Source organism: Pseudarthrobacter sp. ATCC 49987 (assembly GCF_009928425.1).
Classification (GTDB): domain Bacteria; phylum Actinomycetota; class Actinomycetes; order Actinomycetales; family Micrococcaceae; genus Arthrobacter.
On the sequence record NZ_JAABNS010000001.1, the window covers coordinates 2278972 to 2334465 of the forward strand.

57 protein-coding genes (2 of these 57 cut by a window edge) are annotated in these 55494 nt (G+C 67.9%); 13 read left to right on the plus strand and 44 right to left on the minus strand.

Annotation, left to right across the window (positions count from 1 at the left end):
* Both GXK59_RS10685 and GXK59_RS10690 read left to right on the plus strand, forming a co-directional pair.
* Positions 1-275: the 3' end of a Pls/PosA family non-ribosomal peptide synthetase gene (locus GXK59_RS10685; RefSeq protein ID WP_160666640.1), read on the plus strand. 3700 nt of this gene lie to the left of the window's left edge; 275 of the gene's 3975 nt are visible here — the last part of the coding sequence; the start codon falls outside the window, past its left edge; its stop codon occupies positions 273-275.
* Positions 276-319: 44 nt separating this feature from the next.
* A complete protein-coding gene (locus tag GXK59_RS10690; protein ID WP_160666642.1) occupies positions 320-1702 on the plus strand; it encodes a M1 family metallopeptidase in 1383 nt (460 codons plus the stop codon).
* 41 nt (positions 1703-1743) lie between these two features.
* On the opposite strand, the gene GXK59_RS10695 is transcribed toward GXK59_RS10690, so the two are convergent.
* The 4 genes from GXK59_RS10695 to pheS all read right to left on the minus strand — a co-directional run bounded on the left by GXK59_RS10695 (position 1744) and on the right by pheS (position 7585).
* On the minus strand, positions 1744-2424 hold the full coding sequence (locus GXK59_RS10695; RefSeq protein WP_160666644.1) for a DUF4166 domain-containing protein: 681 nt from the start codon (positions 2422-2424) through the stop codon (positions 1744-1746).
* 849 nt (positions 2425-3273) lie between these two features.
* A complete protein-coding gene (locus GXK59_RS10700; RefSeq protein ID WP_160666647.1) occupies positions 3274-3972 on the minus strand; it encodes a 4'-phosphopantetheinyl transferase family protein in 699 nt (232 codons plus the stop codon).
* Between the two features lie 5 nt (positions 3973-3977).
* A complete protein-coding gene (gene pheT / locus GXK59_RS10705) occupies positions 3978-6521 on the minus strand; it encodes a phenylalanine--tRNA ligase subunit beta (protein WP_160666649.1) in 2544 nt (847 codons plus the stop codon).
* Positions 6522-6523: 2 nt separating this feature from the next.
* Positions 6524-7585, minus strand: a complete 1062-nt coding sequence (pheS, locus tag GXK59_RS10710; RefSeq protein ID WP_160666651.1) for a phenylalanine--tRNA ligase subunit alpha — start codon at positions 7583-7585, stop codon at positions 6524-6526.
* Between the two features lie 308 nt (positions 7586-7893).
* Here pheS and GXK59_RS10715 point away from each other — a divergent pair, with 308 nt between their 5' ends.
* The 3 genes from GXK59_RS10715 to GXK59_RS10725 all read left to right on the plus strand — a co-directional run bounded on the left by GXK59_RS10715 (position 7894) and on the right by GXK59_RS10725 (position 10115).
* A complete protein-coding gene (locus tag GXK59_RS10715) occupies positions 7894-8397 on the plus strand; it encodes a hypothetical protein (protein ID WP_237393857.1) in 504 nt (167 codons plus the stop codon).
* A 2-nt stretch (positions 8398-8399) separates the two neighbouring features.
* Complete coding sequence (locus GXK59_RS10720; RefSeq protein ID WP_160666653.1) at positions 8400-9038, plus strand: SIMPL domain-containing protein; 639 nt, start codon at positions 8400-8402, stop codon at positions 9036-9038.
* Between the two features lie 114 nt (positions 9039-9152).
* Positions 9153-10115, plus strand: a complete 963-nt coding sequence (locus tag GXK59_RS10725) for an IS481 family transposase (RefSeq protein ID WP_160663676.1) — start codon at positions 9153-9155, stop codon at positions 10113-10115.
* A gap of 6 nt (positions 10116-10121) precedes the next feature.
* Here GXK59_RS10725 and pcp read toward each other — a convergent pair whose 3' ends face one another.
* Positions 10122-10763, minus strand: coding sequence for a pyroglutamyl-peptidase I (gene pcp, locus GXK59_RS10730; protein WP_160666655.1), 642 nt, complete (start codon positions 10761-10763; stop codon positions 10122-10124).
* Between the two features lie 108 nt (positions 10764-10871).
* Between pcp and GXK59_RS10735 the strand changes: the two genes are divergently transcribed.
* Positions 10872-12050 (plus strand): Rv2578c family radical SAM protein, encoded by a 1179-nt coding sequence (locus GXK59_RS10735; protein WP_160666657.1) that lies wholly within the window; start codon positions 10872-10874, stop codon positions 12048-12050.
* Here GXK59_RS10735 and GXK59_RS10740 read toward each other — a convergent pair.
* The 4 genes from GXK59_RS10740 to GXK59_RS10755 all read right to left on the minus strand — a co-directional run bounded on the left by GXK59_RS10740 (position 12047) and on the right by GXK59_RS10755 (position 15436).
* The gene (locus GXK59_RS10740; protein WP_160666659.1) at positions 12047-13420 is read right to left on the minus strand and encodes an NAD(P)(+) transhydrogenase (Re/Si-specific) subunit beta; all 1374 of its coding nucleotides are present in this window, start codon (positions 13418-13420) and stop codon (positions 12047-12049) included. The genes GXK59_RS10735 and GXK59_RS10740 overlap by 4 nt on opposite strands.
* Positions 13417-13734 (minus strand): NAD(P) transhydrogenase subunit alpha, encoded by a 318-nt coding sequence (locus GXK59_RS10745; RefSeq protein ID WP_160669101.1) that lies wholly within the window; start codon positions 13732-13734, stop codon positions 13417-13419. The genes GXK59_RS10740 and GXK59_RS10745 overlap by 4 nt, the downstream gene beginning before the upstream one ends.
* Complete coding sequence (locus GXK59_RS10750) at positions 13734-14879, minus strand: Re/Si-specific NAD(P)(+) transhydrogenase subunit alpha (protein ID WP_160666661.1); 1146 nt, start codon at positions 14877-14879, stop codon at positions 13734-13736. Before GXK59_RS10750 ends, GXK59_RS10745 begins: the two co-directional genes overlap by 1 nt.
* Before the next feature lie 80 nt (positions 14880-14959).
* Positions 14960-15436 carry a (deoxy)nucleoside triphosphate pyrophosphohydrolase gene (locus tag GXK59_RS10755; RefSeq protein WP_160666663.1) on the minus strand — a complete coding sequence of 159 codons (477 nt, stop codon included), beginning with the start codon at positions 15434-15436 and terminating at the stop codon, positions 14960-14962.
* A 172-nt stretch (positions 15437-15608) separates the two neighbouring features.
* Here GXK59_RS10755 and GXK59_RS10760 point away from each other — a divergent pair, with 172 nt between their 5' ends.
* Positions 15609-16817, plus strand: a complete 1209-nt coding sequence (locus tag GXK59_RS10760) for an MFS transporter (RefSeq protein WP_160666665.1) — start codon at positions 15609-15611, stop codon at positions 16815-16817.
* Positions 16818-16894: 77 nt separating this feature from the next.
* On the opposite strand, the gene GXK59_RS10765 is transcribed toward GXK59_RS10760, so the two are convergent.
* Positions 16895-17815, minus strand: a complete 921-nt coding sequence (locus tag GXK59_RS10765; RefSeq protein WP_160669102.1) for a cation diffusion facilitator family transporter — start codon at positions 17813-17815, stop codon at positions 16895-16897.
* A gap of 283 nt (positions 17816-18098) precedes the next feature.
* Between GXK59_RS10765 and GXK59_RS10770 the strand changes: the two genes are divergently transcribed.
* Positions 18099-18365 (plus strand): GlsB/YeaQ/YmgE family stress response membrane protein, encoded by a 267-nt coding sequence (locus GXK59_RS10770; protein WP_160666667.1) that lies wholly within the window; start codon positions 18099-18101, stop codon positions 18363-18365.
* 101 nt (positions 18366-18466) lie between these two features.
* Here GXK59_RS10770 and GXK59_RS10775 read toward each other — a convergent pair whose 3' ends face one another.
* The 4 genes from GXK59_RS10775 to infC form a co-directional block, all read right to left on the minus strand.
* A complete protein-coding gene (locus GXK59_RS10775; RefSeq protein ID WP_160666669.1) occupies positions 18467-19378 on the minus strand; it encodes a TrmH family RNA methyltransferase in 912 nt (303 codons plus the stop codon).
* 65 nt (positions 19379-19443) lie between these two features.
* Positions 19444-19923, minus strand: a complete 480-nt coding sequence (gene rplT, locus GXK59_RS10780) for a 50S ribosomal protein L20 (protein ID WP_160666671.1) — start codon at positions 19921-19923, stop codon at positions 19444-19446.
* A gap of 118 nt (positions 19924-20041) precedes the next feature.
* The gene (gene rpmI, locus GXK59_RS10785; RefSeq protein WP_009358635.1) at positions 20042-20236 is read right to left on the minus strand and encodes a 50S ribosomal protein L35; all 195 of its coding nucleotides are present in this window, start codon (positions 20234-20236) and stop codon (positions 20042-20044) included.
* 115 nt (positions 20237-20351) lie between these two features.
* A complete protein-coding gene (infC, locus tag GXK59_RS10790) occupies positions 20352-21461 on the minus strand; it encodes a translation initiation factor IF-3 (RefSeq protein WP_237393858.1) in 1110 nt (369 codons plus the stop codon).
* Between the two features lie 457 nt (positions 21462-21918).
* Here infC and GXK59_RS10795 point away from each other — a divergent pair, with 457 nt between their 5' ends.
* On the plus strand, positions 21919-22305 hold the full coding sequence (locus GXK59_RS10795; protein ID WP_160666675.1) for a DUF1844 domain-containing protein: 387 nt from the start codon (positions 21919-21921) through the stop codon (positions 22303-22305).
* A 110-nt stretch (positions 22306-22415) separates the two neighbouring features.
* Here GXK59_RS10795 and GXK59_RS10800 read toward each other — a convergent pair whose 3' ends face one another.
* The 8 genes from GXK59_RS10800 to GXK59_RS10830 form a co-directional block, all read right to left on the minus strand.
* A complete protein-coding gene (locus tag GXK59_RS10800) occupies positions 22416-23750 on the minus strand; it encodes an MFS transporter (RefSeq protein WP_160666677.1) in 1335 nt (444 codons plus the stop codon).
* A gap of 61 nt (positions 23751-23811) precedes the next feature.
* A complete protein-coding gene (locus GXK59_RS10805) occupies positions 23812-24711 on the minus strand; it encodes an SseB family protein (protein WP_160666679.1) in 900 nt (299 codons plus the stop codon).
* A gap of 13 nt (positions 24712-24724) precedes the next feature.
* Entirely contained in the window at positions 24725-25471 is a 747-nt protein-coding gene (gene priA / locus GXK59_RS10810; protein WP_160666681.1) for a bifunctional 1-(5-phosphoribosyl)-5-((5-phosphoribosylamino)methylideneamino)imidazole-4-carboxamide isomerase/phosphoribosylanthranilate isomerase PriA, read from the minus strand.
* 52 nt (positions 25472-25523) lie between these two features.
* Positions 25524-25682, minus strand: a complete 159-nt coding sequence (locus GXK59_RS20475) for a hypothetical protein (protein WP_202129111.1) — start codon at positions 25680-25682, stop codon at positions 25524-25526.
* Positions 25683-26438: an imidazole glycerol phosphate synthase subunit HisH gene (gene hisH / locus GXK59_RS10815; protein WP_160666683.1), complete on the minus strand. Its 756-nt coding sequence runs from the start codon at positions 26436-26438 to the stop codon at positions 25683-25685.
* The gene (gene hisB, locus GXK59_RS10820; RefSeq protein WP_024366742.1) at positions 26435-27061 is read right to left on the minus strand and encodes an imidazoleglycerol-phosphate dehydratase HisB; all 627 of its coding nucleotides are present in this window, start codon (positions 27059-27061) and stop codon (positions 26435-26437) included. Before hisB ends, hisH begins: the two co-directional genes overlap by 4 nt.
* Positions 27062-27126: 65 nt before the next feature.
* A complete protein-coding gene (locus GXK59_RS10825; RefSeq protein WP_160666685.1) occupies positions 27127-28245 on the minus strand; it encodes a histidinol-phosphate transaminase in 1119 nt (372 codons plus the stop codon).
* A gap of 78 nt (positions 28246-28323) precedes the next feature.
* Positions 28324-28833 (minus strand): LysM peptidoglycan-binding domain-containing protein, encoded by a 510-nt coding sequence (locus GXK59_RS10830; protein WP_337248065.1) that lies wholly within the window; start codon positions 28831-28833, stop codon positions 28324-28326.
* Between the two features lie 358 nt (positions 28834-29191).
* Here GXK59_RS10830 and lexA point away from each other — a divergent pair, with 358 nt between their 5' ends.
* Positions 29192-29941, plus strand: coding sequence for a transcriptional repressor LexA (gene lexA / locus GXK59_RS10835; protein WP_160666687.1), 750 nt, complete (start codon positions 29192-29194; stop codon positions 29939-29941).
* A 78-nt stretch (positions 29942-30019) separates the two neighbouring features.
* Here lexA and GXK59_RS10840 read toward each other — a convergent pair whose 3' ends face one another.
* The gene (locus GXK59_RS10840; RefSeq protein ID WP_272927719.1) at positions 30020-32209 is read right to left on the minus strand and encodes an ATP-dependent DNA helicase; all 2190 of its coding nucleotides are present in this window, start codon (positions 32207-32209) and stop codon (positions 30020-30022) included.
* Positions 32202-33770, minus strand: a complete 1569-nt coding sequence (gene hflX, locus GXK59_RS10845; protein WP_160666689.1) for a GTPase HflX — start codon at positions 33768-33770, stop codon at positions 32202-32204. Before hflX ends, GXK59_RS10840 begins: the two co-directional genes overlap by 8 nt.
* A 459-nt stretch (positions 33771-34229) precedes the next feature.
* Between hflX and GXK59_RS10850 the strand changes: the two genes are divergently transcribed.
* Positions 34230-34844, plus strand: coding sequence for a class I SAM-dependent methyltransferase (locus GXK59_RS10850; protein ID WP_160666691.1), 615 nt, complete (start codon positions 34230-34232; stop codon positions 34842-34844).
* On the opposite strand, the gene dapF is transcribed toward GXK59_RS10850, so the two are convergent.
* From dapF to GXK59_RS10880, 6 genes are all read right to left on the minus strand, one after another.
* Positions 34825-35781 (minus strand): diaminopimelate epimerase, encoded by a 957-nt coding sequence (gene dapF, locus GXK59_RS10855; RefSeq protein WP_160666693.1) that lies wholly within the window; start codon positions 35779-35781, stop codon positions 34825-34827. The genes GXK59_RS10850 and dapF overlap by 20 nt on opposite strands.
* A gap of 97 nt (positions 35782-35878) precedes the next feature.
* The gene (gene miaA / locus GXK59_RS10860) at positions 35879-36775 is read right to left on the minus strand and encodes a tRNA (adenosine(37)-N6)-dimethylallyltransferase MiaA (protein WP_160669105.1); all 897 of its coding nucleotides are present in this window, start codon (positions 36773-36775) and stop codon (positions 35879-35881) included.
* Between the two features lie 96 nt (positions 36776-36871).
* The gene (gene miaB / locus GXK59_RS10865) at positions 36872-38446 is read right to left on the minus strand and encodes a tRNA (N6-isopentenyl adenosine(37)-C2)-methylthiotransferase MiaB (RefSeq protein ID WP_202129112.1); all 1575 of its coding nucleotides are present in this window, start codon (positions 38444-38446) and stop codon (positions 36872-36874) included.
* Positions 38447-38485: 39 nt separating this feature from the next.
* Positions 38486-38971 carry a regulatory protein RecX gene (locus GXK59_RS10870; RefSeq protein WP_237393999.1) on the minus strand — a complete coding sequence of 162 codons (486 nt, stop codon included), beginning with the start codon at positions 38969-38971 and terminating at the stop codon, positions 38486-38488.
* Positions 38972-39143: 172 nt separating this feature from the next.
* Positions 39144-40196 carry a recombinase RecA gene (gene recA / locus GXK59_RS10875; RefSeq protein WP_160666695.1) on the minus strand — a complete coding sequence of 351 codons (1053 nt, stop codon included), beginning with the start codon at positions 40194-40196 and terminating at the stop codon, positions 39144-39146.
* Positions 40197-40418: 222 nt separating this feature from the next.
* Entirely contained in the window at positions 40419-40637 is a 219-nt protein-coding gene (locus tag GXK59_RS10880) for a DUF3046 domain-containing protein (protein WP_160666697.1), read from the minus strand.
* A 44-nt stretch (positions 40638-40681) separates the two neighbouring features.
* Here GXK59_RS10880 and GXK59_RS10885 point away from each other — a divergent pair, with 44 nt between their 5' ends.
* Positions 40682-41191, plus strand: coding sequence for a MarR family winged helix-turn-helix transcriptional regulator (locus tag GXK59_RS10885; protein WP_160666699.1), 510 nt, complete (start codon positions 40682-40684; stop codon positions 41189-41191).
* A gap of 74 nt (positions 41192-41265) precedes the next feature.
* On the opposite strand, the gene GXK59_RS10890 is transcribed toward GXK59_RS10885, so the two are convergent.
* The 8 genes from GXK59_RS10890 to GXK59_RS10925 form a co-directional block, all read right to left on the minus strand.
* Positions 41266-41718, minus strand: coding sequence for a helix-turn-helix domain-containing protein (locus GXK59_RS10890; RefSeq protein ID WP_066434909.1), 453 nt, complete (start codon positions 41716-41718; stop codon positions 41266-41268).
* A 140-nt stretch (positions 41719-41858) separates the two neighbouring features.
* Positions 41859-42371 carry a CinA family protein gene (locus GXK59_RS10895; RefSeq protein WP_160666701.1) on the minus strand — a complete coding sequence of 171 codons (513 nt, stop codon included), beginning with the start codon at positions 42369-42371 and terminating at the stop codon, positions 41859-41861.
* Complete coding sequence (gene pgsA / locus GXK59_RS10900) at positions 42368-43009, minus strand: CDP-diacylglycerol--glycerol-3-phosphate 3-phosphatidyltransferase (protein ID WP_160666703.1); 642 nt, start codon at positions 43007-43009, stop codon at positions 42368-42370. The genes GXK59_RS10895 and pgsA overlap by 4 nt, the downstream gene beginning before the upstream one ends.
* Positions 43010-43018: 9 nt before the next feature.
* Positions 43019-45982, minus strand: a complete 2964-nt coding sequence (locus GXK59_RS10905) for an FtsK/SpoIIIE family DNA translocase (protein WP_160666705.1) — start codon at positions 45980-45982, stop codon at positions 43019-43021.
* A gap of 171 nt (positions 45983-46153) precedes the next feature.
* Positions 46154-47845: a ribonuclease J gene (locus GXK59_RS10910; protein WP_024366762.1), complete on the minus strand. Its 1692-nt coding sequence runs from the start codon at positions 47843-47845 to the stop codon at positions 46154-46156.
* A 61-nt stretch (positions 47846-47906) separates the two neighbouring features.
* Positions 47907-48815 carry a 4-hydroxy-tetrahydrodipicolinate synthase gene (dapA, locus tag GXK59_RS10915; protein ID WP_024366763.1) on the minus strand — a complete coding sequence of 303 codons (909 nt, stop codon included), beginning with the start codon at positions 48813-48815 and terminating at the stop codon, positions 47907-47909.
* Positions 48816-48873: 58 nt separating this feature from the next.
* Positions 48874-49698 carry a carbon-nitrogen hydrolase family protein gene (locus tag GXK59_RS10920; RefSeq protein ID WP_160666707.1) on the minus strand — a complete coding sequence of 275 codons (825 nt, stop codon included), beginning with the start codon at positions 49696-49698 and terminating at the stop codon, positions 48874-48876.
* Between the two features lie 86 nt (positions 49699-49784).
* Positions 49785-50165: a hypothetical protein gene (locus GXK59_RS10925; protein WP_237393859.1), complete on the minus strand. Its 381-nt coding sequence runs from the start codon at positions 50163-50165 to the stop codon at positions 49785-49787.
* Positions 50166-50262: 97 nt separating this feature from the next.
* Here GXK59_RS10925 and GXK59_RS10930 point away from each other — a divergent pair, with 97 nt between their 5' ends.
* Complete coding sequence (locus tag GXK59_RS10930; protein ID WP_160666709.1) at positions 50263-51546, plus strand: heparan-alpha-glucosaminide N-acetyltransferase domain-containing protein; 1284 nt, start codon at positions 50263-50265, stop codon at positions 51544-51546.
* Between the two features lie 93 nt (positions 51547-51639).
* Here GXK59_RS10930 and GXK59_RS10935 read toward each other — a convergent pair whose 3' ends face one another.
* From GXK59_RS10935 to GXK59_RS10960, 6 genes are all read right to left on the minus strand, one after another.
* On the minus strand, positions 51640-52122 hold the full coding sequence (locus GXK59_RS10935) for a hypothetical protein (RefSeq protein ID WP_160666711.1): 483 nt from the start codon (positions 52120-52122) through the stop codon (positions 51640-51642).
* 5 nt (positions 52123-52127) lie between these two features.
* Complete coding sequence (gene dapB / locus GXK59_RS10940) at positions 52128-52886, minus strand: 4-hydroxy-tetrahydrodipicolinate reductase (protein ID WP_160666713.1); 759 nt, start codon at positions 52884-52886, stop codon at positions 52128-52130.
* A 152-nt stretch (positions 52887-53038) separates the two neighbouring features.
* A complete protein-coding gene (locus GXK59_RS10945; protein WP_160666716.1) occupies positions 53039-53584 on the minus strand; it encodes a molybdenum cofactor biosynthesis protein MoaE in 546 nt (181 codons plus the stop codon).
* Positions 53574-54086, minus strand: a complete 513-nt coding sequence (locus GXK59_RS10950) for a MogA/MoaB family molybdenum cofactor biosynthesis protein (protein ID WP_160666718.1) — start codon at positions 54084-54086, stop codon at positions 53574-53576. Before GXK59_RS10950 ends, GXK59_RS10945 begins: the two co-directional genes overlap by 11 nt.
* Complete coding sequence (gene moaC, locus GXK59_RS10955; protein WP_160666720.1) at positions 54083-54586, minus strand: cyclic pyranopterin monophosphate synthase MoaC; 504 nt, start codon at positions 54584-54586, stop codon at positions 54083-54085. The genes GXK59_RS10950 and moaC overlap by 4 nt, the downstream gene beginning before the upstream one ends.
* Positions 54574-55494 carry the 3' portion of a molybdopterin molybdotransferase MoeA gene (locus GXK59_RS10960; RefSeq protein WP_160666722.1) on the minus strand. The gene runs 303 nt beyond the window's last position, so 921 of the gene's 1224 nt are visible here — the last part of the coding sequence; its start codon lies off the right edge, out of view; the stop codon is at positions 54574-54576. Before GXK59_RS10960 ends, moaC begins: the two co-directional genes overlap by 13 nt.

Genomic DNA, 55494 nt, shown 5'->3' on the forward strand with positions numbered 1-55494 from the left:
TGGGCCGGAACTCCACGGTCAACCGCGGCTGCGTGGTCCAGACCCACCTCTTCCACGACCGCGTGATGAGCATCGACACTGTTACGCTCGATGACGGGGCAACGATGGGCCCGCACGGTGTAATCCTTCCGCAGGCCCGGATCGGCAAGGGCGGCACGGTGGGCCCGGCATCCCTCGTGATGCGGGGTGAAACGGTGCCCGCCGCGACGTACTGGATGGGCAATCCGGTGAGCCCGTGGGGCGGACCGGCTGTGCCTGCCCCCAAGCCGAAGTAGCCCCGCCCCGCCCATCACGCACCTGCAATCCCGAAGGCCGGTTTATGAGTTCCAGCCCCCAGAGTCCCACTGCCGCAGCCGGCACCGGAGGCGGCCTGCCCTCGGACGACGCCGCCGGTTCCCCGGATCCGTACCTGCCCGGCCATGGCACCGATGCCTACCGGGTCACCCGCTATGAACTCGAGCTGGACTACAAGCTCAGCAGCAACCGCCTGACCGGGAGGGCCGTGGTGCATGCCATCACGCAGCGCCCGACGTCGGCCGTCGTGCTTGACCTGACCGGGCTCCGGGCCACCAAGATCCAGCTCAGCGGTCGGAGGGTGCGCAAGTTCAGCCAGCGCGCCGACCAGCTCGTCATCGTCCCCGACGCCGCCCTGTTGCCGGGCGAGGAATTCACCCTGGACATCCGCTATGAGGGCAACCCCTCTCCCCGCCGCGGCCTGTGGGGCGAAGTGGGCTGGGAGGAACTGACCGACGGCGTGCTCGTGGCGGGCCAGCCGAACGGCGCGCCCTCCTGGTTCCCCTGCAACGACCACCCGCAGGACAAAGCCAGCTACCGGATCTCGGTGACCACGGACGCCAACTACCGGGCCGTGTGCAACGGGATCCTGATTGCCCGCACCAGCCGGTCCAGCCGCGAGACCTGGGTCTATGAGCAGTCCGAACCCATGGCAACGTACCTCGCCACAGTCCAGATCGGCCGCTACGAACTCCTGTCGCTCAATCCCGTCCATCCGGCGACGCAGGTGCCCCAGTACGCGGCGGTGCCGGCGGCGCTGGCAGACACGGCCCGTGCGGTGCTGGCGAGGCAGCCCGAGATGATGCGCACCTTCATCGATTGCTTCGGCCCGTACCCTTTCGCCGAGTACACCGTTGTGGTGGCCGGGGACGAGTTGGAGATACCGCTGGAGGCGCAAAGCTTGTCGATCTTCGGTCCCAACCATTTGGAGCCGGACTGGGAGTCCCAGCGGCTCATCGCCCACGAGTTGTCCCACCAGTGGTTCGGGAACTCGCTGACGGCGGCCTCGTGGAAGGACATCTGGCTGCACGAGGGTTTTGCCTGCTACGCCGAATGGATCTGGTCCGAGGAAGCCGGCGTCATGTCGGTGGCCCGGCGGGCTGCCTCCGCCTGGCGGAAGCTCAGCGCCGGCAAGCAGGACCTGCTGGTGGGCGACCCCGGGCCGGAGCTGATGTTCGATGACCGGGTCTACAAGCGCGGCGCCCTGGCACTGCATGCCCTCCGGCTGCGCTGCGGGGACCTTGCCTTTTTCTCACTGCTGCATGAGTGGGCAAGCCAGAACCGTCATGGCTCCGTCTCAACGCCGCAGTTCATCCTCACCGCGGACCACGCGACCGGCCTCGACACCGAGGCCGTGCTGCATCCCTGGCTGTACCAGGAAGCCCTGCCGCCGCTGCCTCTCGGCTAGCACATGAACTATTTGAGCGACGCCCCTGGGTCCCGTGGCTTCTATTCGCGGCTTTCTTCCCTCAGGGGTTTGAGATGCTCCGGGATTGCGTCGTCGCGAAGGTCCGGATACGTGCACGTGAACTCGCCCCGGTAGCCGAAAAGAAATCCGAGGAGTGGGTTCCGGACCTGCATCTGGATCGTGAACACCCCACGGGCATCATCGAAGTTCTCATACAGGTCTGCCGTGCCTGTGCAGATCGCGGGAAACTCGAATGCTGCGAAGCCTTCGTAGAACCTTTGAGCCCCTGATTGCAGATGCAGCGATCCATCGGCCAAAACCTCCAGGGCGAGGTCCGTAGCCAGGTGCTGGTGGGTGCCGAGATAATCGACGATCCCACCATTCTTGCTCTGCACCATGGTGGCGTCGAAGCGCCGTCGCTTTGGTCCGGGCAGTTCAAGGGTTCTGACGAAGGTGACCGTAGGCCGGCCGAACCCATCAAGGTAGGGGTAATTCTCGATCGTGAACGGGATGTCCTTTCCCTGGTCTGGAAAGAGGATGTTGCGGTGGCCCCCCAACTGCAAGAATGGGACTGTCCACCAGGCCCCGCGGCGGACTTCGGAAAAGATCCCGCGTCCGACACACGCATACCCTGCAGCCGTGTCCACGCCGAAGCGCTTCTGCAGCATTGGGTGGAGCCTGTGGAAGTCGCTCCCCAGCGCCGACTCGAAAATTGATGTCACGGCTGCTCCTGCCCTCCCGACTCGGCGCTCAGACCCGGTCCAGCCGGTCCAGCCAGCCCGGCAAGGGCGGACGGAGCACGTCCGGAGCGTGAGTCCGGCGACCGCCGCAGACAGCGTCCCGCCCTGGGTACTGTCCAGTGGGCCGGGAGAAGCCACGAGGCCGTAGCGGCGGTCAGGCCGAGGACGGCGGGGCCCGGGGTTCGTCCGGCCACAGCCCGGCGGAGCAGGATGCAGGCGGTCAGAACGCCGCCTGCCCTGGCCATGGCGTCCATGAACCACCGATTGCGGGAGTCCTTCGGATCAAGGTCCGACTCCGCCCACATCCTCAGGCGGTCAAAGCTTATTGCAGTCGCCCAACCCAGAGCCGGGCGGAATAGCCAGAAATCGAGGGGTTTTCCGAGAGAGCCCAGTCCGGGCTGATAGTTGTACCCCGTGATGAACCGAACACCATCCTCTGCCGGGATGTAGCGCCAGTATCCGGATCCTTGCCCTATGGGCGACACCGGGTCGGCCGTGTCGAATTTCAGGACCGATGTGGCCTGCCCATCGGATCGATACCGGTGCCCCAGGGATGCCCCGGTCCCTTGGATGACATGTAAAGGAAGACGGAACTCGTAGCGGAAATGCAGGAGTCCCTGATCGTTTCGCCCGGTGGGGATAATTCGGGAGAATCGAAGATCCCAGCGGGGGTGCAGCGCCGGGTCCTGGCTAAGGTTCCATACCCGTTCCATGGGTGCCCGGATAGCGACCTCAACGTAGATCGGCCGGCGTGTAGCAGAGTCTTCCCTGCTCAAATTTTCCCCCACTGCAGCATCATAATGTGCAGAGCGACACTCGATAGCAACAATGTCAGGCCGTGCCGACGACGGCGAGTGCGGCGGCAAATCCTGCCGGCAGACCCAGGGCAGCGGTGTCCAGTTCAAAGAGGACATTGCCGTCGGCGGGCTCCGGGAAGGCCTCGACCGAGCAGGGGTCCAGCCGCAGTCCGGTCCCGCGGGCCTTCAGCAGGGCCTCCTTCCGTGCCCACACGGCTGTCCGCCAGTAGTCCGCCTGGTCCGGAGGCAGCTCGGTGAGCAGTTGGCGTTCCGCTGGGGTGAGGGCGACGTCGTCGAACCCGGGGAACATCGCTCCCGAGCTGTGCTCCAGGTCGATGCCGATTGTTGCCCCGGCGCTGCCAGGACCAACAGCGCGGCCGGCGGCCAGCAGGGCCCAGCCGCGGCTGCGGGAAAGGCTCAGGCTGAGGCCGGTTGGCGCACCGTGGAGCCGGTAGCCGGGCCGGCCGTGGTCCAGCTCCGGGCCGGTTCCGCAATCCGGGCACGAATAGTCAGCCGTCAGTTCCCCGGGTCGCACCGAGAGGATCCCGGCGGCGAAATCGCGCAGCGCGATCCGGCCGGCCACAAAGTCCAGCCGGGCCGGCGGATCCGTGATGTCCGCGGCACGCGCGCGTTCCGCGGGATCAAGGAAGGCCCCGCCCTCCGGTCCGACGTCGGCAAGACGAACGGACCGGACGGTGATTCCGGCGACGGCGGGTGTCCCTCTGTGCCCCATCGGCTTTAGCGTTGGACTGCTCCGAAGCGCTCGTGGGCAACGGCCACGGCACTCTCGCGGGCCGCGGATGCCTCGTCGGCGGTCAGCGTGCGGTCATCGGCACGGAAGCGCAGGCTGAAAGCCAGCGACTTCTTGCCGTCCTCGATGCCCTTGCCCGCGTACACGTCGAAGAGTGCGACGTCCTCGAGCAGCCCGCCCGCTCCCTCGCGCAGTGCGGCCAGCACGTCTTCCGCGGGGATGTCCTGCGGCACCACGAGGGCGACGTCCTGGGTGGCCACCGGGTACGTGGAGATGTGCCGGGCGACAATCACGTCGGCGGCGGCCTCGAAGAGGGCGTCCGCGTTGAACTCGACTGCCACCGAACGCGCGGGCATGTCGTGCGCGGCAAGCAGCTTCGGGTGTAGCTCGCCGGCAAAGCCCAGGACCTCGCCGGTGCGGAGCGCCAGCTGGGCGGCCCGTCCCGGGTGGAAGGCCTGGTGCTGGCCCTGGCTGATGACGATCTCAACACCGAGCACGTCGCCGGCGATCCAGGCGATGTCAACTGCGTCGGCCCAGTCCCAGGCCCGGGGCGTGTGGCCGGCGGCGGCCGGTGAGTCGTGTCCTGTGAGGACCGCGGCGAGGTACAGCGGCTGGTCCGGGACGCCGTCGTACAGGCCATCCAGCACTTCATCGCTGGGCCTGGCACCGAGCGGCGGGATCGTGGCCGTGCCAAGCGTGTCGCCCGGCAGGAACACGAGGCCGGCCTCGAAGAGGGCCAGGTCGCGGAAGCCGCGTGAGTGGTTGCGCTTGGCGACCTCGATCAGGCCCGGCAGGATCGAGGTGCGCAGGTAGCCCTGCTCCTCGCTGATCGGGTTGGCCAGCTTGAGTGCCTTGCGCGGCGTTCCTGCCGCGGGAACGCCGAAGGTGTCATTGGCGGCCTTGGAGACGAACGGGTACGCGAGGACCTCGGTGAGTCCTGACGCGGCCAGGGCCTGGACCAGGCGCCGGCGCTGCTGCTGGACGCGGGTCAGCCCGCGTCCCGGGGGTGCCACCGGCAGGGACGCCGGGATCTGGTCGTAACCGACCAGCCGTGCGATTTCCTCGGTCAGGTCTTCCTTGGTTTCCAGGTCGTTCCGCCAGCTCGGCGCCGTCACCGTGTACCCGCCGGCGTTCCGGACGACGACGGCGCCCAGGTCCTGGAGCGAGGTGAGGATCTGGTCCTCGGTGAAGTCGATGCCGATCCGTTCCGCGGCGAAGGCTGCGGGCAGTTCGACGGCGACGGCGTCCGGTGCGGTGCCGACGTCGGTCCCCTCGGCGACGGCGGTGCCCCCGGCAAGCTCGACCAGGAGGTCAACAACCCGCTGGGCGGCGACGCCGGCCACCTGCCAGTCAACGCCGCGTTCGAAGCGCTTTGAGGCCTCGGACGGGAGCTTGTGGCGGCGGCGGGAGCGTGCGATGGACACTTCGTCGAAGTGCGCAGCCTCCACGAGGACGTTCGTGGTGGCACCGGACACCTCGGTGGCGGCACCGCCCATCACACCGGCAATGCCGATCGCACCGGAACCGTCGGTGATGAGGAGGTCCTCGACGTCGAGCGTCCGTTCCTTGCCGTCCAGCGTGGTGATCTTTTCACCGGCCGACGCCCGACGGACCACAATGTCGCCCGACAGGGTGTCCAGGTCGTAGCAGTGGGTGGGCTGGCCGAGTTCCAGCATGACGTAGTTCGAGATGTCCACCGGCAGCGAGATCGAGCGGATGCCGGCGAGCCGGAGGCGGGAGGTCATCCACGGGGGCGTGGGCTTCGTGGCGTCGACGCCGCGGACGGTGCGGGCCACAAAACGGTCGCAGCCGGGCTTGCCGTAGATCGGGGCGCCGTCGTTGAGCTTTACGCCGAAGCCGCCGGCCAGTCCCGCGGGTGCCTGGACCCTGGCGGCCGGGTCGGTGAAGGACGTGCCGGTGGCGTGCGCGTACTCGCGGGCCACCCCGCGGATGGAGAACGCATAGCCGCGGTCCGGGGTGACGTTGATTTCGGCGGCCTGGTCGTAGAGGCCCAGCAGCTCCATGGCGTCGGTGCCGATTTCCGGGTCCAGCCCGATCCTCGACAGCACCAGGATGCCGTCGTGGTCCTCGCCGATGCCGAGCTCGCGCACGGAGGCGATCATGCCGGCGGACAGGTGGCCGTAGGTCTTCCGTGCGGAGATGTGGAAGTCGCCGGGCAGCACGGCACCGGGAAGGGTGACCACCACCTTGTCGCCTTCCACGAAGTTATGGGCGCCGCAGATGATGCCCTGGACGCCGGAGGGGTCGATGCCCTCGCCGGTGAGGCTCTGCTGCTGTCCTTCGGGGACCACCCGGACCTGGCACCAGTTGATGGTTTTGCCGTTGGTCTGGGGTTCCTTGACGATGCTCAGGACCTGGCCCACCACGATGGGGCCCTGCAGGGTGTCCGTGGGCCGGTGGACTGCCTCTTCTTCAAAGCCGACCTTGACGAGGTCTGCCATCACGTCTTCGGCCGTTGCCCCGGCCGGTACCTGCGCAAATTCACGCAGCCAGGAAAGTGGGATACGCACTGTTAGATCTCCATCCCGAAGTGCTCGCTGAAACGTACGTCGCCTTCTATCATGTCGCGCATGTCGCCGACCTCGTTGCGGAACATGAGGGTCCGCTCGATGCCCATGCCGAAGGCAAAACCTGAATAGATGTCCGGATCGATGCCCGCGGCGCGGAGCACGTTGGGGTTGACCATGCCGCAGCCGCCCCATTCGATCCAGCTGGGGCCGCCCTTGGCGCCCGGGTGCCAGATGTCCAGCTCGGCGGACGGCTCGGTGAACGGGAAGTAGTTGGGGCGCAGCCGGATCTGGGCCTCGTCGCCGAACATCTGGCGCGCGAAGTGCTCCAGGGTGCCGCGGAGGTCCGCCATGCTGAGCTTCTTGTCGATGGCGAGGCCCTCGAACTGGTGGAAGACCGGGGTGTGTGTGGCGTCGAGCTCATCGGTGCGGAACACCTTGCCGGGGCACAGCACGTAGATGGGCAGATCGCGTTCCAGCATGGAGCGGACTTGTACCGGGGAGGTGTGGGTGCGCATCAGCAGGTGGGCCTCGGGCGGCTCCACGAAGAAGGTGTCCTGCATTTCGCGGGCGGGGTGGTCCGGCTTGAAGTTCAGGGCGTCGAAGTTGAACCACTCGGACTCGACCTCGGGGCCCTCGGCGATCTCCCAGCCCATGCCAACGAAGATGTCCGCGACGCGTTCCTGCAGGGTGGACAGCGGGTGGCGTGCACCGGCTCGACGGCGGCGCGGAGCTGCCGTGACATCCACGGTCTCCTCGACCAGGATGCGGGCGTCGTTCTCGGCCTCAAGCTCGGCCGTGCGGTCCGCGAGCGCCTTGTTGACGCGTCCGCGGGAGGAGCCCATGAGTTTGCCGGCGGCGGCCTTCTGGTCCTTGGACAGTCCGCCGATTTCACGGTTGGCGAGGCTCAGCGCGGACTTCTCGCCGGTGTGCGCGAGGCGCACGGCCTTGAGTTCATCGAGCGTGGAGGCGGCGGCAATGGCGGCAACGGCCTGGTCTACGGCGGCGGTGATGGCGGCTTCATCCAGGGGATTCGGGACGCCGGCGCCCGGCAAAGTTTCAGTCATCTACTGTTCTTAGCTACGAGTCGGTTCATGCCAACGGCACGGGACCTTCCTAAGGTGCAGGGACCCGCGCATTGACAAAGGGCAGGGCTCGCCACATGGCTCCGGCGGGCACTCCCCTTCAGTCTAGTTGAACGCACTCAGGTGCCCGAACGTGACGCTTCTCCCCGGGCGCCCCGCAGTGGACCGCGTCCCGCGCGGCTGCGTATTCCCGGCTGCTTGTCCCCGGCTGCGTATTCCCGGCTGCTTGTCCCGGCTGCTTGTCCCGGCTGCTTGTCCCGCAGGGCGGGGCGCCGGGCTAGCATGGCCTCATGACGCCGGGACAACGGCTGCGGCAGCTGGCCAACGTACTGAACGCAACAACCCCGCTGGGATTGTTGCTGGCCGGCTGCGCCCGCACTGCCCTCCGCCGCGGACCACACGGTCTGCTCCTGGCCACCGGCTACCGCTGGCGGCTGCCCGTGGCCGGGGCCTTCACGGTCGGCAACGTGGTGATCTTCCGTGCCGGTCCCGGCGAAGTCCTGGCCAACCCGGCGCTGCTGGGGCACGAGGAACGCCACTGCACCCAGTACGCCTGGTGCCTGGGCCTTCCCTTCCTGCCGCTGTATGTCCTCGCCGCGGGCTGGTCCCTGGTCCGGACCGGCAACCCCGGCTCGCGCAATATCTTCGAACGGCACGCCGGGCTGCAGGCCGGCGGCTATCCGGAGCCGGGCACAGGCTCCCGGCGCCGCTCCCCGACTACGGGTCCAAACAACAACGGATCCAACGCGACTACCGGGACGCGCTCCGCGGTCCCCGAACGGAACGAGGCATAACAATGACCGACAGCCCCAGGACCATCTCCGTTACGGGGACCGGCAGTGCGGAAGCCGCCCCGGACCTGCTGACCCTCTCGATCGGCGTCGAGTGCCGCCGGGAGGACGTCGGCGCGGCGTACGGTGAGGCGGGCCGTGTCTCCGCGGCCATCACGGCGGCACTGCGCGGGTACGGCGTCGCGGATCCGGGCATCACGACGTCGGGACTCAATGTCCGCGCCGAGGTGAACTGGCAGGAGGGCCGGGGGCAGGTCGTCTCGGGCTACCTGGCGTCCAGCATGCTCAGCGTCCGGATCAGGGAACTGGCATCATCGTCCGAGGTCATCGCAGCAGCGGTCGCGGCCGGCGGCAACGATGTCCGGCTCAACGGGCTGGAGCTCGGCTTTGCCGATCCCGCCGCCGTCGCCGCCCGGGCCCGCGAAGCCGCCTGGCAGGATGCCCTCACGACGGCCGGGCACTTCGCGTCGCTCGCCGGAACGTCCCTGGGCAAAGTGGTCTCGCTCGCACAGCAGTCCGGCCACCCGGCGCCGATCCCGGTAGCGAAGATGCAGCGGGCCACTGCGGTGGAGTCGCTCACGGTCGAGGCCGGCCAATCGAGCGTCACCGCCACGGTCGGCGTCGTGTGGGAACTGCTCGGCTGAGCCGGCCCGTGCCCCGCTAGTTGTACTCGGCCAGGACGTTGGTTACATGTTGAAAAGGGTGAAGACCTCTTAGGTTGGTGGTTACCACACACACCTAACGACTAAGAGGTCTTCATGGTCCACCGTAATGCCCGTCTGACTCCTGCCGGTAGAAGCATCCTTGTCCAGCGTCTTCTGGGCGGCCGTCCCGTGGCGCATGTGGCGAAGGAAATGGGTGTTTCCCGCGCATGCGCCCACCGGTGGCTCAAGCGCTATGTCGAACACGGCTGGGACGGGATGGAGGACCGGTCCTCACGCCCGCATTCGTGCCCGCACGCCACCCCCGAGGCGAAGATCGAGGACGTGCTCGCGGCTCGGGAGAAGCACCGCGAAGGCCCGGTCGAGCTGGCCGAACGCTGCAAGGTCCCGGCCCGCACGGTCTCTAGGATCATCGCCAGGGCCGGGCTGCCCCGGTTGTGGGAACTGGACCCGATCAGCGGCGAACGCATCCGGGCCGGCCGGGCCACCGACCACCGTTACGAACGCGACACCGCCGGAGAGTTGCTGCATATCGACGTCAAGAAACTCGGCGGCATAGCGAACGGCGGCGGCTGGCGGGTCCATGGCCGCAGCGAAGCCGTCAGAGGCCGCGGCATCGGGTACGACTACGTCCACGTCGCCGTGGATGACCACTCCCGCCTGGCCTACGTTGAGGTCCTGCCCGACGAGAAAGGGCCGACCTGCGCCCGGTTCCTGACCAACGCCGCGGCGTTCATGGCCGCGAACGGGGCACCGGTGCGCGAAGTCATGACCGACAACGCCCTGGCCTACATCCGGTCCGCGGACTTCGCTACGGCCATCGCGGATCTCGGCGCCAAACACCGGCGCACCAAACCGCGCAGCCCGTGGCAGAACGGCAAGGCCGAGCGGTTCAACCGCACTCTCCAGGAAGGCTGGGCCTATAAGAACGCCTATGACTCCAGCGACGACCGCACACAGGCCCTCACGGGCTGGCTAGACTTCTACAACCACCGCCGCAACCACAGCGCCCTCGGAGGACGACCACCCATCAGCAGATGTAACCAACCTGCTGGCTGAGTACAGCTAGTGCGTGGCGCCGGCGGCGATCTTCAGGTCCGCGGTCGTCGCCAGGGTGCTGCGGACGACGACGGCGAGCGCCTCGGTCAGCTGGGCCAGCGGCAGGGACGGCTGGTTGCTCCCCGCCGGCAGCTGGGCCGGCTCAAAGGGAACATGGACAAAGCCTCCCCGGGTGCCGGGACGGAGCCGCAGGGCGTGCATCAGTCCGTAGAAGACGTGGTTGCAGACGTAGGTGCCCGCGGTCTGGGACACCTCGGCGGGGATCCCCGCCGTGAGAAGGGCCGCGAGCGCCGTCTTCACCGGAAGAGTGCTGAAGTAGGCCGCGGGTCCCCCGCTGGCCACGGGCTGGTCCACGGGTGCGTTGCCGGCATTGTCCGGAATCCGCGCGTCGTCGCAGTTGATCGCGATCCGCTCCAGCGAGATCCGGGGCCGTCCGCCGGCCTGGCCTGCGCAGACCACCAGCTCCGGGCGGTGCCGTTCCAGCGCCGCTTCCAGCACGCGGATCGCGTCCCCGAAGACGCAGGGCAGCTCGACGGCCCGCGCATCGAGCCCTTCCGCCCGGAGCTCCGCCGCGGCGTCCCGTGCGGCGGACCAGGATGGGTTGGTGCTTTCGCCGCCGAACGGCTCGAACCCTGTCAGGAGAATCATGGCCCCAGCCTAACAACGCCGCCGGAGGGCCAGCCGGCGTCGCCTTGTGCGCGGTCCTGATGCGGCGGGGTCCTTGACTTAAACTCGAACATACATTCGAATAGAGCCATGAGATGGGACGCACAAGCACTCACACCGGCGCCCGGAGACAGGGCAACGGAAGGCAGTTCCCCTGGCGGCGGAGGCAACAGCTCCCCGGCCGCCCCCGCCACCGATGCGCTGCTGCCCCTGATCGGGCTGGTGCGTTCCGTGACCACCCCCGAGTTCGCCGGCGTCACTTTCCATGAGGTCACCGCCAAATCGGTGCTCAACAAGGTAGCCGCCGGTTCGCGGATGCCGTTCGAGTGGACCATCAACCCCTACCGCGGCTGCAGCCACGCCTGCGTCTATTGCTTCGCCCGGAAGAGCCACACCTACCTCGACTTCGACGCCGGGCTGGACTTTGACAGCCAGGTGGTGGTGAAGATCAACGCGGCGGACGTCCTGCGCCGGGAACTGGCCAAGCCCCCATGGGGGCGGCAGCACGTGGCCCTGGGCACCAACACGGATCCCTACCAGCGGGCAGAGGGCCGGTACCGGCTCATGCCGGGCATCATTGAAGCGCTGGCCGAATCCGGCACTCCCCTGTCCATCCTGACCAAAGGCACACTGCTGGCCAGGGACATCCCGCTGCTCAAGCACGCCGCGGCCCAGGTTCCCGTCGGCGTCGGGATCTCGCTGGCGATGACGGACGAGCGCCTCTCGGAGGCAGTGGAGCCCGGCACGCCCGGTCCGCGTGCGCGCCTGAAGCTGATCACGCGCCTCCGGGAGGCAGGACTGCCGTGCGGGGTGATGGCCATGCCGATCCTGCCGTGGCTCTCGGACAGCGACGAGGCCCTCGATTCCCTGTTCGGCTCCCTTGCTGCGGCGGGCGCCACCGGGGTGACCGCAGGAGCCCTCTACCTCAAGCCCGGAACCCGGCAGTGGTTCATGCAGTGGATCGCCAGGGAACATCCGCAGCTCGCCGGCAAGTACCGGCGGCTTTACGGCACGGGCTCCTACGCCTCCAAGGAGTACCGCGACTGGCTGTCCGGCCGCATCCGGTATTTCAAGGCCCGCCATGGCTTCTCCGGATCGCAGGGCTTCAGCCACCGCGACCTCAACGCCACTGCCGTCAGCGGCGATCCCGGCAGCAGTGATCCCAGGGACGAGGAAGCGCAGTACCCCGCCGGCAGCATCCCCGAAGCGGCAGCGTTCCCCGCCGGGCCGCGATCCGCCACGGCGGCTGCCCAGCCCACCCTGTTCTAGAGTGCCTTCACCGCGCCCAGGACCCGGGTGAGCGATTCCTTGGCGTCCCCAAACAGGAGCGTGGTCTTGGGATCAAACAGCAGCTCGTTCTCGATCCCGGCGAAGCCCGGCCGCATCGAGCGTTTGAGGAACACCACCTGACCGGCCTGCGCGACCTCCAGGATCGGCATCCCGTAGATCGGTGCCCCGGGCGTGGATTTCGCGGCAGGATTAACCACGTCGTTGGCGCCCACGATGAGTGCTATGTCGGTGTTCGGGAACTCCGGGTTGGCTTCCTCGAGCTCCTTCAGCGCCTCATAGGGAACGTTGGCCTCCGCGAGCAGCACGTTCATGTGGCCCGGCATCCGCCCGGCCACGGGGTGGATGGCAAAGACCACTTCGACGCCGCGGGCCGCCAGGGCAATGGCGAGCTCGGCGATCGTGTGCTGGCCCTGGGCCACAGCAAGCCCGTAGCCCGGAACGATCACCACCCGCTGCGCGTAACCGAGCTGGACGGCGACGTCCTCGGGCGAGGAGGAGCGCACCGGCCGGTCGCTCTGCACGGTGGATCCCGCCGTCGAGCCTCCCCGGAAGGCGCCGAACATGATGCCGGTGACGCCGCGGCCCATCGCGGACGCCATCACCTTGGTCAGGATGGTGCCGCTGGCCCCGACGAGCGTGCCGGCGACCAGCAGGAGCACGTTGCCCAGCACAATACCGGAGGCTGCGACCGCAAGGCCGGTGAAGGCGTTCAGCAGGGAGATCACGATCGGCACGTCGGCCCCGCCGACGGGCAGCACCAGCAGGAGTCCCGCCGCCAGGCCCAGAATCAACAGCGCCACAGCCCAGCCGGCTGCACCCGTGACGATCACGAGGGCGCCGGCGGCGACGGCTCCCAGCACCACGGCGCCCATCACCACCGGCATGCCGGGGAACAGCAGGGGGCGGGTGCTGATCAGCTCCTGCAGCTTGCCGACGGTCACGGCCGAGCCGGCAAAGGACACGGCGCCGACCAGCATGGTGAAGACCACGGCCAGCCGCACCCAGGGGTCGGCGCCGTGGCCGAGTTCCAGCACGGCGACCAGCGCAGCGGCCCCGCCGCCAACGCCGTTGAACAAGGCCACAAGTTGCGGCATCTGGGTCATCTGCACGCGCCGGGCCACCGGAACGGCCACGGCGGACCCGACGGCGATGGCGGCGAGGATCAGCGGGATGTTCTCCAGTTTCACGGAGAGGAACACCGTGACCACGGCCACGAGGGCGCCGGCAGCTCCGATGGCGTTGCCCCGCCGGGCGGTCCGCGGTGAGCTCAGGCCCTTCAGCGCAAGAATGAAGCAGACGGAGGCCACGAGGTAGAACAGGGACGTCCACCCGGGGCCAAGGATGCTCATGTGCCGTCCTCCCCCGCGCCGGCACCGCGCCGGGCAGGCTGCCGGCTGCCGAACATTTCCAGCATCCGGTCCGTGACGACGAAGCCGCCGACCAGGTTGGCCGTTGCCAGCACCACTGCGATGAGGGCGACCGTGAGTAGCCAGGGGTCATCCGCCTGGCCGGCCACGATGATGGCGCCAACCAGGATGATGCCGTGGATGGCGTTGGCACCGGACATCAGCGGGGTATGCAGCTTGCTCGTCACCTTGGAGACGACTTCGAAGCCGACGAAGACGGCGAGCACCACCACCGTGAGCAGCGTGATCGGATCCATCATGTGAGGGCCTCCAGTGCTTCGGCGGTGGCGGCATGCCGGACGGAGCCGCCGTGGGTCAGGCAGGCGCCGGCAACCACTTCGTCGTCGAAGTCCGGGACAACTTTGCCGTCGGCGGTCATCAGGGCCAGGAGGTTCGCGACGTTCTTGGCGAATAGACGGGAAGCATCGGAAGGCATCGCGGAGGCGGCGTCCTGCAGGCCCACCAGGGTGACGGAACCGCCGTCGACCGGGATCTGGAGGTCCCGCCCCGCAATGACTCCTTCGACGTTGCCGCCGGATTCCGCCGCAAGGTCGACGACGACCGAACCCGCCCGCATGCCGGCCACCATCCCGGCCGTCACCAGCAGGGGAGCCGCGCGGCCGGGGATGGCCGCCGTCGTGATCAGGACGTCCGCAGCGGCAACATGCGGGGCCAGCAGTGCGCGCTGGCGTTTGGCCCGGTCCTCGCCCAGCTCACGGGCGTAGCCGCCACTTCCCTCCGCTGTTTGGCTGTCGAGGTCCAGGTGGATGAACGTGCCTCCCATCGAGGCAACCTCGTCGGCGGAGGCTGCCCGGATGTCGTTGGCGGAGACCCGCGCGCCCAGGCGTTTCGCGGTGCCGATCGCCTGCAGCCCGGCGACGCCGGCGCCCAGGACCAGCACACGTGCGGGCGGAATCGTTCCGGCGGCCGTCATGTAGAGCGGGAAGAACCTCGGGTAGCGCAGGGCCGCCTCCAGAACGGCGCGGTAGCCGGAGACCAGCGATTGCGAACTGAGCGCGTCCATCGACTGGGCCCGGGAGATGCGCGGCACCAACTCAAGCGCGAAGGAGGTCACCCCCGCGGCGGCGAGGGCGCCCACGCCGGGCAGTTCCGAGCCCGGGGAGGCGAACCCGATGGTGATGGTTCCGGGCCGGAGCCCGGCGGCGGTTTCCGGTTCGAGCGGGCGGACGTGCAGCAGGACATCCAGCGATTCGGCAGGCAGTTCGAGAACGATCGACGCTCCGGCTGCGGCGAAGGCGGCGTCCCCGTACCCGGCCGCGGTGCCCGCATGGCTCTCCACCGCCACGTCCAGGCCGAGAGCCATGAGTTGCTGCACCGTTTCCGGCGTGGCGGCAACCCGCCGCTCCCCTGCTCGTTGCTCCCGCCTGACACCGACCCGCACGGGCTGCTCCTCTCGATTCGCTTCAGCGTAGTCACATGCGCAACGCTTTGGCGAGAGGTGGAGCCGCGCCCGCCGGGAGCTCAGCCCCGGTTGGCGGGCACGGCGTTGAAATCCGGGACCTGTAGCCGGTCCAGCAGTTCCTCGACAATCGGCAGGTCAGCCGGGATCCAGGGCAGGGCCAGTACCTCGTCGCGGTTCCGGATGTTGATCCAGCGCAGTTCATCGTGGTCCTGCAGGGGGTGGGGTACGCCGTCGAGCAGTTCCGCGAACCACACCCGCATCGCGGCGCGCTCGTTAAGCGGCCAGCCGTCCGCGGATCCGCCGTCCGCTGATCCACTGTCCAGTTCGGCGCCCAGACGCACACTCACTCCAAGTTCTTCGAGCAGCTCGCGGTGCAGGGCCTGCTCGGCCGTCTCGCCGGACTCGACCTTGCCGCCGGGGAACTCCCACATGCCGGCAAACTGCGGGGGCGCCGTCCGCCGCGCCACCAGCATCCTGCCGGGGGCGGCCAGGGAATCCAGTACGGCGCCGCCTACGACGCTGATGAGTCCAGTCACGCCCCTAAGTCTAGGGGCGGCCCTCGCTTAGGGGAGAATGGAAGGGGCCGCCATCGGCGAGGACCCGGAATACCGGGCGTGCCCGCCCGGTTAGACAAACCAGACCACAAATCCGATTTATCTTGCCGCATTCTCCTGGCTCCAGCCTGGAACGTCACCGAAAAGCAGACGAATGACAACCACCGCACAAGCCCCGGCCACGCCGAAGACCGGCACCCGCCATCTTGCCCTTGCCATCATTTCCCTTGCCATGGGCGGATTCGGCATCGGCACCACGGAGTTCACCATGATGGGCCTGCTCAAGGAGGTGGAGCAGGGGCTCAACATCAGCACCCCGGAAGCCGGCCACCTGATCTCGGCCTATGCACTCGGTGTGGTGATCGGAGCGCCGCTGCTGGCCGCCGTCGGCGCCAAAATGCCGCGGAAGTATCTTGGCCTGGGGCTCATGCTGTTCTTCAGCATCGCAAACCTCACTTCTTTCATCGCCCCGGACTACGGCACCATGCTGGTGTCCCGCTTCGCTGCCGGGCTGCCCCACGGGGCCTTCTTCGGCGTTGCAGCCGTGATCGCGGCGTCACTGGTCGCCCCGACCAAGCGCGGCTGGGCCATTTCGATGGTGATGGCCGGGCTGACCGTCTCCAACGTCATCGGCGTCCCCTTCGGCACCTGGGTGGGGCAAACGTATGGCTGGCGGCTGCTGTTCCTGCTGGTGGGCGTGATCGGCATTCTCACCCTCGTGATGCTCTGGAAGTTCCTGCCGTTCCAGAAGCCGCACGCCGATGCGAGCTTCCGCCGCGAACTGGGCGCCCTCAAGCGGCTCCAGGTCTGGCTGGCGATCCTGATCGGCATCGTCGGCTTCGGCGGTTTCTTCGCCACGTATACCTACATCGCCCACACCATGACCTCCGTGGCGGGCATCCCCGCGGCCTGGTTGCCGCTGGTCGTCGCGCTCTACGGCCTGGGCATGGTGGCCGGCAACATCGTTGGCGGCCGGATCGCGGACAAGTCCGTGATGGGAACGATCTACTGGGTACTGCCCGGCATTGCCGTGGCGCTCGTGGTCTATGCCGTGGCCGTGCACTGGCCGTGGTCGGCGTACGTGATGGTCTTCGTCGTGGGCGGCGCAGGCTCCTTGCTGGTCCCGGCCCTGCAGACCCGGCTGCTGGATGCCTCCCCGGATGCCCCCTCGCTGGCCTCCTCGCTCAACCATGCGGCCCTCAATGTCGCCAACGCCCTGGGTGCTTTCCTCGGCGGCCTCGTGATCGCATGGGGCTGGGGCTACGTCGCGCCCGCCCTCGTCGGGGCCGTGCTGGCCGTCCTTGGCCTCGGGGTCGCCCTCGTCAGCGGACTCGTGGAACGCAAGCGGCCCCTGGTCCGGTAGCCCGCGCTGCGGCTGCCGGACCAGGGGCCCTCGTGTCTGTGCCCGGCCGGACCCTTGCCGGGCCAGGGCGGCACCGGTTACGGTGCGCTGACGCGCTGCACGTCCGGTTCCAGGTAGATGACCCGGGCGATCGAAACAGCCGCGCGGATCCGTGTCTCGGCGCCGTCGATCGCCTGGGCGATTTCCTGGCCCGTATCGGAGCGGCCGATGCTGATCTTGGCTGCGACCAGCAGTTCCTCCGGGCCCAGGTGCAGGGTCTTGAGGTGGATGATCGTGGTGCCGTCGGATTCGATGGCCGCCCGGATCTTGGCGACGTCGTCCTTGGTGGCTGATTCACCGAGCAGCCGCGACTTGGTCTCGATGGCGAGCACGGCGGCGATGGCCACAAGCAGGAAGCCGATCATCGCGGTACCCAGGGCATCCCAGATTCCGTTTCCGGTGAGGAGGGTCAGGCTCACGCCGAAGAGCGCGAAGACCAGGCCCAGGAGGGCGCCGAAGTCCTCGAGCAGGATGACGGGAAGCTCCGGCTGCTTGGCACTGCGGATGAACCTGACCCAGGTCTGCTTGCCGCGGATGTGGTTGGATTCGATGATCGCGGTCCGGAACGAGTAGGACTCGGCGATGATGGCGCCGACAAGTACGGCGAGCGGCACCCACCAGAACGCACCCTCGATGGCGTGCGGGTGCTGGAGCTTTCCCCACGCTTCGTACAGGGCAAACAGGCCGCCCACGCTGAACAGCACGATCGAGACGATGAAGGCGTAGATGTAACGCTCGCGCCCGTAGCCGAAGGGGTGCTCCGGGCTCGCCGCCCGCTGGGCACGCTTGCCGCCCACGAGCAGGAGGAGCCGGTTGCCGGAGTCCGCGAGCGAGTGGATCGCTTCGGCCAGCATTGATGAGGAAAACGTCAGGAAATACGCGACGAATTTCAGGACGGCGATGGTCAGGTTGGCAGCAAGCGCTGCAACAATCGCCTTGGTACCGCCATTTGCAGCCAGAGAGCTTCTCCTTAGGGGTTCGACCGGGTGGTGGACTCCGGCCGGTTCCTGCGCCCACAAGGAATACCGTACCCGCTATCATCCCGCCCGAGGCACCGCAGACAGCCCCCGCGCACAGCACGATACGTCGCGGGCCGGGCGGCCCGGCTGGCACGCAACACTGCAGGTCACAGGGCAGGTAACGATTGGGGGTGATCCTGCTGACAAGCAAACCCGCCTATGTTAGCTTGAAGCCATAATCGGGATCCACCATTTGGATGCCGACGAATATGTAGGAGGAGTAATGGGCTTTCTAGGCTGGATCATTCTCGGACTCATAGTAGGTGCAATCGTTAAGGCAATCATGCCTGGCAAGGTCGGCGGCGGCTGGGTCACCAGCCTCGTGCTCGGCGTTGTCGGTGCAGTTGTCGGCGGGTGGATCGGCGACCTGCTGTTCGGCGGCGGCAAGATGGAATTCTGGAATCTTGGTTCCTGGATCCTGGCCATTGTCGGCGGCCTGGTGGTTGCCGGCGTCTACGGCGCAATCACGGGACGGAACAAGACAACTTAGGCAACTTAACTGCACAGGTACGACGGCGGGGGCCCACCTTTCGGTGGACCCCCGCCGTACTTTTTTGCTCATACAGGGGACCGGTGGGCGGTCCCGTGAGGCTAGCTTTGCGGCATTCCGCCGTCCTGCTGCGAACGGGCGCTGGCGTAGAGGCAAACGGTCGCCGCGGTACCGAGGTTGAGGCTCTCGGCAGCGCCGTACACGGGTACGGCCACCCGGTGGTCGGCCAGCGCGAGTTCCTCCTCGGACAGGCCCTGGGCCTCGTTGCCGAACAGCCACGCTGTCGGGTTCTCCAGCGCATACCCGGCATCCTGGGCCGGTGCGCCCAGCCGGCGGGCGGCGTTCTGGTCCTGCAGCCGGTCCAGGTTGAGCTGGCCGTAGCCGTCGGCGGCCAGCACGCCGATGCCGCGTTCCTTGCAGCGGGCCACGGTCTCCTCGATCCCGGCGCCGAGGACCACGGGCAGGTGGAAAAGGGATCCCGCCGTCGACCGCACGGCCTTGGGGTTGTAGATGTCAACGCTGGACGCCGTCAGGACGACGGCGTCTGCGCCGGCCGCGTCGGCGGCGCGCAGCACGGTGCCGGCGTTGCCGGGGTCGCGGACCTCGCACAACACGGCAACCAGCCGCGGGCCGGCGTCGAGCACCTGTTCGAGGCTGACATCCAGGAAGCCGCAGACCGCGAGAATGCCCTGCGGGGTGACCGTGTCCGCCATCGCGGCGAGTACTTCGTCGGTGGCGAGGTAGGCGGTGGTGCCCTCCGCCAGCGTCTCCAGGTCCGGGTGCCGGTCCAGGCAGGACTCGCTCGCGTAGACCTCATAGACGATGCCGGGCTGCCCCGCGGCGATCCTCTTCTGATGGAGGACAAGGGCTTCCCGGACCGCCTGCGGCCCCTCCGCCAGGAACTCGCGGCGCTTTAAACGGGCCGGGCGCCCGGCAAGCTGTGCCACCTTCCTCACCCGATCAGCTCGAGGATTGGAAAGTGGAAAGTCTTGCGGGCGCCCGGTTTCGTTCATACAAGAACCTTAGTGGCTTTTCCGGCCGGCTCTTGAACGACGCAGTTCGTGAACTGCCTCAGGTACTACTCGGCAGCCTTGTCAGCGGCAGGCTTCTTGGCGGCCGGCTTCTTGGCCGGGGCCTTCTTCGCAGCAGGCTTCTTGGCGGCCGGAGCAGCCTCAGCCTGGACGGCCGGAGCGGACGTGTCGGCGGGCAGGGCGTCCTTGGCGATCTTGACCAGCGCGGCGAAGGCGTTGGCGTCGGAAACGGCCAGCTCGGCCAGCATACGGCGGTCAACCTCGACCTCAGCGGCCTTCAGGCCCTGGATCAGACGGTTGTAGGTCAGGCCGTTGGCGCGGGATGCAGCGTTAATGCGCTGGATCCACAGGCGGCGGAAGTCGCCCTTCTTCTTCTTGCGGTCGCCGTAGCTGTACACAAACGAGTGCAGCAGCTGCTCTTTGGCCTTGCGGTACAGGCGTGAACGCTGTCCACGGTAGCCCTTTGCGCGCTCAAGGATAACCCGGCGCTTCTTGTGGGCGTTGACCGCCCTCTTCACACGTGCCACGTGCGTACTCCTTCGAAAATCTGATCCCAAGCATCTACTGCCGGAACAACCGGCTGGCCTGAGAAGCCTTTTTGGTAGTTGACCGCTGCCAGGTGGCAACAGTCAGAGAACTTGGAACTTAGATGCCGAGCATCTTCCGGATGACCTTGGCGTCGCCCTTGAAGACGATCTTGTCGCCGGCAAGGCGACGGGTCAGCCTGGAGGACTTGTGCTCGAGGTAGTGGCGGCGGTTGGCCTGCTGGCGGCGCAGCTTGCCGCTGCCGGTCAGCTTGAAGCGCTTCTTAGCACCACTGTGGGTCTTCATCTTCGGCATGGGAACCGATCTCCTTACGTATCCGCAGACAGGGTCTGCAGTCTTTCGTGCAGCCGCCCCTGCGGGCGGCGTGCTGGTTGCTTGCTGCCGGACATTGCTGTCCGGCAGCCCTGAACTAGTTGGTCTTCTTGGTGCCCGGCTTGGCGGCGGCCTTCGGGGCAGCCGGCCGTGCAGCAGGCTTCGGCGCCGCGGGACGCGGGACCGGCTTCGGTGCAGCAACCGGCTTCGGTGCTGCCGCCGGAGCGGCCTTTTCAGCCTCGGGAGCCTTGGCGGCTTCCGGAACCTTGACGGCGGCCTTGGGCGCTGCGGGCGCCTTGGCTACTGCCGGCTTGGCAGCGGCCTTCGGAGCCTCAGCCTTCGGAGCTTCAGTCTTCGGAGCTTCGCGCTTCGGGGCGGCCTTGGGGGCCTCCTGCTTCGGCGCTTCCTGGACGGGAGCCTTCGCTGCCGGGGCTTCCTCGGCCTTGGCCTCGGCGGCCGGGGCCTCCGCGGCTGCCGTTTCTTCGACTGCGGCCTTTCCGGCCGGGGCCTCGACGACGGCGGGTGCTCCCGTTGCCGGAGCCTCCGCTGCAGCGGCCTCAGGCTCGGGTGCCTCAGTCCGGACCTGGTAGCCCTCCGGAAGAAGGTCGGCGAGCGACTGCGTCAGTGGCGCCTCAGGACCGGACGTGTCCACACGGCCGCCGCCTGTTGCCTTGGCTTCGTTCTCGGCCTTGGCTTCCGCACGCTGCGATGCGCGGCGGGCCTCTGCCTTGGCTTCTGCCTTGTTCTTCAGGGGTCCGACCACCATGACCATGTTGCGGCCATCGATCCGCGGGCTGGATTCCACAACGCCGACTTCAGCGACGTCGTCCGCGAAGCGCTGGAGCAGGCGAATGCCCATCTCGGGGCGCTGCTGCTCACGGCCGCGGAACTGGATCATGGCCTTGACCTTGTCACCGGCGCCGAGGAAGCGGAGCGCGTGGCCGCGCTTCGTCTCGTAGTCGTGGGTGTCGATCTTCAGGCGGAAGCGGATTTCCTTCAGGACCGTGTTGGTCTGGTTCTTCCGGGCTTCACGTGCCTTGACCGCGGCTTCGTACTTGTACTTGCCGAAGTCCATCAGCTTGCACACCGGAGGCTTGGCCTGCGGTGCAACTTCAACGAGATCAAGATCGGACTCGGCAGCCAAACGCAGGGCATCCTCAATACGGACAACGCCTACTTGCTCGCCTGCAGGGCCGACCAGCCGCACCTCGGGGACGCGGATACGCTCATTGATTCTTGGCTCGCTAATGTTAAAGCTCCTGTGTTCGTGAGGGGTATTCCACCGGCAAAAAGAGAAGGCCCCCAATTGCCGGAGCAATCGAAGGCCTCGAAGATCGGAGCTGCCTGCCTCGTGTGAGGTTGCATACATCCCACCAGGCTTACGCCCGGGAAGAATGCCCGACCAGGTACCCGGCAACCTTAGCTTCTTGCGAAGCTTCCCGAAGGAGAGCGGCTGACGCGGGTGGGAGAGAACTCCGCTTGCAAACTGAAAGTCGATTCTACAGAAGAAATCCCGTCCGGCGCACCTGCATGACGGGCATGTCGGTTGCGGACGGGTTCCGCCGTCATCCGCTGCAGTAGTTCTGAAACGCAGTTGATATTGAACTGCAGTAGAACTGAAACGAAATAACGACAATCAGTCGGTCTGTGACAAGCTTACCAGCATGAGCACAGCAGATAGTAATTCACACGTTTACGAGCCCGCCGGCGTCCAGGCCGACGTCTCACAGCAGATCCGCGACATCTCCGAGGTGCCCGCGATCGAGGTCATCACCACCGCCGCCGTGCACCTCATGAGCGCCGCCGCCGTAAAACTCGGCCTCGCCGCCGAGGAGAACGCCGAAGAGCTCAAGGACCTTGACGAGGCCCGCAAGCTGATCACGGCCCTGGCCGGGCTGGTCACCGCCGCGGCGCCCGAGATCGGTTCCCAGCACGCCGGACCGTTGCGCGACGGACTGCGTTCCCTGCAGCTGGCCTTCCGTGAGGAGTCCATCATTCCGGATGCGCCGGGCAAGGGCCCGGGCGAGAAGTACACCGGCCCGGTGAACTAGGCACAAACAGCAGGCCAGCTACAACGCGGCGGCGGGCGGACCACATCGGTCCGCCCGCCGCCGTCGTTAACGTCGTTACCGCCTGGACGGCGGGTGCGGTCCTGGTGCCCTCAGGCTGCGGCGAGGCGCCGCCGGCGGCGGTGCTGCAGCACAAGACCGAGAAAGCACAGCACAACGCCGCCCACCCCCACGGCCACGAATCCGGCTGAGGGGCCGATGCCGTCGATGAAGACCCCGGCGAGCGGCGCGCCGAGGGCGACGCCTCCGGTCAGTGCCGAACCGTACCAGCCCATCGCCTCGCCGCGGCGGCGCTCGTCCACCAGTTCGGCGACCTTTTCCGACGCTGCCGACAGCACGGGCGCGCACAGCAGGCCCGGCAGGAGCGAGAGCAGGCTGAGGGTCCAGGTGTCCTGCGCGAAGGCCATCGGGATGGTCAGCGCCGACATGCCCAGCAGCAGCAGGATCGGTGAGATGGGCCGGTGCATGGCACCGTAGATCACGCCGCCGACCACAGAGGCCGCGCACCAGAACAGGAACACCAGCCCGATTTCGGCCTGGTGCCCGCCGGTCTCGAGGGCGGCCACGATTCCGACGTCGGTGCCGCTGAGGACCATCCCGGCCCCGGCCGCGACGGCGAAGACCGCGGCCACGGCGGTGGTGAACCAGGCGAAGTTGTGGATGACCTTGTGCCGCAACCCGGACCGCTCCTGGCGCCGGTCCCCGGCGGCGGCCAGCGTGGCGAACCCGGCGGCGGCCTCCTGCAGGTGGGCCGGGGCAGCGGCGACGAGGGCTGCCTCCGCGGCCTCCTGCTGGCTGGAATCGAAGGCAGCGCCGGACAATGAATCGGACGTGGCCCCGGACTCCGCGCTGCGGGTCGGCGGGTTGAACCACATCAGGAAGAGCCCGGACACCGAGGTGGCGATGCCAACGATGGTCAGCCCGAGGACCGAGAACCCGGCGGTCGCGACCAGGGCACCCGCGGCGGGACCAATCATAAAGACCAGTTCGGTGGAGATGGCGTCCAACGCAAAGGCCGTGCGGCGCTGCTCCCCCGTGGCGAGGACGCCGAGGGACTGGCGCACCACACTGAAGATCGGCAGGGTCAGCAGGCCGCCGACGAACACCAGCGGCAGCAGCAGCTCGTAGGACACGTGCGGCACGATCGACCAAATGATGGTCTCGGAAATGACGGAGGGAATGAGGGCCCGGCGCAGGCCCACGGTGTCGACGCGCCGGCCGCGCCAGGGGGCGCCGACGGCAATGCCGATGGTCATCACGGCGGCCGCGGCCCCGGCCGCCGCGTAGCCCTGGCCGAGGGTCAGGACGATGTGCAGGGTCAGCAGGACCCCGGCCGCGGAGTGCGGTATGCGGGCAACCATCCCGACCAGCAGGAGCCGCCGGATCGGCCGAACGGCCAGCAGCTCCCGGTAAAGCGCGAAGTTCACGAAACTACTTCCTTTTGGTACTGCCCCCGGCAGCACCATGGTCTCCCCGGCTGGCCGTCAGCTACTGTGTTGCGCGCTGCAATTTGACCTCGATGGAGTCAACCCGCTCAGCAAAAACTTCATTCCGTGCCCAGGCGCTGTTGAGGCCGGACACGATGGACTGCACGCCGGCGGCGTCGAGCCCGTCTTCAAGGTAGAGCAGCACCCGGAGTTCCGGGCCGGAGCCGCCGCCCGGAAGCTGCGTTCCGTCGGCGGCCAGTGCGGCAACTCCACCGCCTGGATGAATTTCAACACGGCGGACCGCGGGAAAGCCAACCGCGGCTTCGCCGAGGCTCCGGGCGAGGCCCGGATCAGCGTACGACGGAGTCCAGTCCCGCTGCTGCGCGAGGGCCCACACCGCGGGCCGGCGCACCACGAACGTGACCGCGGAGCCCGGGTCGAGCACCAGCAATTCTGCGCCCTCAGCGACCGCGGAGAGTGCCGCGCGGGCAGCATAAACGGCCACCGGGCGGGCCTCCGGATGCCAGGCCTTGAGCGAAGCGGCGGAGGTGAACACGGGCAGCGCTGTCCGGCCGTCGGGGGCCTTGAGCGTCACGAGGGCCATGTCGGCCTGCTTGTCGGCATGCAGGCCGTTGGCGCCTTCGGCTTCTTCGGCGAGAGTGGCGAGGATCGGCACGAACACCCGTGCCATGGCCAGTGCTGCCACCACCGCCGCCTCGTCGCCATCGCCGGCGGCGAGGGCAGCAAGTGCCGCGAGGTAACCGGGGTCTGCGGCGCCGTCGTCGTCCTCGAAATTGTGGATCCTGGCGTCGCCGCCGGACAGGCTGCGGCCCGCCCAGGGCTGGCCTGCAGAGTCCGCCGCCCCGCCGGCGCCGGCGAGGGCCGCCGCGATGTGCCCGGGCAACGGGCGGGACAGGGCGGGAAGGTCAGCTGTGCGCTCGCCCGCGGGACGGTGTTCCATGCTGTGGTCTTACCTAGCGGCGGCCGGCGACGTCGAGGGCCTGGGGCAGCGTGAAGTTGCCGTTGTAGAGGGCCTTGCCGACGATCGCGCCTTCGACGCCGAGGGGCACGAGGGAGCGCAGGACTTTGAGGTCATCCAGGCTGGAGATCCCGCCGGAGGCGACGACGGGTTTGCCGGTCTTCTCCACCATCTGGCGCAGCAGTTCGACGTTGGGTCCCTGGAGGGTGCCGTCCTTGGTGACGTCGGTGACGACGTAGCGCGAGCAGCCGGCCTCTTCGAGGCGTCCGAGGACGTCCCAGAGGTCACCGCCCTCCTTGGTCCAGCCGCGGCCGGCCAGAGTGGTGCCGCGGACATCCAGCCCGACGGCGATCTTGTCGCCGAAGCGCTCGATCACCCGGGCAGTCCACTCCGGGTTTTCCAGCGCCGCAGTGCCCAGGTTCACGCGGGCGACGCCCAGGTCGAGGGCTTTCTCGAGCGACTCGTCGTCGCGCAGGCCGCCGGAGAGCTCCACCTTGATGTCGAGCCGGCCGACCACTTCGCGGAGCAGCCCGGCGTTGGAGCCGCGTCCGAAGGCTGCGTCGAGGTCCACGAGGTGCACCCATTCCGCGCCCTGCTGCTGCCAGTTGAGCGCGGCTTCCAGCGGGGTGCCATAGCTTGTTTCGCTGCCGGCCTCGCCCTGGACAAGGCGCACGGCCTGGCCGTTGACGACGTCGACGGCGGGCAGCAGCTCCAGCACGGGCAGCGGGGTTTCGGTGGTCATCGGGGATCCTCGGCTCTTCAGGGGCGGCTAGTGGTCGGGGTGCTGCGGGGCGTCAGGAGGCCGGCAGCGTCAGGAGGTACGCGGCGAGCAGCGCCATCGCGGCCAGGACGTAGAACACGGCCTGGACCCAGCGCGGGCTCTTCTGCTGGCGGAAGGACAGCGCGCCGCCGACCAGCAGGCCGGCGAGCCCCATCAGCACTATGGACCACATCTAGGCGGTCCCGGCTTCCGTGGCCGCGGCTTCCTCGGTCCCGGAACGACCCCGCAGGCCATCGACCCAGTTGCGCAACAGGCGCGCACCGGCGTCGCCGGATTTTTCGGGGTGGAACTGGGTGGCGCACAGGGGGCCGTTTTCCACGGCCGCGATGAACGGGGCGCCGTGCTCGGACCAGGTGACGAGCGGCGCTGCCATCCGGGGCTGGATCACGTCGAAGTCCCACTTCTGGACGCCGTAGGAGTGCACGAAGTAGAAGCGCTCGTTTTCGACACCGGCGAAGAGCCTGGAGCCCTCCGGAACGGACACGGTGTTCCAGCCCATGTGCGGCACGACGTCGGCGGGGAGGAGCTCGACCTTGCCGGGCCACTCCCCCATGCCTTCGGCTTCGGTGCCGTGCTCGACGCCGGCTTCGAAGAGGACCTGGAGGCCCACGCAGATGGCCAGCACGGGCCGGCCGCCGGCGACGCGCCGTCCGATCATGCGGACGGCGTCGACGGCCTTGAGTTCCCGCATCACCGTTTCGAACGCACCGACGCCGGGGACCACGAGGCCGTCGGCGTTGAGCACGTCCTCGGGCCTGGAGCTGAGGATGACCTCGGCGCCGGCGCGTTCGAGGGCGCGGACGGCGGAACGGACGTTGCCGGAGCCGTAGTCCAGGACCGTGACGGTGGGCTTGCCCTCGGGCGAGGCCGGCTTCCTGCCGGCGTCCGGGTTAATGATGGCGCCGTCCCGCAGCACCTTGCCGGTCACAAGGCACCCTTGGTCGACGGGATGCCCTTGACGCGGGGATCCGGCTCGACGGCTGCGCGCAGGGCGCGCGCGAAGGCTTTGAACTGGGCCTCGACGATGTGGTGCGGATCCCGGCCTGCGGTGACATTCATGTGCAGGCAGATTCCGGCGTGCAGGGTGATGGCCTCGAAGACGTGGCGGGTCAGGGAACCGGTGAAGTGTCCGCCGATCAGGTGGTACTCCTGGCCGGCGGGCTCGCCGCCGTGCACGAGGTACGGGCGTCCGGAGACGTCGACGACGGCGTGCGCGAGGGCCTCGTCGAGGGGGACCGTGGCTTCGCCGAACCGGCGGATCCCTGCCTTGTTCCCGAGTGCCGTGCGCAGGACCTCGCCGAAGGTAATGGCAACGTCCTCGACCGTGTGGTGGACGTCAATGTGCGTGTCGCCGGTGGCCTTGACCGTCATGTCGATCAGGGAGTGCTTGCTCAGCGCCGTCAGCATGTGGTCGTAGAACGGGACCGAAGTGCTGATGTCCGAGACGCCGGTGCCGTCCAGGTTGATCTCGACCAGCACGGAGGATTCGCTGGTGGTCCGTTCCATGCGTGCGGTCCGGCCCTCGGCAGCGGTTGATCCGGTGTTGCTCATGTGCGTGTCCTTTGGATGACGACGGTGCCCGGCGAACAGGGCAGTGTGGATGTCCGGTGTTAAGTCTAGGCGGGCTGCGCTGCGCGGCCGGCCAGGATCCGCTCGAGGGCTTCGAGGAAGGCTGTGGTTTCCGTCTCAGTCCCGGCCGTGACGCGCAGGTGCCCGGGAATGCCAACGTCCCGAATGAGCACGCCGGCGTCGAGCAGCCCCTGCCAGACCTCGTGCGGGTTGTCGAGGCCGCCGAAGAAGACGTAGTTCGAATCGGAAGCAGCCGGTTTGAGGCCCATCCGCTGCAGTTCGGACACGATCCTGTCCCGCTGGCGCTTGATGTCCTCAACGTCCGCCATCAGTGCGACCCGGTGGTGCAGGGCGGCCAGGGCTGCCGCCTGGGTGATGGCCGAGAGGTGGTACGGGAGCCGGACCAGGCGCAGCGCGTCAGTGACCTCGGGCGCCGCGGCCATGTAGCCGACACGGGCACCGGCAAGGGCGAATGCCTTGCTCATGGTGCGCGAGATGATCAGCCGTTCCCGGCCGGGCAGAAGCGTGAGGGCGCTGGGCGTGCCGTCGTGGGCGAACTCGTGGTAGGCCTCGTCGACGATCACGATGGTCTGGCTGGCTTCGCCGGCCTCGTACACGGCCTCCACGACGTCGAGCCTCAGGCCCGTGCCGGTGGGGTTGTTCGGGGAGCACAGGAAGACGATGTTGGGCTGGAGTTCGTGGACCTGGCGGGCGGCCGATTCGGCGCTCAGTCCGTAGTCGTCGGCGCGGAGGCCGACGATGTATCCGGTGTCCGTGCCGGCGGCCAGCAGCGGGTACATGGAGTACGTGGGAGGGAACCCAAGGGCGGTGCGTCCCGGGCCTCCGAAGGCCTGGAGGATCTGCTGGAGTACCTCGTTGGAGCCGTTCGCGGCCCAGATGTTATCGGCGCCCAGTCCGTGACCCAGGTACTCCGCCAGGGCTTCGCGCAGCTCGGTGAATTCGCGGTCCGGATACCGGTTCAGGCCTGCGGCGGCGATCGTGACGGCCTCGGAGATGGCAGCCCGCACATCGGCCGGGACACCATGGGTGTTCTCGTTGACGTTGAGCAGGATGGGGACCTCCAGCTGCGGCGCGCCGTAGGGCGTCAGGCCGCGCAGATTGGTCCGGAGGGGAAGTCGGTTCAGGCGCTCTAACTGGTCAGTCACCTCACTAGTTTAAGTGAGATCGCCGCAGGCCCCGAAACTGTGACGCCCCGCAGGGCCCGGCCGACGGGGTCGAACGCGCTACTTGGACGGGATGAAGAGGGCCTGGCCCGGCACGACGCGGGCGGCGTCGAGGTTGTTCAGCTGGATGATATCGGTCACGACATCGCGGGGATCGCGCTCCGGCGCCACGGCTTCGGCGATGGCCCAGAGTGACTCGCCCGGCTGCACCGTCACGGTGACCGTGGGTGTCAGTGACAGCTCGGAGGCGGATTCCGCCGCCTTGGCGGGCGCGTTAAGGAAGCCGCTGAAGGACAGGATGAGGGCGGCCAGCAGGATTAGCGGCACGCCGATGAAGACGAAGCGTCCCCGCCGGGTGAGCTTGAGCGGTGCCTGCCGCACCCGCAGTGCGGGCGTTGCGGGATTGTGCCGGCTAATGGAGCTGTCCCGGCTGATGGAGCTGTCCCGGCTGATGGAGCTGTCCTGGTTGGCCGGGGCATACCCGCCGACGGATGCACCGCCGTCGGGCCGGCCGTAGTTGCCGAATGCGTCGCGGCCGAAAGTGTCGTGAAACGCGCTTGATGCTGACATGAACTGAGCCCTCCTGGACCATACTGTGCCGCCCGGCGTACTCCACGTACTTGCCGCCAACCGGCCTAACCTTCGAACAAAGAACCGAACGTCGCGCTGTGCCCGAGCAGTGCCCACCCTCAAACAGAGAATGACTAGAACACATATTCGAACCTTGCTTGTTCTGTTTTAGCACTTATTGACGAACATTGTCGAGACTCGCTAGAACAAATGTTTGAAAAAGCGGTGTGGCTGGCCTACGTTTGAGTCAAAGAACAACCACTTCTGCAGTTGATCAGCAGGGTCTGACATTTCAGGCCGGAAGTTCCCGGCAGCCGCAGCCACGGCGGCCGGGCGGAACGGAAAGGCGTTGGCGAACATGGCAGCACAAGCCACTGGCGGCAGGGCCACCCAGCGAAGCCCGCAGGCAGCCCGGCCCCCCAAGAGCCTCACCGTCCGGCAAAAGAAGATCCTGGAAACCATCCAGCGCTCGGTCACCGACAACGGCTATCCGCCGTCCATGCGCGAGATCGGCGACACCGTGGGACTGGCCAGCCTGTCCAGCGTCACCCACCAGCTCTCACAGCTGGAAAAACTTGGCTACCTGCGGCGCGATCCCAAACGCCCCCGGGCCATGGAAGTGCTGATGCCGTTGACCCTCGATGAGGGAACCACAAAGATTTCCGGGGCCGCGAAGTCCGGCGGGCTGCGCACAGTGGGCGGCTTGTCCGTGTCCGAGCTGGCCAGCGCCACCGACACCGCCATGGTGCCGCTGGTGGGCCGCATCGCCGCCGGCGGGCCGATCCTGGCCGACCAGGTCGTGGAGGACGTCATGCCCCTGCCCCGCCAGCTGGTGGGCCACGGGGAGCTCTTTATGCTCAAGGTCGCGGGAGATTCCATGATCGACGCGGCCATCTGCGACGGCGACTGGGTGGTTGTGCGCCAGCAGGGCGACGCCGTCAACGGCGATATTGTCGCCGCATTGCTGGACGACGAGGCAACAGTCAAGACGTTCCGCCAGCGCGACGGCCACACCTGGCTGCTCCCGCAGAACACCCAGTACGAGCCCATCCTCGGCGATCACGCCGTGATCATGGGCAAAGTCGTCTCGGTGCTTCGCTCGCTCTAGGACCGGTCAGCACCAGCACCGCAGCACTGGCAGCGGCCCGCGCGTCCGTCCGGGCCCCGGCCCCGCCCCTGGCCGCCGTCAGCTGGCCGGCTGCCCGGATTCTTTCGCGAGCCGTTCCAGGGCCGCGAGGGCGATGGCGGGATCGGTGGTGGGCCAGAAGGGCGGCAGGGCAGCGCGGAGGAATCCGCCGTAGCGTTCGGTGGACAGCCGGGAGTCCAGCACGGCCACCACTCCCCGGTCCGTCGTTGTGCGGATCAGCCGGCCGGCGCCCTGGGCCAGGCGGATGGCGGCGTGGGTCGCGGAAACACTCATAAAGCCGTTACCCCCGGCCTGGGCCACCGCGCGGGACCGCGCCGTCATCAGGGGATCATCGGGCCGCGGGAACGGAATCCGGTCGATCACGACGAGGCGGCAGGAGGCCCCGGGCACGTCGACACCCTGCCACAGGGACATGGTGCCAAAAAGGCAGGTGTCCGGTTCGTCGGCGAACTGCTTCACGAGCGCCGTCATGGTCGAATCCCCCTGGCACAGGATGCTCATGTCCAGCCGCGGCCGCATGGCCTCAGCGGCGTCCTCCGCCGCGCGCCGGGAGGAGAACAGGCACAGGGCCCCGCCGCCGGAGGCCCGGATCAGCTTCTCGAGCTCGTCGAGGGCTTCCGGAGAGGTGCCGCGGCCGGGTTTGGGCAGGTGCTTCGCAACGTAGAGGATGCCCTGTTTCGGGTATTCGAAAGGCGAGCCGACGTCGACCCCGGTCCAGCTGGGGGCGCCGGGTCCGACCAGGCCGAGACCACCGGCAGCAGGTTCGAAGGCTGACCCGATCGCCAGGGTGGCCGAGGTCAGGATGACGGTGTGGTCCGCGAACAGGCCCTCACGGAGCCGTCCCGCGACACTGAGGGGGGCGACGTTGATCAGGGCGGGCGCGGACTCGTCGGGCTGGGAGTAGCCCTGCTGCGGGTCGAAGGTGCTGTTCCTGGAAAACCAGACCACTTCACGGTTTTCCCGCGCCGACAGCAGCCGTTCGCACAGCTCCAGGATCACCATGAGGCGGGACCGCGCGAGCTGCCGGCCGCCGTCGGCCGTGTTGGCGCTGTCCCCCTTTGAGTCGGAGAGCGCCGCGCGGCAGGCGTCCCGCAACTGGTCCACGCAGTCCAGCTGTTCGCTGTTGAGGCCGTTGGGCATGAGTCCGCTGGGGACCCCTTCGATGGCGAGTTCGAGGTTGGACGCGGCGTTGTTCAGGGCGTCAACGGTGATGCCGGTGTGCTTCCGTGCCCCGGAGGCGGCGGCGTGCACCATCGCGACGGAGAGCTGGCCGGAGACGGCACCGGTCACCCGGTCCTGGAGTTCGTGGGCTTCATCGACCACCACAACGTCGTATTCGGGCAGCACGGCAAGGCCCTCGAAGGCGCTGACGGCCAGCATGGCGTGGTTGGTGACCACGACGTCGGCGTCCGCGGCGTTCTGGCGGGACAGTTCGCTGAAGCATTCCGCAGCGAGCGGGCATTTCTGCGCGCCGAGGCACTCCATCGAGGTGACCGAGACCTGCCGCCAGGCGCGGTCTGTCACCCCGGGCAGGAGTTCGTCGCGGTCCCCCGTCACGGTGTCCTCGGCCCATTCGCGCAGCCGGACGACTTCCTTGCCGAGCTGGGACGAGGGTCCGCCCATCGCCGCGGCGAAATGCGGCACGGAGGTATCCTCGCCGAGCGAGAACAGCTGCCCTTCCGAGGGTTCTTCCGACGGGAAGCCGCCGTCGAGTTTGTGGCGGCACACGTAGTTGGAACGGCCCTTGACGAGGGCGACCTTAACGGGCCGTTCGAGCGCCGGGGTAATGCTCTTCAGCAGCCGGGGCAGGTCGCGGCCGACAATCTGGGTCTGCAGGGCCAGGGTGGCGGTGGAGACCAGGGTGGGCTTGTCGCTCACGAGCGAATGGGCGATGAGCGGAATCAGGTACGCCAGGGACTTGCCGGTGCCGGTTCCGGCCTGGACCAGCAGGTGGTCGCCGCTGTCAATCGCGTGCGCCACCTGTCGGGCCATTTCGTGCTGGCCGTCGCGGCTCTGGCCACCCATGCCCGACACGGCACGGTCGAGGAGTTTGATGACGAACTCCTCGCCGGCCGGGCCGCCTGTCCTGGCTGAACGCTTTCCGGCGGATACAGTCTCCCCGGCGTCCGTCCCGGCGTGGTCCACTGGTGCCGGGCCCTGAGTTGCCGGGTCCTCCCCCGCCGGTTCGCCCGTGTCTGTGTCCGCCCCGGTCACCGCTGCCTCAGTCATTGCTGATGAACGAATCCAGTTCAGCGGCGAATCCTTCGCGCACCATCACGACGGCGCGGGTGCCCGCTTCCTCGTGGTCGAGGCTGACGATCTCGGCGTCGGTCTCGTGCAGCTTGCTGAGCAGGTCGCCGCGGTTGTACGGGATCATCAGTTCCAGCTTCACGCTGGGCCGCGGGATGCCTCCGCTGATGGCCGTGAGCAGTTCCGGGATGCCTTCGCCCGTGCGTGCCGAGACCACAACGTGGCGCGGTTCGCGCTGCTTGAGCCGTTCGATCACGAAGGGGTCGGCGGCGTCGGCCTTGTTCAGGATGATGATTTCCGGAACCTTGCGTGCGTCGACTTCGCTGAACACCTTGCGGACCGCGGCGATCTGGCCCTCCGGATCCGGGTGGGAGACGTCCACGACGTGCAGGATCAGGTCCGCGTCGGCGACTTCCTCCAGGGTGGAGCGGAAGGCCTCCACGAGCTGTGTGGGCAGCGAACGGACGAAGCCGACAGTGTCGGCGAGGGTGTACCCCAGCCCGTCCGAGGTCTCCGCCTTGCGGACCGTCGGGTCCAGCGTGGCGAAGAGGGCGTTCTCCACGAGGACACCGGCGTCGGTCAGCCGGTTCAGCAGCGAGGACTTGCCGGCGTTGGTGTACCCGGCGATCGCGACGGAGGGCACAGCATTACGACGGCGGTTGGCCCGCTTGGTCTCGCGGGCCGGCTTCATCGCGGCGATTTCACGCCGCAGCTTGGCCATCCGGGTGCGGATCCGGCGGCGGTCCAGTTCGATTTTGGTTTCACCGGGACCACGCGAACCCATGCCGGCACCGGCACCGCCCACCTGGCCACCGGCCTGGCGGGACATCGAGTCACCCCAGCCGCGCAGGCGCGGGAGCAGGTATTCGAGCTGGGCCAGTTCAACCTGGGCCTTGCCCTCGCGGCTCTTGGCGTGCTGGGCAAAGATGTCAAGGATCAGGGCCGTGCGGTCGATGACCTTGACTTTGACGATGTCTTCGAGGCTGCGGCGCTGGGACGGAGCCAGTTCGGCGTCGACGACGACCGTGTCCGCGCCGGTGGACATCACGATGTCCTTGAGCTCCTGGGCTTTGCCGGAACCAAGGAAGGTGCCCGGATCGGGCTTCTGGCGGCGCTGGACAATCCCGTCGAGGACTTCCGAGCCCGCCGTCTCAGCGAGTGCGGCGAGTTCGCGCAGCGAGTTTTCCGCGTCGGCGAGGGTGCCTTCGGTCCAGAGGCCGGCCAGCACAACGCGTTCCAGGCGCAACTGCCGGTATTCGACTTCGGTGACGTCTTCGAGTTCCGTGGACAGGCTGCCGATGCGGCGCCGGGCGTGGCGGTCCGCGAGGTCCTGCTGGTCGCCGTCGTACGTGCTGTGTTCCTCGTCCAGCCGGGAAATCGCCTGGGCCTTGCCGAGCACCGAGGAGGGCTCACCGGCGGCATGGGCTGTGTTCCCGGCAGGGGTGTCCTTGGAGAGGATCCGGTCGATGACAGCCTGGATTTCCGCAGGACTCATGTCCTGGGCGGCTGAATCGGGTCCGGTGTTGGGCTGACTGGTCATGGTCTCCTTTAGAGGTTCGGCAGTTTCAGAATAGTGCCGATCGGGGCTGGGTGGGGCGGTATTCGCGCTGGGCTGACGACTATTGGTCAATCGGTGTCTCCTGGATGCCTGCGGCAGCGGTGCTGGGGGCAGGGTGGGCTCCGCGCAGGAGCGGTGAGAAGGGGGAACAGGCGTGGTGGTCGCCTTGGGGAGGGAGAAACTGTCCGCCCGGCCGCGCTCCAGTGAGCACTGCCAAACTCCAAGGGGTTCGGGCGCCAGCGGTGGGTCCTTTTCAGGAGCATCGTGGGTGGCGCACTGAGCGGAAGGTAACTACCTGCGTCGCTGCGGGGACGGGTGTTAACCCGTGCCGGCTACTTGAAGTTCAGGAACATGTCTTTAAGACTAGCAGATGGCAAAGGTACCCCCGGTCCCCCGCCGCGGTTTCGCCTGCGGGCCGTCGGCCAACTAATCTGGGCAGTTATGGAGTCTGCACACTATTTCAGCGCCCAGCCTGCCGGGCCGTTCACCCGCAAGCCACTGACCGTGGAGCTGGCCGGTGAAACCAGGCAGCTGCAGACGTCCTCGGGCATCTTCAGCCCGGACAACATCGACAAGGGCACGGCCGTGCTGCTGGCCGAGGCTCCCGCCCCGGCACCGCAGGGCACGCTGCTGGACATCGGCTGCGGCTGGGGTCCGATCGCGCTGACCATGGCCCTGCGGGCACCGCACTCGCAGGTCTACGCCGTGGACGTCAACGAACGCTGCGTGACGCTGACCAACGAAAACGCGGCCTTGCTGGGACTGGGCAATGTCATGGCCAGCACGCCCGACGCCGTCGACCCGGAGCTCCGCTTCGACACCATCTGGTCCAACCCGCCCATCCGGATCGGCAAGGACGAACTCCACGCCCTGTTGCTCCTCTGGCTGCCGCGGCTGGCGCCAGGCGGTTCCGCGTGGCTTGTCGTGCAGAAGAACCTGGGCTCGGATTCACTTCAGCGCTGGCTCGCAGCGGAGCTGGACAGCAGCTTCACCGTGACGCGCGAGAGCACCTCAAAGTCGTTCCGCATCCTTCGGGTCAGGAAAGCGTCCCACTAGCCACGATCACCGCGGGTCCGCTGAGCTCGACGTGCTCGTGGCCCTCCGCACCGAGGAAGAACTTCACGCCGACGGCGCCGCCCGGGACGTGGACGTTCCAGACGTCCGGGGCGCCCTGGCCGGCCCAGTGGCGGATCGCGACCGCTGCGGCACAGGCGCCGGTGCCGCAGGATTGCGTTTCCCCGACTCCCCGCTCGTGAACGCGCATCGTGATGGTGCCGACGCCCTCATGGACCAGCGGCTCGGAGGGCACAACGAACTCGACGTTGGTGCCGTGGGGCGGGGCCGGATCCACGTGAGGAGCGGTAAACAGCTGTGTGGCCTCCAGCTCGGCGGGTTCGGCCAGCGCAACGACGGTGTGCGGATTGCCCATGCTCACGGACAGCGCGGGCCGGGCGACCTCCAGCCCCGCCGCGCTGACCAGCGAGTCCATGGCCCGCGCGGTGGCCTCGCCCGGAAAGATGAACTCCCAGGGACCCATGTCGACGGCGTAGCCGCCGGCGGTGCGGACGATCGTCTTGGCGCCCCCACGGGTGCCGATGGTCAGTGACTCGCCGGCGGGGAGCTCTACGAGGCCTTCGGTGATCAGGAAGTGTACAAAGACGCGGACACCGTTGCCACACATCTCGGACAGCGAGCCGTCGCCGTTGCGGTAGTCCATGAACCATTCAGCGTCCGGGTGGTGCGTGAGCAGCTCCCGGCCCTCGGCGAGCAGCCGGGACGGGACGGCGCGGATCAGCCCGTCGCCGCCGATTCCCCGGTGGCGGTCACAGAGTGCGGCGACCTGCTCCGGGGTTACTGCCAGGGTGCCGTTGGGGTCGGCGAGGAGCACAAAGTCGTTGCCCGTCCCGTGGCCTTTGGAAAACTTGAGTCCGCTCAGGGCTGCAGTGTCACCGGTGGAGTTGCGGTCAGCGGCCACGGCCAGGGTTTCGTCCATGCTCCAAGGTTACCGTTCCGGTGCGGGCCGCCGGAAAATTCCCGCGTCAATCATCCCGTCATTGAGCGCCGTCAAAACAGCATCGTCAAAACCATGGTCACTTGGCGCCGCCGCAGAGCGCGGCGGCCTTCGCCACGAGTTCCGGGTCCCGCCAGTCGAGCCAATGGATGCGGGGGTCGGCCCGGAACCAGGTGAGCTGGCGGCGGGCGAACTGCCGGGTCGCGACAATGGTTTCCTCCGCTGCCTGCGCCGTGTCCGATTCGCCGTCGAGGACCTTGAGGAACTGGGCATAGCCGAGGGCACGCGGGGCGGTGCGGCCGAGCCGGAGTCCGGCGGCGTCGAGCGTCCGGACCTCTTCGAGCAGCCCGCCCTCCACCATGGTGTGGACCCGGCGCGCGAGCCGTTCCCGGAGCTGTTCCCGGTCCACCTCGAGCCCAATCTGCACGGCGGGCTGGAAATACTCGCGGGTGGGCATGAAGGAACTGAACGGCCGCCCGGTCAGTTCGAACACCTCGAGGGCACGGACAATCCGGCGTGCGTCGCCGAGCCGGCCGGCGGAGACCGGGTCCACGCCTTCCAGCCGCGCCCGCAACGGCGCCGGTCCGCCGGATTCCAGTTCCGCTTCGAGCCGGCTCCGGATGGCAGGATCGGTACCCGGGAATTCCAGCACGTCCAGCGCGGCACGGACGTAGAGTCCGGAACCGCCGGCCAGGATGGCACGTTTGCCGCGGGCTTGGATGCCGGCCATGAGCTCCCGGGCCTGCTGCTGGAAGTCCGAGACGCTGGCTTCCTCGGTGACGTCCAGGATGTCCAGGAGGTGGTGTGGCACTCCCCTGCGTTCGGCCTCGGTGATTTTCGCGGTGCCGATGTCCATACCGCGGTAGAACTGCATGGAGTCGGCGTTGATGACTTCGCCGTCGAGCTCCAGTGCCAGCGAGACGGCAAGATCGGACTTGCCGGAGCCGGTTGGCCCGACGACGGCGACGACCGGCAGAGCCGGTAATGCGCCGTCCGGTGTGGGTCCGGCCCCGGTGTCGGCTTTGTCGGCGGACCCTTTGCCGGCCGGGGCGTCCTGCGGAGCTGTCACGGACTAGCGGCCGCGGACAGGGAGGGTGGGCATGCCCAGCGAGACGCCCGTTGTGCCAGAAGGGGACCCGGGCGCGGGTGCGCCGCAGGAGTCCGCCTGCGACCTGTCCCAGGCATCGCCGGCGCGGGAGCGCCGAAGGCTGTAGTCCTGCGCCGATGCCGGGTCGGCGACGAGGTGGAACGCGGCGGCCTCGGTGATCGTCACAGTGACGAGGTCGCCCGGGCGGGGCGACTCGGCGCCGTCGGGCACGGAGAAGTGGACGAGGCGCTGGTCCTGGGCCCGGCCGGAGAGCCGGTGGGTTTCCTCGGATTTGCGTCCGGAGTGGGCCGTGACCATGACCTCCACGCTCCGGCCGAGCTGGCGGGCGTTCTCCTCGGCGGCGATCCTGTCCTGCAGGGCGGTGAGGCGTTCGAAGCGCTCCTGCACCACGGCCTTGGGGAGCTGGTCCGGGAGCTCCGCGGCGGGCGTGCCCGGCCGCTTGGAGTACTGGAACGTGAAGGCGGTGGCGAAGCGGGACTTCTCCACGACGTCGAGCGTGGCCTGGAAGTCCTCCTCGGTCTCGCCGGGGAAGCCGACGATGATGTCTGTGGAGATCGCGGCATGCGGGATCTTCCCGCGGACCTTGTCCAGGATGCCGAGGAACTTGGCGGAACGGTAGGACCGCTTCATGTCCTTGAGGACCTTGTCCGAGCCGGACTGCAGGGGCATGTGCAGCTGCGGCATAACGTTCGGGGTCTCGGCCATGGCGTCGATGACGTCGTCGGTGAAGGCGGCGGGATGTGGACTCGTGAAGCGGACGCGTTCCAGGCCGGGGATGTCACCGCAGGCGCGCAGCAGTTTGGAGAAAGCCTGCCGGTCGCCGAATTCAACGCCATAGGAGTTCACGTTCTGGCCCAGCAAGGTTACTTCGATGGCGCCGTCGGCAACGAGGGCCTGGATCTCGGCCAGGATGTCGCCGGGGCGGCGGTCCTTTTCCTTGCCGCGCAAGGCCGGGACGATGCAGAAGGTGCAGGTGTTGTTGCAGCCGACGGAGATCGACACCCAGCCGGCGTAGACCGAGTCACGCTTGGTCGGCAGTGTGGAGGGGAAGACGTCGAGCGACTCGAGGATTTCGAGTTGTGCCTCGTTGTTGTGGCGGGCCCGTTCCAGCAGGGCAGGCAGGGCACCGACGTTGTGGGTGCCGAAGACGGCGTCCACCCAGGGGGCCTTCTTGAGGATGGTATCGCGGTCCTTCTGCGCCAGGCACCCGCCGACGGCGATCTGCATTCCGGGATTGGCGGCCTTAGCCGGCGCCAGCATGCCGAGGTTTCCGTAGAGCTTGTTGTCGGCGTTTTCCCGCACCGCGCAGGTGTTGAAGACCACGACGTCGGCCAGTTCCCCGGCGGCGGGGACATAACCGGCGGCTTCGAGCATCCCGGACATGCGCTCGGAATCGTGCACGTTCATCTGGCAGCCGAACGTCCGCACCTGGTACGTGCGGGCCTGCGACGCGGAGGGCTGTGCCGCGGCACCAGGTGTTGACGATGCGTCGGTGGAAGGGGTGGTGCCGGCTGCTGGGGAGGGAATGGTCAAACTCACCTGTTAAGGGTACCGGGTCGGCGCGGCTCCGGGGCGTGCTCAAGAATCCGGCTCGGCTCCTGCGCCGGAAGCTGCCACAGCCTCGTCGAGGACGTCGCCCACGATCCGGAAGGCCTGCGAGGGCTGGTAGCCCTTGCGGGCGAGCATGGAAGCCAGCCGGCGGGTGGTTTTGTCCCGCTCGGCGCGGTCCTCGAACCCGGTCACGCCCCGGAGTTTCCGCTGGACCAGTTCGCGGGCCGCGGATTCCTCGTCCTCGTCGCTGAGCTGTTCCAGCGCGGCGGCGGCAGTTTCCGCCTCAATGCCCTTCTCGGCAAGTTCCCGCCGGAGCGCGCCCTTGGCGAGTTTGCGGCTCTGCGAACGGGACCGCACCCACATGTCGGCGAAGTCGGCGTCGTCAACGAGTTTCACTTCTTCGAAGCGGTCCAGCACGGCTTCGGCGACGTCGTCCGGGACGTTGCGCTCGGCCAGTTTGCGGGCGAGCTGCAGCCGGCTCTTAGGCGAGTTGGTCAGCTGCCGCAGGACAATGGCACGTGCGACCGCCGCCGGGTCCGCGTCACGGTCCTGTTCGGTGGAAGGACCCGCGCGGCGGGTCCCGTTCCCCGCACGTTCCCCGGGTCCGTCTCCGGGTCCGTGAGCGCCGGTCAGGCCGGGGGCAGGATCCCGGGAGGGGAATCCTGCCCCTTTGCGCGGCCGGCGGTTAGAAGCCGTCAACGGCCTTCAGCTTCGGTGATGCCTCGGTCTCGGCGGGGGCCTTCACTCCGACGCCGAGCTTTTCCTTGATGAGGCGCTCCAGCTCGGCAGCCAGCTCCGGGTTGTCGCGCAGGAAGCGGCGCGAGTTCTCCATGCCCTGGCCCAGCTGGTCACCGTCGTAGGTGAACCAGGAGCCGGACTTCTTGATCAGGCCGTGTTCGACACCCATGTCGATGATCCCGCCTTCCCGCGAGATGCCCTGGCCGTAAATGATGTCGAATTCGGCGATCTTGAAGGGCGGCGCCATCTTGTTCTTGACGATTTTGGCCTTGGTGCGGTTGCCGACGGAGTCCGCGCCCTCCTTGAGGGTCTGGATCCTGCGGACGTCGATGCGGATCGAGGCATAGAACTTCAGCGCCTTACCACCCGTGGTGGTTTCCGGTGAGCCGAAGAAGACGCCGATCTTTTCGCGCAACTGGTTGATGAAGATGGCCGTGGTCTTGGTCTGGCTCAGGCGGCCGGTGATCTTCCGGAGCGCCTGGCTCATCAGGCGGGCCTGCAGGCCCACGTGGCTGTCGCCCATGTCGCCTTCGATTTCGGCGCGGGGAACGAGGGCCGCGACGGAGTCGATGACAATGACGTCAAGGGAACCGGAGCCAATCAGCATGTCCATGATTTCCAGGGCCTGCTCGCCGGTGTCGGGCTGGGAGACCAGGAGGGCATCCGTGTCGACGCCGAGCCTGGCGGCGTATTCCGGATCGAGGGCGTGCTCGGCGTCGATGAAGGCAGCGATGCCGCCCAGGCGCTGGGCACTGGCGACGGCGTGCAGGGCCACCGTGGTCTTACCGGAGGATTCCGGACCATAGATTTCGACAACGCGGCCACGGGGCAGGCCGCCAATGCCCAGGGCAATGTCCAAGGCGATGGAGCCGGTGGGAATAACCTCGATGGGCGCACGGACTTCGTCGCCCAGGCGCATGACGGAGCCTTTGCCGAACTGCTTGTCAATCTGGGCAAGCGCTGCATCAAGCGCTTTCTGGCGATCCGGGGCTGCGGCCATGGTTCACACCTCTGTTACTTTCTCGCTGTGGAGGGGCCGTTGCGGGCCCTGTGTTTAGTGTTCTTGATCAGGTTGGTGATCAGTTCATTACTGAAGCTACTGGCACCCACCGACAGAGTTGTCTGCCGGCCCCGCATATGTGGAAAACACTCTGAAAAAAGCATAGTCCTACCCGAACAGATATTCGAACAATCCTTGCGGCGTGTCAGGGGCGAAGCCGCGTCAGCGCGGCTTGACGTCGCGGCCCAGCCGGCGCTCGGGCGGGACGTCCTGGACCTCACACAGCGCCAGCCACACCTGGCGGGGAGGCACACCTGCGCCCAGGGCCTGATCGGCGGTCCGGCCACCGACGCCCGCGAGGACCAGGGAGCTGCTGAGGACGCGGGAGTACCCCGCCCCGAATTCGTCGTCCATAAGGCGCCAAAAGTCACTGATTCGCACCCATAAAGTCTCTCACGGTGCGGCGGGACTCTAGAATGGTTGCCATGAGCAACCCAGCCGTTGGCCCCGGGAACCCCGGCGGCACTGACGATTCCACCGACGCGGCGCTGACCGCCGTCGAGCACCAGCTGAGCCTGCTCTGGCGCCGTGCCCGCTCGATCTCCCATCACCTCTCCCGCCAGGTCCACCCGGACATGGAACCGGCCGCGTACGGCCTGCTCACCGTGATCCGCAGCCAGGGCTCCATCCGGCTGACCGAGCTGGCGTCCAGCATCGGCGTCGGGAAACCGTCGGTGAGCCGGCAGGTCGCGTTCCTCGAAGGCCTGGGCCTGGTTTCCAAGGAAGCCGATCCGCTCGACGGCCGCGCGCAAATGATCCGCCTGACGCCCATGGGCGAGGAGAGGATGCACGAGGTGCAGGACGCCCGGCGCGAAGTGTTCCGCGAACGGCTGGGCGAGTGGCCGACGGAGGATCTGCAGACCCTGTCCCGCTACATCGCCAAACTCAACGCCACCTACGAGCGTGACGGTTTCCCCCGGGACGAACCCCACTAGCAGGAAGTTCCACCCGGCACGCAAAAGACCCCGGCACACCGCCGGGGTCTTTTGTCGAGTAGTGGGTGTCGGGGCTAGCGTGCCCCGGAGAGAAGGCCCTTGGCCAACTCGTCGTTGAGGTCGGAGTTGAGCTCACGGTCCAGGTCACGGCCGTAGCGCTGGGCAAACTCCTGCGGGACGGTGTCCGGAACCGCAACTCCCTCGGCGACGGCGACGCGGTCGCTGACTTCGCGGAGCATGCTGGAGAGCGGAACATCGAGGGCCGAGCAGATCGAGGAGAGCAGCTCCGAGGAGGCTTCCTTCTGGCCGCGTTCCACTTCACTCAGGTAGCCCAAGGAAACGCGGGCACTGTGCGAGACTTCGCGGAGGGTACGGCCTTGGCGCTGGCGGACATCGCGCAGGACATCACCGATTTCGTGACGAAGTACAACCATCTTGCGCTCCTTCTGTTCGCTCTTAGCCTGATCGGCGAGGCCCACATCCTTCCAGCGGACAACGCCGTTAACGGATACGGGCTGCTTTACCATCTGTATCGCCTTGCTCCCTCTTTATGTTGAGCCCGCTGGTCAAAGCGGACACTGATGATGCTTTCATCCTAGGCGCCTCCCTTATTCGGAAGCGACACAATGTAACAACTATTAGGAATCAAGTTTTGTTCCCGGCAACTTTACGCCCGGTAGCCTTTGGCTGCCAGAGCCTCCAGCAGGCGTTCCAGCGCCGCAGCGCAGGCCTGTCCGCGGATTTCCGGCCGGTTGCCCTCGAAGCTGTACCCGTACGACGTCGAGCCCTCCGCGGTGGCGACACCAATGTAGACAGAGCCGACGTCCTTGCCGCCGTGCGGCTCGGGACCTGCGACACCGGTGGTGGAGACGCCGATGTCGGCGCCGCAGATCCTGCGCGCCCCCTCGGCCATGGCCTCTGCCACCTGGCCGTCGACGGCTCCGACGGTGTCCAGCAGTTCCCGGGGCACCCCCAGCACATCGGCCTTGACGGCGTTCTGGTAGGACACCACACCGCCCTGGAGCATCCCGGACGCGCCCGGCGTGTCGGCCAGCATGGCGGCGACCATGCCGGCGGTGAGGGATTCTGCCGTAGCGACGGTCACGCCGAAGGCGATCGCCCCGGTGACGGCTTCTTCGGCCAGGTGATGCAGGTTGATCGAGTGGTGGAGACTGGTCATGGCTTGCCCTCCTGGATCTTCTGTTGCTGTGCCCGGATGCCGCTGGCGCGCAGCTTGAGGGCCTCGACGACATATTCGCCGCCCGTCCAGACGGTGATCGCGAGGGCCACCATCATGACCGCAAAGGCCACAAAGCCGAGCCACGGCGCGATCGAGGCCAGCGGAAGGATGTACAGGAAGATCGCCACGGTCTGGATGACGGTCTTGAGTTTGCCGCCGCGCGAGGCCGGGATCACGCCGTAGCGGATGACAAAGAAGCGCAGCGCGGTGACGCCCCATTCACGGACCAGGATCAGGATGGTGACCCACCAGGGCAGCTCCTGCAGCAGCGAGAGCATCACGAGGGCGGAGCCGATCAGCAGCTTGTCCGCGATCGGGTCGGCGATCTTGCCGAAGTCGGTGATGAGGCCGCGGCTGCGGGCGATGTCGCCGTCGAGCTTGTCCGTGTAGATGGCGACGGCGAAGGTCACCGCGGCAATCCAACGCCAGACGCCGTTCTGGGCGACCAGTCCGGGTGCGTCGAGCAGGAGGAACCAGACGAAGAACGGCACCATCACAATCCGCAGCATCGTCAGGATGTTGGGCAGGTTCCAGATCCGGGGAGCGGATCCGGCCTCGTTTGCTTCGGCGCTAGTCACCTTCCTAGGCTACCGTCCGGTGAGCGACCAGGCGTCCTCGGAGCCGCCTTCGTCATCCCCCGAGCCCCCGTCGGCGCCATCAGTGCCGTCATAATACTCGGTGTTCTGCGCCCGCCGGTCCAGGTCGGCGGCGACGAGGTCCTCCGCGTAACCGCCCTGGGCGATGTTCGCGTTGGCGTTATCGCTCAGTGCCGCGGTCTGGGAATCGGCGATGGCGGGCACGTCCATGCCCTTCATGGCCGCGAGGACGGTTGCGAGGTCATCGGGTTTGACCAACACGTCACGGGCCTTGGAGCCCTCCGAGGGGCCCACCACGCCGCGGGATTCGAGCAGGTCCATGAGCCGGCCCGCCTTCGCGAAGCCGACCCGCAGCTTGCGCTGCAGCATCGAGGTGGAACCGAACTGGGTGGTGACCACGAGCTCGGTGGCCTGCAGCAGGACCTCGAGGTCATCGCCGATGTCGTCGTCGATCTGCTTTTTCGGAGCTTCCGGGGCGACGTCGTCGCGGTAGACAGCCTTGAGCTGGCCCTTGACGTGCTCGACCACCTTGTGGATTTCCGATTCCGTGACCCAGGCGCCCTGGACGCGCATGGCCTTGGAAGCGCCCATCGGCAGGAACAGGGCGTCACCCTGGCCAATAAGCTTCTCGGCACCTGGCTGGTCCAGGACCACGCGGGAGTCGGTGACCGAGGACGTCGCGAACGCCATCCGGGACGGCACGTTGGCCTTGATCAGGCCGGTGACGACGTCGACGGAGGGACGCTGGGTGGCGAGCACGAGGTGGATGCCGGCCGCACGGGCCAGCTGGGTGATGCGGACGATCGAGTCCTCGACGTCGCGCGGGGCGACCATCATGAGGTCGGCGAGTTCGTCCACGATCACCAGCAGGTACGGGTACGGCCGGATGACCCGTTTGGAACCCTCCGGCGGGTGGACCTTGCCCGCGCGGACAGCCTTGTTGAAGTCGTCGATGTGCTTGAACCCGTAGTTGGCGAGGTCGTCGTAGCGGGCGTCCATCTCGCGGACCACCCACTGCAGGGCCTCCGCCGCCTTCTTGGGGTTGGTGATGATCGGGGTGATCAGGTGCGGGACGCCCTCGTAGGCGGTGAGCTCCACCCGCTTGGGGTCCACCATGACCATGCGGACCTCATCGGGGGTGGCGCGCATCAGGATGGACGTGATCATGGCGTTCACAAACGCCGACTTGCCGGCACCGGTGGCGCCCGCCACGAGAAGGTGCGGCATCTTCGCGAGGTTCGCGACGACGTAGCCGCCCTCGACGTCCTTGCCGACGCCGATCACCATGGGGTGCTCCGTCCGCCGGGCGTTCTGGCTGCGCAGCACATCGCCCAGCGACACGGTCTCGCGGTCCGTGTTGGGGATCTCGATGCCAATCGCGGACCGGCCGGGGATGGGGCTGAGGATGCGCACATCCGAGCTGGCGACGGCATAGGAGATGTTCTTGGACAGCGCGGTGACGCGTTCCACCTTGGTGCCCGGGGAGAGCTCGATCTCGTAGCGGGTCACGGTGGGGCCGCGGCTGAAGCCGGTGACCTGGGCCTCCACGTTGAACTGGTTCAGGGTCTCGGTCAGCGAGGCGACAATCGCGTCGTTGGCTTCGGTGCGTTCCTTGGGAATGGATCCCGGGGTCAGGACGTCCGACGGCGGCAGCGTGTACGTCACGTCGCCGGCCAGGGACAGCTGTTCGGTGCGCTGCGGAATCGGGGTGGGCAGCGGTGCCGCGGCCACGGGGTTGGACGGGACCTTCGCGGCGGCGGCCACGGCGGCGGCGCCGGGTGCCTGCGGGGCCGCGTTCAGCGAGCCGGCGGCGATCATGCCCGGGGTGACGAGCGGGATCGCCTCGGTGGCGTTCTCCCCCGCCGAGGCGGCGGCGCTCCCCGCATTGCTGCCGAGCCCCTGGGCTGCCTTGATCTTCTCGACGGCGAGCTCGGCCTGGGTGGGCCGGCGCACGCCGGGGGCGACCGGCTTGGCGCCGGTCTTGGCGCCACCGGCGACCCGGGCGGCCTCGGCTTCCTCGTCCGCAATAAGCGCCCGCTCGAAGGCTTCGTCGCCGACGTAGCCGTCGAGTCCGGCGTCCTCGTTGTGGTCCTTGCCGAAGAGGCGGCGGCGCTTCTTCTTCGCCGGAGCCGGGGTGTCGTTTTCGTAGAGGTAGCTGCGGTCGTGGCCGTCGCCGTCGTGATCCGGGTCCTGCAGGTCGATGCCCATGAGGTGCTCGTAGGCGCCACGCAGCCGGCCGGGGATGGCGCCGAACGGCGTGGCGGTGACGATCAGCAGCGAGGTGAAGGCGAGCAGGCTGTAGGCGGCCAGCGGCACGGCGGGGTGGATGGCGGCCAGCGGGGCCGCCGCGAGGTAGCCGAGCATGCCGCCGGCGCGGCGCAGCCCGTCGAATCCCTCGGCGACGGTCGGTTCCCCGCCGATGATGTGGGCCAGGCCGGAGCCGGCGAAGGTCATGATCAGGAAGCCGATCCCGATCCGGTTGTTGCCGCGGCCGTCGACGGGCTGGCGGAACAGCCGGAAGGCGCAGACAATCAGCATGAGCGGCAGGAGCAGCGACATCCAGCCGAAGGTTCCGTTGACGATTCCGTAGACCGTGTCCGGGAACCAGCCCTGGAAACCCCACCAGGCGAAGGTGGCGACGAAGACCCCGAGGGCGAGGTTGAACAGGGCTGCGCCGTCGCGGCGGTCCTCGGGGGCGAGGTCGCTGACGTCGTAGCCGATCCGGCGGACTCCCGCGCCGACGACGTGGGCAATGCCCAGCCAGGCGCCGGCCACAACCCGGACCAGCCAGGGCTGTTTGGGTTCGACGGCGGCCAACTGGCGGGTGCGCGCCGTGCCCGTTGCTCCGGAGGGCTTGCTGGTTTTGGACGCAGCCGGGCCGGAGCCCCGGGCCGGAGAGCTGCCTGATTTACCGCTGGAGTTTCCTCTAGGCGCGGAGGAAGTACGTGTCGCCATACCCGCTACGGTACCCGACGCCGGGCCGAAAACCGCGGATTTCTGGGCCTGGGCGGGGTCCATTTTGCCGGCCGGACACACAAGAACGGCCCTCCCGGTCTGCCGCAAGCCGAAGCCTGCGGCAGGCCGGGAAGGCCGTCGGAGTTCTGTTCGTGCCTGGCGCGCGGGTGCTTAGGCCTCCAGGACCACCGGGATGATCAGGGGCTTGCGGCGGAGCTTGCGGTTGACCCAGGTGCCCACCACACGGCGGACAACCTGCTGCAGCTGGTGCGTGGTGTGGTCCGAGCGGTTGAGCACGGCTTCTTCCAGCGCGGCGTTGATCTTCGGGATGATCTCGTCGAAGACGGAGTCGTCCTCGGCCACGCCGCGGGCGTGGATCTCGGGGCCCGAGACGACCTTGCCGGTGGCGCGGTGGATCACGGTGATGATGGAGATGAAGCCTTCATCGCCGAGGGTCTGGCGGTCCTTCAGGTCTGCTTCGGTGACTTCGCCGACGCTGGAGCCATCGACGTAGACAAAGCCGACTTCGACCTGGCCGACGATGTCCGCCTGGTGGTCGCGGAGGTCGATGACAGTGCCGTTGTCCGCGAGGAGGATGCTCTCTTCGGGGACACCAGAGTCCAGGGCGATCTTGCCGTTGGCGATCAGGTGGCGGGTTTCACCGTGCACCGGCATCGCGTTGAGCGGCTCGAGGATGTTGTAGCAGTACAGCAGCTCGCCGGCGGCGGCGTGGCCGGAGACGTGCACCTTGGCGTTGCCCTTGTGGATGACGTCCGCGCCGAGCTTGAGCAGGCCGTTGATGATGCGGAAGACGGCGTTCTCGTTGCCCGGGATCAGGCTGGAGGCGAGGATGACGGTGTCGCCCTGGCCGACGACGACGCGGTGGTCGCCGTTGGCCATGCGGGACAGGGCCGCCATCGGCTCACCCTGGGAACCGGTGGACATCAGCACCACGCGGTTGTCCGGCAGGTTGTCGATGTTCTTGATGTCGACCAGGATGCCCGGGGGAACGTCGAGGTAGCCGAGCTTCTCGGCGATCGCCATGTTGCGGACCATCGAGCGGCCAACAAAGGCAACCTTGCGGTTATGGTTGGCCGCGGCGTCGAGGACCTGCTGGACGCGGTGCACGTGCGAGGAGAAGGACGCCACGATCAGGCGCTTGGAGGCCTGGCCGAAGAGCCGGTCCAGGGTGGGACCAATTTCCTTCTCGGCAGTGGTGAAGCCCGGCACATCGGCGTTTGTGGAGTCCGACATGAACAGGTCCACGCCTTCTTCGCCGAGCTTGGCGAAGTGGCGGAGGTCGGTGATCCGGCCGTCCAGCGGCAGCTGGTCCATCTTGAAGTCGCCGGTGTGCAGCACGGTGCCGCCGCTGGTGCGGAGGAACACGGCGAGGGCGTCGGGGATCGAGTGGTTGACGGCCACGAATTCGCATTCGAAGGGGCCGAACTTCTGCACCTGGCCCTCGGTGACGGTCTGGGTGACCGGCTTGATCCGGTGTTCCAGCAGCTTCGCCTCGATGAGGGCCAGCGTCAGCCGGGAGCCCACCAGGGGAATGTCGGCGCGCAGGCGCAGCAGGTACGGGATGGCACCGATGTGGTCCTCGTGGCCGTGGGTCAGGACGACGGCGACGATGTCCTGGAGGCGGTCCTTGATGTAGGAGAAATCGGGCAGGATCAGGTCGACGCCGGGCTGGGTCTCCTCCGGGAAGAGGACACCGCAGTCGACGATCAGCAGCTTGCCGTCGATTTCGAAGACGGTCATGTTGCGGCCGATCTCCCCCAGGCCGCCGAGCGGAACGATCCGCAGGGTGTCCTTGAGCAGTTTCGGCGGCGTGACAAGGCCGGGAAGGGCGGTTTGGGTCATAATGCACTACTTTCCAGGCGGGTACCGGCCTGGTCCTTACTCATCAGAATCAAGCACCTGATCAGGAAAAGACCATTCCGGCTTCCGCCAAGTCCTCGCGGATGGTTTCGATCTCAGCTTCGTCCGGCTCCACGAGGGGCAAACGGACAACCGAGTTGGGCAGGACTCCCTGCCACTTAAGAACTTGCTTCGCAGCAACAGCACCCTGGATATGGGTCATCACTGCACGGACCACGGGGTCCAGTTCGAAATGTATGGTGCGGGCGGTGGCGAAATCGCCCGCAAGTGCGGCATCGATCATGGCGCGGAACTGCCGCGTCGCGACGTGCGCGGATACGCTGACGAGCCCGGCGGCGCCGGCTGCCATCCACGGCAGGGTCAGTCCGTCGTCGCCCGAGTAGACGTCAAGGTCGGTGTTGGCGAGGACCCGCGTGGTGGCGGCGAAGTCGGCCTTGGCGTCCTTGAGCGCAACAATGTTCCGGTGGTCCGCGAGCCGGATCATGGTTTCGGGCAGGATCGGCACGCAGGCCCGGCCGGGGATGTCATAGACCATAACGGGAAGGTCGGCGGCATCGGCGACGGCTTCAATGTGGGCCTGGATGCCGGCCTGGCTTGGCTTGTTGTAGTACGGGGTGACGATCAGCTGTCCGTGGGCCCCGGCCTTGGCGGCACGCTTGGCCATCTCGATCGAGTGCGAGGTGTGGTTGGTGCCGGTCCCGGCGATCACCTTGGCGCGGTCCCCCACGGCTTCCACGATGACCCGGAACAGCTTTTCCTTCTCGTCGTCTTCCAGCGTGGAGGTCTCCCCCGTGGTACCGGAGATGACGAGGGCGTCGTGGCCGTCGTCGACAAGCTTGTTGGCCAGCTCGGCGTTCTGCTGGTAATCGACCTCACCGTCGGAAGTGAAAGGCGTGACCATGGCGGTTACGAGGGATCCGAACGTGTAAGAGCGAGCGCGAGAGTCAGCCATATGAAAAACGTTACCCTGTCCCCGGCATGATGTGACAATGGCGGCGACGTGATGAAGATCAAACCCGGCCGGTCAGCCTCACCCGGGGGGCCGGCTGTTGGGATGCCGCAGCCGTCCGCTTCAGGGCAGCACGCTCCTGTGCGTAGCGGTCCAGGACGTTGTGCTGCAGGGTGGCGGTCAGCACCTCGGTCCCCGTTCCGGCCGCCTGCCGGATCACGAGTCCGTCCGGTCCCCAGAAGCCGCTCCCGCCGGCCGAGGGCCCACATTCAGTGCTGCCGCCGAGGTTGGCCAGCACGGCGAACATCCGGTTGTCCATGGCGCGGGCGCCCAAATGCAGGGCCAGCCGGTGGTCCTCGCCCGCGGTATAGAGGGCCGAGACGGCATAGAGGTCCGCGCCGGCCGCGGCCGCCTCTCCGGCATGGACCGGGCGGGCGGTATCCAGGCAGATGGCCAAAGCGACCTTCCAGCCGTCCAGCGTCAGGACGGCAGCCCGGTCTCCGGCGCTGAACACCTGCCGCTCCGGTCCGTGGAGCCAGACCTTGAAGCCGGTTTCCAGCTCACCGCTGGGGTGCAGGGCGAGCGACGCCAGGCGTGGCGTGCCGTCCGTTTCCCGGAAGGGGGCACCCACGACTGCGGTGATCCCGGTCCGCTGGCAGATTTCGCGGAGGCCGTCGAGCCGCCGGTCCGTGGCGGTCACCCACCGCCCCGGGTCCGCCAGTCCGTCCAGGTTGTAGCCCGTCAGGGATAGCTCGGGGAACACCACCAGGCGGGCGCCATGTCTGTCCGCGTCCTCGATGAGGCGGATGTGTTCGGCGGCGTTGGCGGGAATGCCGCCGTCGAGGGCCGTGTACTGGATGGCGGAAAGCGTCAGGGCGGTTCTCACCCTGCCATCCTAGGCACCGCAGTTTTCCAGCGGGCCTGTTGTTCGGATGGTTGTCCGGATGGTTGTCCGGATACGGGAAGGGAAGGTCAGCCGGCACCACCTCCCGGCGGCGTGGTGCAGTAGCGGCCCACGGCGGTTTCACGCAGGGACTCGGCCCACGACGCGAGCCGCTGGGCGGCCCGCACGTAGTGGAAGAGTTCGGTGGGAGTCAGCGATTCTAGGTCCGTCTCGGCGAGCCGGCGGGCCAGTTCCGCCCCCGGAGCCTGCGCGGAGAGGACCGTACCTTCCCGCTGCCACTGGATGTCCTCGGCCGCTTCGCCGGCCACCAATTGCCGGAAGAGGAAATCCACGACGCCGGGACTCATCGCCTTGAGGACGCCGGACACCGGGTCCGGGCCGCACTGTTCCGGCCGGGTGGAGCGGTGCGTCCCGGATGCGGGGACGACGGGCTCTGGTGTGTTGTTCATGGCCCTATGTTATTCGAACATATATTCGAACACAAGGCCGCGGCGGTCACGCAGTTTTCGACAGGCCCAGCACAGGCGGATATGAGACGATCGGGGCATGACCCCGCGCGGATTCGCTTCCTCATCCAGGACCGCCCGGGGTGGGAGCAGGGGCAGGAAAAGGCTCAGGAACAAGTCCAGGAACTCTGCGAGCACCACCGGAATCCGGCTGTCAGGCATTGACGCCGCCCGCGGATTGGCCCTCCTGGGCATGATGGCCACCCATGTGTTCCCCACCTTCGAGTCGAACGCCCAGCTCACACCCACCTGGGTGGGTCTCGTGTTTTCCGGACGGGCCTCGGCCCTCTTCGCCGTGCTCGCAGGGATCGGACTGGCCCTGTCAACCGGCAAGCAGCAGCCGTTCCAGGGTCCGCAGCTGGGGGCGGCCCGCCGGGGCGTCGCCCTCCGGGCGCTGGTGGTCGGCGCCGTCGGGCTCTCCATCGGCGGGCTCGAGGTGAACATCGCCATCATCCTGGTCCACTACGCAGTGCTGTTCCTGTGCGTACTGCCTTTCCTCGGCCTGGACATCAAGCATCTGCTGGTTCTGGCTGCCGGCTGGGTGCTCATCACCCCGGCCCTCGCCTTCCTCCTGCGGCCGTGGCTCCTCACCGCATCGCCTCCCCTGCAGCTGGGCCACAATCCGAAGTGGGAGGATCTGTCCACCCCCGCCGTGCTGCTCGGGGACCTTTTCCTGACCGGCTATTACCCCGTACTCCAGTGGATCGCCTACCTGCTGATTGGCCTCGCGATCGGCCGGCTGGCCCTCACGACGGCGGCGGTCCCGGTACTGCTGCTGGCGGTGGGAACCGTGGTGGCGGTCCTGGCCAAGTGGCTCAGCGTGGTGTTGATGGAGGACTGGGGCGGCCGGGCGGCGCTGCAGGCGTCCCTGCTGAATCCCTCCTATCCGCTGGAAAGCCTCCTGCAGGTCAACCTGGCCGGCGTGGACCAAACCGGCTCCGCCTGGTGGCTCGCCTCCAGCGCTCCGCACTCGGGGACCACGCTGGATCTGCTGCACACCTCGGGGGTGGCGGCGGCCGTCGCCGGGGCCTGCCTGCTGCTGGGCCGGCTGGTGGAGCGCACCGGAGTGGACGTGCTGCTTCCGGTCCGGGGTGCCGGTGCCATGACCCTGAGCCTGTACACGGCCCACCTGTGCGTGATGGCCTCGCTGTACGGCCGGCCGCTGCCGTCGGGGTGGACGGTTGACGGCGTGTACTGGGCCCAGGCCGTGGCGATCCTCGCCCTGGGCGGAATTTTCGGGGCCCTGGCGTGGCGGGGGCCGCTGGAGTGGGTGGCGCATGCCGCCAACCAGCTCGGCCGCTACCAGCCGGCCCGGGTCCGCTGACTGGCCCAGTACCGTGGCTCAGCACCGCGGTTCTGCCCGCTGTGGTTCTGCCCGGGCGGGCCCACGGCCGGGCGGGCCCACGGGCGGGGTGGCTCAGGCCTCGCGGGATCCGGTCCGGTACAGCCGGACGGCGTCGCGCATCGAGGCGCGGGCCCGCTTGCGGTCGCCCGCGGCGTCATAGGCGCAGCTGAGCCGGAACCAGGAGCGCCAGTCCTCCGGCGCGGCTTCCGTCTCGGCACGGTACTTCTCGAATTCCAGGTCGGCGGCCTCGCGGATGATCCGTCCCGCGGGGGTGCGCGGCAGGTTGTCCTCGGGCAGCCCGCCCTCGGCCTCGAGGATTTTCGCCAGCCGTTCGGTCCGGGCGCCAAAGAGCAGCTCGCGGACCAGGGCCCAGGCTCCAATAACCGGCAGGAGCAGATAGGCCACGCCAATCGCCTTGGCCACCGGGTTGGCGTCCGTCATCAGGAGCACCGAGCGCTGGAAGGACACCACGAGGTAGAAGACAAGCAGGAGGGTGACGGCGCCGACCCAGATCTTGGTGCGGTTGGCCTTGAAGGCAGTCAGGACGTTGGCCATGGCGCTCAGAGTCCCAGGTCCAGGTAGCCGTCCAGGCCCACGGTGAGGCCCGGGTTCGCGGCAACGTTGCGCACACCCAGCAGCACGCCGGGCATAAACGAGGCGCGTTCGAAGGAGTCGTGCCGGAAGGTCAGCTGCTCCCCCGGCCCGCCCAGCAGGACTTCCTGGTGCGCCACGAGGCCGCGGAGCCGGACACTGTGGACGCGGACACCGTCGACGTCGCAGCCGCGCGCACCGGGGCGCTCGCTCGTGGTGGCATCGGGGCTGGCGGCCAGGTTGGCGGCTGCACGCTCGGCGGAGATCAGCTGCGCGGTGCGCACGGCGGTTCCGGACGGGGCGTCCACCTTGTCCGGGTGGTGCAGTTCGATGATTTCGACCGATTCAAAGTACCGCGAGGCCTTGGCGGCAAACGCGGAGGCGAGGACCGAGCCGAGGGCGAAGTTCGGGGCGATCAGGACGCCCACACCGGGCTGGCCGGCGAGGAGTTCCTCGAGCCGGCCCAGCCGCTCCGCGTCCCAGCCGGTGGTCCCCACGACGGCGTGCATGCCGTGTTCGACGGCGAAGGCGATGTTGGCTTCGGTGCTCCCGGGGACCGTCAGATCCACCACGATCCGGGCTCCGGCGTCGACGAGGATGTCCAGGGAATCATTCCGGCCCAGCGCGGCGACAAGTTTGAGGTCCGCGGCGGCCTCGACGGCCCGCACGGCTTCGGCGCCCATGCGCCCGTTCGCGCCCAGCACGGCGACTGCGAGTTGTTCGGTCATGCCTTCAACCCTACCGCCGGGGCGGCTGCCCGCCGGAACCGCGGCCCTGCGTTACAGGCTTTCCGCACGTCGCCGGGCTGCGTGCTCCGGGCCCAGTACTTCCGCCCGAGGGCTTCGGGCTGCGTACTTCGGACTGCGTACGTTGGGCCGGACTATGCCCCCGCGCCCACCCACTCGACGGTGCCGTCGGTGAAGAACTGTTCCTTCCAGATCGGAACCTGGGCCTTGATCCGGTCGACGAGTTCCGAGCAGACCTCGAAGGCCTGGCCCCGGTGCGCGGCGGAGACGGCACAGACCAGGGCGGGATCGCCGATCTCCAGCATCCCGATCCGGTGTGCCACCCAGATCCGTACCGGCTGGGCTGTGGTGCTGTCGGTCTCAGCGCCGGTTGCAGTTTCTGTTCCGGCTGCCGTCCCGGCTGCGGCTGTCCCGGCGGCGGCTGGCCCGGCGGCCTGTTCGGCAACGAGTTGCGCGACGACGTCGGCCATCACCTGGTGCGCCGTCGGGTGCGCGCTGTAGCTGAGCCGCTGGACGGGTTTGCCGCCGTCGTGGTTCCGGACCACACCGCTGAAGCTGACCACGGCGCCCGCGGTGTCCGATTCGACGGCTGCGATGGCCTGGTCCACGGAGATGGGCTCGGCACTCAGCACCGCGTTCACCACTACAAAGGCTGGTTCAAAGGCTGGTTTAGTGGCCATGGCTGCCTTCCAGCTGGTCGCACAGGTGTCCAAGGATGGGGTCCAGCACGCTGAGTCCGTCCATGACGCCCTTCGGGGATCCGGGGAGGTTGACGATGAAGGTCTGGCCGGCGGAGCCGGCGTGGCCCCGGCTGAGCATCGCCATGGGGGTCTTGGCGGTCCCGGCGCCCCGGATGCCTTCCATGATGCCCGGGATCTCCCGGTCCAGCAGGGGAAGCGTCTGTTCCGGGGTGGCGTCGGTGGGGCTGAGGCCGGTGCCGCCGCTGGTAATGATGACGGCGGGCGCCTGGGTCAGGAGTGCGCGCAGGGCGGCACCGACGGCGTCGCCGTCCGGGACCACCATGGCCGGGTAGGCCTCAAAACCGTGTTCGGTGAGCCAGTCGATGATGACGGGGCCGGTCAGGTCTTCATAGATTCCGGCTGCGGCGCGGGTGGAGGCAATCACGACGCCGGCCTTCCGCCCGGTGGCTTCGCCGTGCCGGTGTGGTTCGGGCATGCTCATCGTGTCCAGTCCCCGCTCTTGCCGCCGCTTTTGGCCAGCACCTTGATGTCCGTCAGTACCGCGTGTTTGTCCACGGCCTTGATCATGTCGTACACGCTGAGGGCGGCCACCGAGGCCGCGGTCAGCGCTTCCATTTCGACGCCGGTGACCCCGAGGGTCTTGACCGTGGCGAACACCGTGACCGAGTCAGTGTCGAGTTCGAAGTCGACGGTGACCTTGGCGATCGGCAGCGGGTGGCACAGCGGGATCAGGTCCGCGGTCCTCTTGGCGGCCATGATGCCGGCGACCCGGGCAACGGCGAGGGCATCGCCTTTGGGCAGGTCGCCCGCGCCGAGCAGGGCCAGGACCTCGGCCGTGCTGCGGACGGTGGCGGTGGCCGTGGCCTCGCGGGTGCTCGACGCCTTGTTGGACACGTCGACCATCTGGGCTGTGCCGTCCTGCCGGAGGTGGGTCAGGCCTGCGTGTTCAGGTGCGGGGTTTTCTTCGTTCACAACATCCATACTTCCACCTCCGCGCCCTCGGCGAGCACGGCGATTCCTTCCGGCACCTGGATCAGGGCGTTGGAGTGCGCCAGGGCGCTGACGAGGTGGGAGCCGGCGCCGCCTTCCAGCCGGACGGTGCCGTCGGGGAGGACCGTGCCGCGCCGCACCTGGTGCTTGCCCGCCGGCGACGTCAGCGCCCCGGCCAGCCGCGCCCTGGCCACAGGCCGCGGCGCGGGTGAGCCGAACAGGTTTCCGAGCGCGGGCCGGAGGAACATTTCGAAGGAGACGACGCAACTCACCGGGTTCCCCGGGAAGCCGAGGACCGGGACGCCGTCGAAGGTGCCGATCCCCTGCGGTCCGCCGGGCTGCATCGCGACGGCGAGGAAGTCGACGTCGTGGCCCTCCATCGCCTGCCGGACCACCTCGTATGCCCCCTTGCTGACCCCGCCGGTGGTGACGACCAGGTCCACGTCTGCCGCGTGCCGGCGCAGCAGGCGGGCGAGTTCCTCGGGGCGGTCGGTGGAAATTCCGGTCCCGGTGACGTCGAGGCCGGCCTGGCGCATGGACGACTCCAGCAGGGTGGCGTTGGAGTCGTAGATCTTGCCGGTGCCCAGCGGGCTGCCTGGCTCCACGACTTCGTCCCCCGTGGTGACCAGCAGGACCCGCAGCGCGCGGTAGACCGGGACCTCGGTGAATCCCAGGGCGGCCAGGAGTCCCAGCTGTCCGGGTCCGAGGCAGGTTCCGGCGGCGAGGGCGAGCCCGCCGGTGCGGATGTCGCTGCCCGCGTCGCGGACGAAGTTCCGGGCCGGAGCGGCGGGCAGCCGGACCGTGGCCGGCACCCCCGGTGCCGGGAAGACGTCGGGGATGGCCTGTTCGATCGGCACGACGGCGTCCGCCCCGGGCGGCATCATGGCCCCGGTCATGAT

Excerpts from the sequence above, each read along its gene's own strand:
- GXK59_RS10690 (WP_160666642.1), top strand. The coding sequence starts at position 320 with ATGAGTTCCAGCCCCCAGAGTCCCACTGCCGCAGCCGGCACCGGAGGC.
- GXK59_RS10700 (WP_160666647.1), bottom strand. The coding sequence starts at position 3,972 with ATGGGGCACAGAGGGACACCCGCCGTCGCCGGAATCACCGTCCGGTCC.
- pheS (WP_160666651.1), bottom strand. The coding sequence starts at position 7,585 with ATGACTGAAACTTTGCCGGGCGCCGGCGTCCCGAATCCCCTGGATGAA.
- GXK59_RS10715 (WP_237393857.1), top strand. The coding sequence starts at position 7,894 with ATGACGCCGGGACAACGGCTGCGGCAGCTGGCCAACGTACTGAACGCA.
- GXK59_RS10720 (WP_160666653.1), top strand. The coding sequence starts at position 8,400 with ATGACCGACAGCCCCAGGACCATCTCCGTTACGGGGACCGGCAGTGCG.
- GXK59_RS10725 (WP_160663676.1), top strand. The coding sequence starts at position 9,153 with ATGGTCCACCGTAATGCCCGTCTGACTCCTGCCGGTAGAAGCATCCTT.
- pcp (WP_160666655.1), bottom strand. The coding sequence starts at position 10,763 with ATGATTCTCCTGACAGGGTTCGAGCCGTTCGGCGGCGAAAGCACCAAC.
- GXK59_RS10735 (WP_160666657.1), top strand. The coding sequence starts at position 10,872 with ATGAGATGGGACGCACAAGCACTCACACCGGCGCCCGGAGACAGGGCA.
- GXK59_RS10740 (WP_160666659.1), bottom strand. The coding sequence starts at position 13,420 with ATGAGCATCCTTGGCCCCGGGTGGACGTCCCTGTTCTACCTCGTGGCC.
- GXK59_RS10745 (WP_160669101.1), bottom strand. The coding sequence starts at position 13,734 with ATGGATCCGATCACGCTGCTCACGGTGGTGGTGCTCGCCGTCTTCGTC.
- GXK59_RS10760 (WP_160666665.1), top strand. The coding sequence starts at position 15,609 with ATGACAACCACCGCACAAGCCCCGGCCACGCCGAAGACCGGCACCCGC.
- GXK59_RS10770 (WP_160666667.1), top strand. The coding sequence starts at position 18,099 with ATGGGCTTTCTAGGCTGGATCATTCTCGGACTCATAGTAGGTGCAATC.
- GXK59_RS10775 (WP_160666669.1), bottom strand. The coding sequence starts at position 19,378 with ATGAACGAAACCGGGCGCCCGCAAGACTTTCCACTTTCCAATCCTCGA.
- rpmI (WP_009358635.1), bottom strand. The coding sequence starts at position 20,236 with ATGCCGAAGATGAAGACCCACAGTGGTGCTAAGAAGCGCTTCAAGCTG.
- GXK59_RS10795 (WP_160666675.1), top strand. The coding sequence starts at position 21,919 with ATGAGCACAGCAGATAGTAATTCACACGTTTACGAGCCCGCCGGCGTC.
- GXK59_RS10805 (WP_160666679.1), bottom strand. The coding sequence starts at position 24,711 with ATGGAACACCGTCCCGCGGGCGAGCGCACAGCTGACCTTCCCGCCCTG.
- priA (WP_160666681.1), bottom strand. The coding sequence starts at position 25,471 with ATGACCACCGAAACCCCGCTGCCCGTGCTGGAGCTGCTGCCCGCCGTC.
- GXK59_RS20475 (WP_202129111.1), bottom strand. The coding sequence starts at position 25,682 with ATGTGGTCCATAGTGCTGATGGGGCTCGCCGGCCTGCTGGTCGGCGGC.
- hisB (WP_024366742.1), bottom strand. The coding sequence starts at position 27,061 with ATGAGCAACACCGGATCAACCGCTGCCGAGGGCCGGACCGCACGCATG.
- GXK59_RS10830 (WP_337248065.1), bottom strand. The coding sequence starts at position 28,833 with ATGTCAGCATCAAGCGCGTTTCACGACACTTTCGGCCGCGACGCATTC.
- lexA (WP_160666687.1), top strand. The coding sequence starts at position 29,192 with ATGGCAGCACAAGCCACTGGCGGCAGGGCCACCCAGCGAAGCCCGCAG.
- GXK59_RS10840 (WP_272927719.1), bottom strand. The coding sequence starts at position 32,209 with ATGACTGAGGCAGCGGTGACCGGGGCGGACACAGACACGGGCGAACCG.
- hflX (WP_160666689.1), bottom strand. The coding sequence starts at position 33,770 with ATGACCAGTCAGCCCAACACCGGACCCGATTCAGCCGCCCAGGACATG.
- GXK59_RS10850 (WP_160666691.1), top strand. The coding sequence starts at position 34,230 with ATGGAGTCTGCACACTATTTCAGCGCCCAGCCTGCCGGGCCGTTCACC.
- dapF (WP_160666693.1), bottom strand. The coding sequence starts at position 35,781 with ATGGACGAAACCCTGGCCGTGGCCGCTGACCGCAACTCCACCGGTGAC.
- recA (WP_160666695.1), bottom strand. The coding sequence starts at position 40,196 with ATGGCCGCAGCCCCGGATCGCCAGAAAGCGCTTGATGCAGCGCTTGCC.
- GXK59_RS10885 (WP_160666699.1), top strand. The coding sequence starts at position 40,682 with ATGAGCAACCCAGCCGTTGGCCCCGGGAACCCCGGCGGCACTGACGAT.
- GXK59_RS10890 (WP_066434909.1), bottom strand. The coding sequence starts at position 41,718 with ATGGTAAAGCAGCCCGTATCCGTTAACGGCGTTGTCCGCTGGAAGGAT.
- GXK59_RS10895 (WP_160666701.1), bottom strand. The coding sequence starts at position 42,371 with ATGACCAGTCTCCACCACTCGATCAACCTGCATCACCTGGCCGAAGAA.
- GXK59_RS10905 (WP_160666705.1), bottom strand. The coding sequence starts at position 45,982 with ATGGCGACACGTACTTCCTCCGCGCCTAGAGGAAACTCCAGCGGTAAA.
- GXK59_RS10910 (WP_024366762.1), bottom strand. The coding sequence starts at position 47,845 with ATGACCCAAACCGCCCTTCCCGGCCTTGTCACGCCGCCGAAACTGCTC.
- dapA (WP_024366763.1), bottom strand. The coding sequence starts at position 48,815 with ATGGCTGACTCTCGCGCTCGCTCTTACACGTTCGGATCCCTCGTAACC.
- GXK59_RS10925 (WP_237393859.1), bottom strand. The coding sequence starts at position 50,165 with ATGAACAACACACCAGAGCCCGTCGTCCCCGCATCCGGGACGCACCGC.
- GXK59_RS10930 (WP_160666709.1), top strand. The coding sequence starts at position 50,263 with ATGACCCCGCGCGGATTCGCTTCCTCATCCAGGACCGCCCGGGGTGGG.
- GXK59_RS10935 (WP_160666711.1), bottom strand. The coding sequence starts at position 52,122 with ATGGCCAACGTCCTGACTGCCTTCAAGGCCAACCGCACCAAGATCTGG.
- dapB (WP_160666713.1), bottom strand. The coding sequence starts at position 52,886 with ATGACCGAACAACTCGCAGTCGCCGTGCTGGGCGCGAACGGGCGCATG.
- GXK59_RS10945 (WP_160666716.1), bottom strand. The coding sequence starts at position 53,584 with ATGGCCACTAAACCAGCCTTTGAACCAGCCTTTGTAGTGGTGAACGCG.
- GXK59_RS10950 (WP_160666718.1), bottom strand. The coding sequence starts at position 54,086 with ATGAGCATGCCCGAACCACACCGGCACGGCGAAGCCACCGGGCGGAAG.
- moaC (WP_160666720.1), bottom strand. The coding sequence starts at position 54,586 with ATGGATGTTGTGAACGAAGAAAACCCCGCACCTGAACACGCAGGCCTG.